The 57,671-nt window shown below is 66.4% G+C and carries 49 protein-coding genes (1 of these 49 running past the window's edge); 27 read left to right on the forward strand and 22 right to left on the reverse strand.

Annotated features, from left to right (window positions below):
• Both QMZ25_RS00195 and QMZ25_RS00200 read right to left on the reverse strand, forming a co-directional pair.
• Positions 1-288, reverse strand: a 288-nt coding sequence (locus QMZ25_RS00195; protein ID WP_283218931.1) for a hypothetical protein, incomplete at its 3' end; no start/stop codon positions are given.
• Positions 289-292: 4 nt separating this feature from the next.
• Complete coding sequence (locus QMZ25_RS00200) at positions 293-1,075, reverse strand: enoyl-CoA hydratase-related protein (RefSeq protein WP_053518212.1); 783 nt, start codon at positions 1,073-1,075, stop codon at positions 293-295.
• Positions 1,076-1,242: 167 nt separating this feature from the next.
• Between QMZ25_RS00200 and QMZ25_RS00205 the strand changes: the two genes are divergently transcribed.
• From QMZ25_RS00205 to QMZ25_RS00215, 3 genes are all read left to right on the forward strand, one after another.
• Positions 1,243-1,944, forward strand: a complete 702-nt coding sequence (locus tag QMZ25_RS00205) for an FKBP-type peptidyl-prolyl cis-trans isomerase N-terminal domain-containing protein (protein ID WP_005408797.1) — start codon at positions 1,243-1,245, stop codon at positions 1,942-1,944.
• Positions 1,945-2,110: 166 nt separating this feature from the next.
• Positions 2,111-2,923 carry a CoA pyrophosphatase gene (locus QMZ25_RS00210; RefSeq protein WP_283218932.1) on the forward strand — a complete coding sequence of 271 codons (813 nt, stop codon included), beginning with the start codon at positions 2,111-2,113 and terminating at the stop codon, positions 2,921-2,923.
• A complete protein-coding gene (locus tag QMZ25_RS00215) occupies positions 2,920-3,822 on the forward strand; it encodes a sulfurtransferase (protein WP_053518214.1) in 903 nt (300 codons plus the stop codon). The genes QMZ25_RS00210 and QMZ25_RS00215 overlap by 4 nt, the downstream gene beginning before the upstream one ends.
• Positions 3,823-3,893: 71 nt before the next feature.
• Here QMZ25_RS00215 and QMZ25_RS00220 read toward each other — a convergent pair whose 3' ends face one another.
• Complete coding sequence (locus tag QMZ25_RS00220; RefSeq protein ID WP_065174726.1) at positions 3,894-4,460, reverse strand: N-acetylmuramoyl-L-alanine amidase; 567 nt, start codon at positions 4,458-4,460, stop codon at positions 3,894-3,896.
• 72 nt (positions 4,461-4,532) lie between these two features.
• Here QMZ25_RS00220 and QMZ25_RS00225 point away from each other — a divergent pair, with 72 nt between their 5' ends.
• Together QMZ25_RS00225 and rlmKL are read left to right on the forward strand one after the other, a co-directional pair.
• Positions 4,533-5,060, forward strand: coding sequence for an alpha/beta hydrolase (locus QMZ25_RS00225; RefSeq protein ID WP_053518227.1), 528 nt, complete (start codon positions 4,533-4,535; stop codon positions 5,058-5,060).
• 145 nt (positions 5,061-5,205) lie between these two features.
• Positions 5,206-7,344 (forward strand): bifunctional 23S rRNA (guanine(2069)-N(7))-methyltransferase RlmK/23S rRNA (guanine(2445)-N(2))-methyltransferase RlmL, encoded by a 2,139-nt coding sequence (rlmKL, locus tag QMZ25_RS00230; RefSeq protein ID WP_263177877.1) that lies wholly within the window; start codon positions 5,206-5,208, stop codon positions 7,342-7,344.
• A gap of 31 nt (positions 7,345-7,375) precedes the next feature.
• On the opposite strand, the gene QMZ25_RS00235 is transcribed toward rlmKL, so the two are convergent.
• From QMZ25_RS00235 to QMZ25_RS00260, 6 genes are all read right to left on the reverse strand, one after another.
• On the reverse strand, positions 7,376-7,702 hold the full coding sequence (locus QMZ25_RS00235; RefSeq protein WP_053518217.1) for a DUF3325 domain-containing protein: 327 nt from the start codon (positions 7,700-7,702) through the stop codon (positions 7,376-7,378).
• Positions 7,699-9,327: a PepSY-associated TM helix domain-containing protein gene (locus QMZ25_RS00240; RefSeq protein ID WP_283218933.1), complete on the reverse strand. Its 1,629-nt coding sequence runs from the start codon at positions 9,325-9,327 to the stop codon at positions 7,699-7,701. The genes QMZ25_RS00235 and QMZ25_RS00240 overlap by 4 nt, the downstream gene beginning before the upstream one ends.
• Complete coding sequence (locus QMZ25_RS00245; protein ID WP_053518219.1) at positions 9,324-9,638, reverse strand: DUF3649 domain-containing protein; 315 nt, start codon at positions 9,636-9,638, stop codon at positions 9,324-9,326. Before QMZ25_RS00245 ends, QMZ25_RS00240 begins: the two co-directional genes overlap by 4 nt.
• Positions 9,639-9,914: 276 nt before the next feature.
• Positions 9,915-11,201, reverse strand: a complete 1,287-nt coding sequence (locus QMZ25_RS00250) for a DUF445 family protein (RefSeq protein WP_283218934.1) — start codon at positions 11,199-11,201, stop codon at positions 9,915-9,917.
• 115 nt (positions 11,202-11,316) lie between these two features.
• Entirely contained in the window at positions 11,317-12,195 is an 879-nt protein-coding gene (locus tag QMZ25_RS00255; RefSeq protein WP_283218935.1) for a plasmid replication/partition related protein, read from the reverse strand.
• A 63-nt stretch (positions 12,196-12,258) separates the two neighbouring features.
• Positions 12,259-13,611 (reverse strand): aspartate aminotransferase family protein, encoded by a 1,353-nt coding sequence (locus tag QMZ25_RS00260; protein WP_053516562.1) that lies wholly within the window; start codon positions 13,609-13,611, stop codon positions 12,259-12,261.
• Between the two features lie 147 nt (positions 13,612-13,758).
• On the opposite strand from QMZ25_RS00260, the gene QMZ25_RS00265 reads away from it, so the two are divergent.
• Together QMZ25_RS00265 and QMZ25_RS00270 are read left to right on the forward strand one after the other, a co-directional pair.
• Positions 13,759-15,255, forward strand: coding sequence for an aldehyde dehydrogenase (locus tag QMZ25_RS00265; RefSeq protein ID WP_111185727.1), 1,497 nt, complete (start codon positions 13,759-13,761; stop codon positions 15,253-15,255).
• A 149-nt stretch (positions 15,256-15,404) separates the two neighbouring features.
• Positions 15,405-16,685, forward strand: a complete 1,281-nt coding sequence (locus QMZ25_RS00270; RefSeq protein ID WP_279941843.1) for an MFS transporter — start codon at positions 15,405-15,407, stop codon at positions 16,683-16,685.
• On the opposite strand, the gene QMZ25_RS00275 is transcribed toward QMZ25_RS00270, so the two are convergent.
• Complete coding sequence (locus QMZ25_RS00275; RefSeq protein ID WP_053516564.1) at positions 16,686-17,147, reverse strand: bacteriohemerythrin; 462 nt, start codon at positions 17,145-17,147, stop codon at positions 16,686-16,688. It abuts the gene before it with no gap.
• A gap of 86 nt (positions 17,148-17,233) precedes the next feature.
• Positions 17,234-18,577, reverse strand: a complete 1,344-nt coding sequence (locus QMZ25_RS00280; protein WP_053516566.1) for a diguanylate cyclase — start codon at positions 18,575-18,577, stop codon at positions 17,234-17,236.
• Between the two features lie 316 nt (positions 18,578-18,893).
• Between QMZ25_RS00280 and QMZ25_RS00285 the strand changes: the two genes are divergently transcribed.
• A complete protein-coding gene (locus QMZ25_RS00285) occupies positions 18,894-19,346 on the forward strand; it encodes a hypothetical protein (protein WP_279941844.1) in 453 nt (150 codons plus the stop codon).
• A gap of 39 nt (positions 19,347-19,385) precedes the next feature.
• Here QMZ25_RS00285 and QMZ25_RS00290 read toward each other — a convergent pair whose 3' ends face one another.
• The 3 genes from QMZ25_RS00290 to QMZ25_RS00300 form a co-directional block, all read right to left on the reverse strand.
• Positions 19,386-20,966: an MASE1 domain-containing protein gene (locus QMZ25_RS00290; RefSeq protein ID WP_279941845.1), complete on the reverse strand. Its 1,581-nt coding sequence runs from the start codon at positions 20,964-20,966 to the stop codon at positions 19,386-19,388.
• Between the two features lie 194 nt (positions 20,967-21,160).
• Positions 21,161-22,762, reverse strand: coding sequence for an MASE1 domain-containing protein (locus QMZ25_RS00295; RefSeq protein WP_164152733.1), 1,602 nt, complete (start codon positions 22,760-22,762; stop codon positions 21,161-21,163).
• Positions 22,763-22,860: 98 nt separating this feature from the next.
• Complete coding sequence (locus QMZ25_RS00300; RefSeq protein WP_180875642.1) at positions 22,861-24,138, reverse strand: FAD-binding oxidoreductase; 1,278 nt, start codon at positions 24,136-24,138, stop codon at positions 22,861-22,863.
• Between the two features lie 161 nt (positions 24,139-24,299).
• On the opposite strand from QMZ25_RS00300, the gene QMZ25_RS00305 reads away from it, so the two are divergent.
• The 10 genes from QMZ25_RS00305 (at position 24,300) to QMZ25_RS00350 (ending at position 36,563) form a co-directional block, all read left to right on the forward strand.
• Complete coding sequence (locus QMZ25_RS00305) at positions 24,300-25,061, forward strand: gamma-glutamyl-gamma-aminobutyrate hydrolase family protein (RefSeq protein WP_283218936.1); 762 nt, start codon at positions 24,300-24,302, stop codon at positions 25,059-25,061.
• Positions 25,058-26,455 carry a glutamine synthetase family protein gene (locus QMZ25_RS00310; RefSeq protein ID WP_053516570.1) on the forward strand — a complete coding sequence of 466 codons (1,398 nt, stop codon included), beginning with the start codon at positions 25,058-25,060 and terminating at the stop codon, positions 26,453-26,455. The genes QMZ25_RS00305 and QMZ25_RS00310 overlap by 4 nt, the downstream gene beginning before the upstream one ends.
• 92 nt (positions 26,456-26,547) lie before the next feature.
• Positions 26,548-27,657, forward strand: coding sequence for a polyamine ABC transporter substrate-binding protein (locus QMZ25_RS00315; protein WP_074901055.1), 1,110 nt, complete (start codon positions 26,548-26,550; stop codon positions 27,655-27,657).
• Positions 27,658-27,805: 148 nt separating this feature from the next.
• The gene (locus tag QMZ25_RS00320) at positions 27,806-28,972 is read left to right on the forward strand and encodes an HlyD family secretion protein (RefSeq protein ID WP_180875640.1); all 1,167 of its coding nucleotides are present in this window, start codon (positions 27,806-27,808) and stop codon (positions 28,970-28,972) included.
• Positions 28,969-30,525 carry a DHA2 family efflux MFS transporter permease subunit gene (locus QMZ25_RS00325; protein WP_180875639.1) on the forward strand — a complete coding sequence of 519 codons (1,557 nt, stop codon included), beginning with the start codon at positions 28,969-28,971 and terminating at the stop codon, positions 30,523-30,525. The genes QMZ25_RS00320 and QMZ25_RS00325 overlap by 4 nt, the downstream gene beginning before the upstream one ends.
• Complete coding sequence (locus tag QMZ25_RS00330) at positions 30,525-32,066, forward strand: efflux transporter outer membrane subunit (protein ID WP_180875638.1); 1,542 nt, start codon at positions 30,525-30,527, stop codon at positions 32,064-32,066. The genes QMZ25_RS00325 and QMZ25_RS00330 overlap by 1 nt, the downstream gene beginning before the upstream one ends.
• A gap of 164 nt (positions 32,067-32,230) precedes the next feature.
• Positions 32,231-33,367: a polyamine ABC transporter ATP-binding protein gene (gene potA / locus QMZ25_RS00335; protein WP_065176213.1), complete on the forward strand. Its 1,137-nt coding sequence runs from the start codon at positions 32,231-32,233 to the stop codon at positions 33,365-33,367.
• A complete protein-coding gene (locus QMZ25_RS00340) occupies positions 33,364-34,296 on the forward strand; it encodes an ABC transporter permease subunit (RefSeq protein WP_053516578.1) in 933 nt (310 codons plus the stop codon). The genes potA and QMZ25_RS00340 overlap by 4 nt, the downstream gene beginning before the upstream one ends.
• A complete protein-coding gene (locus QMZ25_RS00345) occupies positions 34,293-35,135 on the forward strand; it encodes an ABC transporter permease subunit (RefSeq protein ID WP_005415928.1) in 843 nt (280 codons plus the stop codon). Before QMZ25_RS00340 ends, QMZ25_RS00345 begins: the two co-directional genes overlap by 4 nt.
• 63 nt (positions 35,136-35,198) lie before the next feature.
• Complete coding sequence (locus QMZ25_RS00350; RefSeq protein WP_065181219.1) at positions 35,199-36,563, forward strand: NAD-dependent succinate-semialdehyde dehydrogenase; 1,365 nt, start codon at positions 35,199-35,201, stop codon at positions 36,561-36,563.
• Between the two features lie 56 nt (positions 36,564-36,619).
• On the opposite strand, the gene QMZ25_RS00355 is transcribed toward QMZ25_RS00350, so the two are convergent.
• The 6 genes from QMZ25_RS00355 to QMZ25_RS00380 all read right to left on the reverse strand — a co-directional run bounded on the left by QMZ25_RS00355 (position 36,620) and on the right by QMZ25_RS00380 (position 41,908).
• Complete coding sequence (locus QMZ25_RS00355; RefSeq protein ID WP_053516581.1) at positions 36,620-37,642, reverse strand: magnesium and cobalt transport protein CorA; 1,023 nt, start codon at positions 37,640-37,642, stop codon at positions 36,620-36,622.
• 6 nt (positions 37,643-37,648) lie between these two features.
• Positions 37,649-38,878 carry a DUF4105 domain-containing protein gene (locus QMZ25_RS00360; RefSeq protein ID WP_197572500.1) on the reverse strand — a complete coding sequence of 410 codons (1,230 nt, stop codon included), beginning with the start codon at positions 38,876-38,878 and terminating at the stop codon, positions 37,649-37,651.
• Positions 38,875-39,756 carry a transporter associated domain-containing protein gene (locus tag QMZ25_RS00365; protein WP_053516583.1) on the reverse strand — a complete coding sequence of 294 codons (882 nt, stop codon included), beginning with the start codon at positions 39,754-39,756 and terminating at the stop codon, positions 38,875-38,877. The genes QMZ25_RS00360 and QMZ25_RS00365 overlap by 4 nt, the downstream gene beginning before the upstream one ends.
• A gap of 64 nt (positions 39,757-39,820) precedes the next feature.
• On the reverse strand, positions 39,821-40,375 hold the full coding sequence (locus QMZ25_RS00370) for a hypothetical protein (protein WP_053516584.1): 555 nt from the start codon (positions 40,373-40,375) through the stop codon (positions 39,821-39,823).
• Between the two features lie 64 nt (positions 40,376-40,439).
• Positions 40,440-40,925 (reverse strand): rRNA maturation RNase YbeY, encoded by a 486-nt coding sequence (gene ybeY, locus QMZ25_RS00375; RefSeq protein WP_053516586.1) that lies wholly within the window; start codon positions 40,923-40,925, stop codon positions 40,440-40,442.
• Positions 40,922-41,908, reverse strand: a complete 987-nt coding sequence (locus QMZ25_RS00380) for a PhoH family protein (RefSeq protein ID WP_053516587.1) — start codon at positions 41,906-41,908, stop codon at positions 40,922-40,924. The genes ybeY and QMZ25_RS00380 overlap by 4 nt, the downstream gene beginning before the upstream one ends.
• 297 nt (positions 41,909-42,205) lie before the next feature.
• On the opposite strand from QMZ25_RS00380, the gene QMZ25_RS00385 reads away from it, so the two are divergent.
• From QMZ25_RS00385 to QMZ25_RS00395, 3 genes are read left to right on the forward strand one after another with little or no spacing between them, the layout of a single operon-like run.
• A complete protein-coding gene (locus tag QMZ25_RS00385; RefSeq protein ID WP_283218937.1) occupies positions 42,206-45,385 on the forward strand; it encodes a type VI secretion system Vgr family protein in 3,180 nt (1,059 codons plus the stop codon).
• 2 nt (positions 45,386-45,387) lie between these two features.
• Positions 45,388-48,696, forward strand: a complete 3,309-nt coding sequence (locus tag QMZ25_RS00390) for a phospholipase D-like domain-containing protein (RefSeq protein ID WP_283218938.1) — start codon at positions 45,388-45,390, stop codon at positions 48,694-48,696.
• Positions 48,693-50,249 (forward strand): hypothetical protein, encoded by a 1,557-nt coding sequence (locus tag QMZ25_RS00395; RefSeq protein ID WP_283218939.1) that lies wholly within the window; start codon positions 48,693-48,695, stop codon positions 50,247-50,249. The genes QMZ25_RS00390 and QMZ25_RS00395 overlap by 4 nt, the downstream gene beginning before the upstream one ends.
• Positions 50,250-50,494: 245 nt before the next feature.
• Here QMZ25_RS00395 and miaB read toward each other — a convergent pair whose 3' ends face one another.
• The gene (gene miaB, locus QMZ25_RS00400) at positions 50,495-51,916 is read right to left on the reverse strand and encodes a tRNA (N6-isopentenyl adenosine(37)-C2)-methylthiotransferase MiaB (protein ID WP_053516592.1); all 1,422 of its coding nucleotides are present in this window, start codon (positions 51,914-51,916) and stop codon (positions 50,495-50,497) included.
• A gap of 133 nt (positions 51,917-52,049) precedes the next feature.
• A complete protein-coding gene (locus QMZ25_RS00405; protein WP_053516594.1) occupies positions 52,050-52,670 on the reverse strand; it encodes a glutathione S-transferase in 621 nt (206 codons plus the stop codon).
• 81 nt (positions 52,671-52,751) lie between these two features.
• Between QMZ25_RS00405 and QMZ25_RS00410 the strand changes: the two genes are divergently transcribed.
• The 6 genes from QMZ25_RS00410 to QMZ25_RS00435 form a co-directional block, all read left to right on the forward strand.
• Positions 52,752-53,720, forward strand: a complete 969-nt coding sequence (locus QMZ25_RS00410) for a WYL domain-containing protein (RefSeq protein WP_283218940.1) — start codon at positions 52,752-52,754, stop codon at positions 53,718-53,720.
• A gap of 46 nt (positions 53,721-53,766) precedes the next feature.
• Entirely contained in the window at positions 53,767-54,684 is a 918-nt protein-coding gene (locus QMZ25_RS00415; protein ID WP_197572116.1) for a lytic transglycosylase domain-containing protein, read from the forward strand.
• A gap of 189 nt (positions 54,685-54,873) precedes the next feature.
• Positions 54,874-55,494 carry a ubiquinol-cytochrome c reductase iron-sulfur subunit gene (petA, locus tag QMZ25_RS00420; protein WP_074901085.1) on the forward strand — a complete coding sequence of 207 codons (621 nt, stop codon included), beginning with the start codon at positions 54,874-54,876 and terminating at the stop codon, positions 55,492-55,494.
• Entirely contained in the window at positions 55,494-56,753 is a 1,260-nt protein-coding gene (locus QMZ25_RS00425; protein WP_283218941.1) for a cytochrome bc complex cytochrome b subunit, read from the forward strand. The genes petA and QMZ25_RS00425 overlap by 1 nt, the downstream gene beginning before the upstream one ends.
• On the forward strand, positions 56,746-57,495 hold the full coding sequence (locus QMZ25_RS00430) for a cytochrome c1 (protein WP_053516600.1): 750 nt from the start codon (positions 56,746-56,748) through the stop codon (positions 57,493-57,495). Before QMZ25_RS00425 ends, QMZ25_RS00430 begins: the two co-directional genes overlap by 8 nt.
• Before the next feature lie 134 nt (positions 57,496-57,629).
• Positions 57,630-57,671: the 5' portion of a glutathione S-transferase N-terminal domain-containing protein gene (locus tag QMZ25_RS00435; RefSeq protein ID WP_053516601.1), read on the forward strand. The gene runs 594 nt beyond the window's last position; only the first 42 of its 636 coding nucleotides appear in the window; it begins with the start codon at positions 57,630-57,632; its stop codon lies beyond the right edge, outside the window.

The raw sequence follows: 57,671 nt of genomic DNA on the forward strand, positions 1-57,671 counted from the left end.
CGCAGGTTTCACGTCCGGCGCCGGGCGCGGCGTGCGACGCGCATCGCGTTCTGCGTCGCGGCGGGCCAGGCGCACCGCGCGGGCGCGGTAACGGTCACGTGCGGCCCACGCGCGCTGCAACTGCTGCCGCGCCTGGCTGAGCACCTCCGGCAGTTCCGGGTGCCCGGGAACCTCGTGTGTGTCGCCTTCGTTGGCGACATAGTCCATCAGACCGGCCTGCAGGGCACCATCAAGATCGTCTGCCTGGACCCGGGCGAACAGCAGCGCGGGGTTGGGTCGGGATGCCATGGGGTCAACGGTTCTGGAAGGCGGGGGGACGGCGTTGCAGGAAGGCACCGGTGCCTTCGCGCATATCCTCGGTGGCGAACAGCAGGCCGAACTGCGCGCTTTCGTACTCCAGTCCCGCCTCCAGGCTGCACTCGCCGCCGACGTGGACCGCATCAAGCAGGGCGCGCAGCGCCAGGGGCGCCGAGCGTGCCAGCTGCCGGGCGATGTCCTGCACACGGGTGTCCAGATCGGCCGCCGGCACCACCTCGTTGACGATGCCCAGCGCGAGCGCACGGGCGGCATCGATGGGCGCACCCAGCAGGCACAGTTCCAGGGTGGCAGCCCGGCCGCAGAGGCGCAGCAGGCGCTGGCTGCCGCCGAAGCCGGGGATCAGGCCGAGATTGATCTCCGGCTGGCCGAGCTTGGCCGAGTCAGCGGCAACGCGCAGATGGCAGGCCAGCGCCAGTTCCAGGCCGCCGCCCAGGGCAAAACCGTTGACGCGGGCGATGACCGGCTTGGGCATGCGTTCGATCTGACGCATCAGTCCTTGGCCGAGCAGGGAGAAATCACGTCCCTGAACCGCACTGAGTGTGTTCATCTCGGCGATGTCGGCGCCGGCGACGAAGGCCTTCTGGCCGGCACCGGTCAGCACCACCACACGCACCTCGGGGTCGGCCGCGGCGTCCCTGAACGCATCGGCCAGACCCTGCAGGGTCGCGGCATTGAGGGCATTGAGCTTGTCCGGGCGCTGGACGGTCACGGTGCGGATGGCGCCATCGTCGGTGACAGCGATCAGGTCATCGGCCACGGTGAAACTCCTGGAACGTTAAAAAAGAGTGATTTTGAACTCTGCCCGCGCAGACAGGTCATAGCCTGCGTGGTGAGTAGCGGTTACACGTTGTGGCCGTTATCCTAACCCGTCGCCTCAGGGCGGCGCAGAACGTCCCTGAGTTACCACCCCTGGAGAACTGTTTGATGAAGTTGCGTTCTATCGCGGTCGCCGTCGCGGCCCTGGCCCTGACGGGCAATGCCTTCGCCCAGGACGTCTCGTCCGAAAAGGGCAAGCTGAGCTACTACTTCGGTTACGACTACGGCAACAACCTGGCGGAGCTGACCGGTCGTGGTGAGCAGCTGGACATCAACTCGGTGGTGAAGGGTCTGCAGGACGCCTACGCCAAGAAGCAGCCGGCGATCACCGCCGAGCAGCTGAAGCCGGCCGTTGAAGCGTTCCAGAAGCGCGAGCAGGGTCGTGCCCAGGCCGCCAAGGCCGAGTACGAAAAGGCCGCTGCCGAAAACAAGACCAAGAGCGATCAGTTCATCGCGGCGAACAAGGCCAAGGCCGGCGTGCAGTCCCTGCCGAGCGGCGTCCAGTACCGCGTGATCGAAGCCGGCAAGGGTGCCAAGCCGACCCAGGCCAGCACCGTGCAGCTGGAAGTTGCCGGTCCGTTCCCGTACGGCCAGCGCCCGACCGAGGCCCGCCCGGCCCAGCAGATTCCGTCGATCAAGGTCAGCGAAGTCGAAATGAAGGCCATGCGTGAGACCCTGCTGCAGATGCCGGCGGGTTCGAAGTGGGAAGTCACCCTGCCGCCGGACCAGGCGTACGGTGCCGACCCGCGCACCCCGTTCCCGCCGAACGTGGCCGTGCAGTTCGAGATCAAGCTGGTCAGCGTCAAGTAAGCCTCCGCATCAACATCAACGCGCCGGTGATCCCACCGGCGCGTTTTTGTTTGCGCCGCGCGCGGCCGGCAGCATCGGGCCATGCTCGGCGAAGGCGCGCGGCGAAGGACCGCATGCCGCATCTTCAGCCCGCGCAAATTCAGCGCAATCGCGCTACTGTTGCAACGTGCAAACTACGGAAGACCCGGCGCGTGTTGTCGCAAGCCCCTGCATCGGAGCGTGCAAGCTGGATGGCAACCGGCTGTGCCGCGGTTGCCGGCGGCACATCGACGAGATCACACGGTGGTCGTCGATGAGCGACAGCGAACGCAGCCACATCCTGCATCGCGTGCTGCCGCTGCGCGAGCAGCTGCAGCAATCGCTGCACGGCTCGCTGGCCGACCATGATCGCCTGTTGCGCGCATTGCATCCGCTGGCCGCCCCGCCCGCCGGTGACGGTTGGAACCGCAGTGAACTGATCGACCTGCTGCCGCCGGGTCCGCCGGTGGAAGCGGCGGTGTTGGCCGGCATCGTGCCGCGTGCCAGCGGCGCGCAGGTGATCCTGACCCGTCGCACTGAAACCCTGCGACAGCACGGCGGCCAGGTCGGCTTTCCCGGCGGCCGTACCGAGCCGGATGATCGCGATGCGCTGGCCGCAGCGCTGCGCGAAAGCCAGGAAGAAATCGCGCTGGCGCCTGCGCAGGTGCAGCCGCTGGGCTACCTCGATCCGTTCGTGACCATCACCGGTTACCGTGTCACCCCGGTGGTGGCGGTGGTCGATCCGGATTTCGTGCCCGTGCCGCAGCCCAGTGAAGTGGCCGAGGTGTTCGAGGTGCCACTGGATTACCTGATGGCGGCCGACAACCTGCGCCAGGTCGAAATCAACCATCGTGGCCGCATCCGTCATGTGCTCGAGTACGGCTGGCCTGGCCAGCGGATCTGGGGGGCGACGGCGGCCATTCTCTACAACCTGCGTCGCCGCCTGGAGCAAGTGCAATGAAGCCGATCGATCCGCCGTGGACCACCCTGGTCGATGTCGCCACCCTCGCCGCTGCACTGGGCGAGGACGTGCGCGTGGTCGACGCCCGTGCAACGGCGAGCACCGCCGTGCGTGTGGTCGATGCGCGCGCGTCGCTGGGCGATCCGCAGGCGGGCGAGGGCCAGTACCTGGCCGGTCATGTCCCCGGTGCGGTGTACGCCGACCTCAACCGGGATCTGTCCGACCTCACGCGTGCCGGCCACGGTCGCCACCCGCTGCCGGACAGCGACGCGTTCGCCGCACGGCTGGGTCGCTGGGGTATCGCCCCGGAGACCCAGGTGGTGGTCTACGACGGCAGCGACGGCAGCATGGCCGCCGCGCGCCTGTGGTGGCTGCTGCGCCTGATGGGCCACGCGCGGGTGGCGGTGCTCGATGGAGGCATTGCGGCCTGGCAGGCAGCCGGGCTGCCGCTGGCGACCGGCGCGGGCGAGGTTCCGGCCCAGCCGGCCTATCCGGGGCGCTTTGACACCACGCAGATCGCAAACGCCGACGAGATCACCGCCCGGCTCAAGCATGCGCCGGGCTGGTTGCTGGACGCCCGCGCGGGAGAGCGCTTCCGCGGCGAAGTCGAACCGCTGGATCCGGTGGCCGGCCACGTGCCCGGCGCGGTCAACCGCCCGTTCGCATCCAATGTGCTCGATGGCCGCATGCGCGATACGCAGGAGCTGCGTGCCGAGCTGCAGGGCATCATCGGCAATCGCGATCCGCAGCAGGTCGTACTGATGTGCGGTTCCGGCGTGACGGCGTGCCATCTGCTGCTGGCGATGGAAGCGGCGGGCCTGTCCGGGGCGCGCATCTATGCCGATTCCTGGAGCGGCTGGGTCAGCGACAGCAGCCGACCGGTCGCCAGCGGTACCTGAGACAGAACCGGGGTCAGATCCGTTTTCCTGCGCAGAACGGATCTGCCCCCTTCAGGCGGCAGTCCTGCCGGTTACCCGATCGATTGCAGGGGCACCTTCGCCAGCACCCGAGCCCACGGAAACAACGGCCCCGGATCGCGCTTGCGGGCCACGCTCAACGTCGGATCGTCACTGGCCTGCACCTGTTCCCGGTCCAGCTGGTCGTGGCCGGCGATCCGCTGCAGTGACGGGTAGCGCGCCACCAAGGCCAGCAGCAGCTGTTCCAGGGCCTGCAGCTGCGGCTCGGTGTACGGCTCGTCCATCGCCTGGTGACGGCTGTCGAACCAGTCGGGGTAGCGCCCGCTGTTGACCAGCTCGATGCCCAGCGTCCGTGCGTTCATGCCGCGGACGTGGTGGGCCACGCGCTCAGGTGCCACGTACTGCACGACGCTGCCGTCGCGGTCGATGTAGAAATGGCCGCTGTTGCCGGCGCCGCTGTCGTACAGCACCCGCTCGCCATAGGCACGGGCCGTGGCCAGGTCGGGCAGCTCGGTGCAGTGGATCACCACCATCTCCAGCGTGTCCGGCGCGCGCAGCGGCAGAAGGTCGTGATAGGGCAGGGGCTGCAGCAGCAGGCCGGGCAGGAGCGGGTTGGGCATGCGGCGATGCTAGCATTGCGCAATGAACCTGCATTCTCTTTCGTTGTCGGTGCGCGCCTGCGGAGCGTGCGCATGAGCCGCGGTCACTGCATCCTCTCCCATGGCTTCGAGAGCGGGCCGGAGGCCACCAAGGTCACGGCACTGGCCGAGGTCGCCCAGCGCCTGGGCTGGACCCATGAGCGGCCGGACTACACCGATCTGGACGCGATGAGCGAAGTGAGCCGCGTCGGTGACGTGCCGGGGCGTCTGCAGCGCCTGCTGGAACGCGCTGCACATGCGGCGGCACAAGGGCCGCTGGTACTGGCGGGTTCCAGCCTGGGCGCCTACATCTCTGCGATCGCCTCGTTGCAGGTACCGGTGGCGGGCCTGTTCCTGATGGTCCCGCCGACCACCATGGGGCCCATGCCGGCGCTGGACGCCGCAGCGGTCCCCACCACCGTGGTCCAGGCCTGGCACGATGATGTTGTGCCTGCCGCCGGGGTGATCGCCTGGGCGCAGGCGCGCTCGGCACAGCTGCTGCTGGTGGACGATGGCCACCGCCTGGAGCGGCACGTGGAGGCATCCGCACACGCCTTCGAGCGCCTGCTGCGCCAACTGTGAAGCCGGGGCGCACGGCGCGCCGGCCCGCATTGACTACAATGGCAGCCCCGCCGCCCCCGGCGCGGGCCTGCCGGCCGTGCCCACGGCCCTCCTTTCCGACTGGCGCGGCTCCCCTGCCGCGCCCGACCACCTGCGAACCGATCCCGTGAAATTCTTCGTCTCCTGCGCCAAGGGCCTGGAATACCTGCTTGCCGATGAACTGTCGGCCCTGGGCCTGGACAAGGCCACTGCCACCATTGCCGGCGTCAATGCCGAGGGCGAGCTGGAGCAGGCGCTGCGGATCGTGATGTGGTCACGCCTGGCCAGCCGCGTGCTGTGGCCGATCGACGAGTTCGAATGCCCCGACGAGCAGGCGCTGTATGACGGCGTGCGTGCGCTGCCGTGGCATGAGCACATCAAGCCGGAGATGACCCTGGCGGTGGATGCGCATGTGTCCGGCGACAAGATCACCCACGCCCGCTTTGCCGCGCAGCGGATCAAGGACGCCATCGTCGACCGCATGCGCGATGAGGGCCTGGAGCGGCCGTCGGTCAACACTGATCTGCCGGATGTGCGCGTCAACCTGTCGCTGCGCAAGGGCCGTGCATCGCTGTCGATCGACCTCGGCGGCGGCCCGCTGCACCGCCGTGGCTGGCGGGGGGCCGCGCACGAAGCACCGCTGAAGGAGAACCTGGCGGCCGCGTTGCTGCTGCGGGCGCAGTGGCCGCGTCTGCATGCCGCCGGTGGTGGCCTGCTGGACCCGATGTGCGGCAGCGGCACGTTGTTGATCGAAGGCGCGCTGATGGCGGCCGACGTCGCGCCGGGCCTGATGCGCCACGGCAGCCTGCCGCCGAGCCGCTGGCTGGGCTTCGACAAGGTGGCCTGGAAGGCGATCCAGAGCGAGGCGCGCGAGCGCGAGGCCACCGGCCTGGCCGCGCTGAAGCCGGTGATCCACGGCAGCGACATCGATCCGACGGCGATCGAAGCGGCACGCGAGAATGCCGAAGTGGCGGGCGTGGCCCACGCCATCCGCTTCACCCGCGCCGACGTATCCGAGCTCACCTCGCCGGAGCAGGAGATCGGTGCGGTGGTCTGCAACCCGCCCTACGACGAGCGCCTGGCCGCCGATCCGGCGCTGTACCGCGCCTTGGGCAACGCGCTGCAGAAGGCGGTGCCGCAGTGGCGCGCCAGCCTGCTGTGCGGCAACGACGAGCTGGCCTTCGCCACGGGTCTTCGTGCGGCCAAGAAGTACCAGATGTTCAATGGCGCGCTGGAATGCGCGCTGATCGTCTGCGACCCGATCGCGGTGCCGGGGCGTGATCCGGCACTGCCGCGGGAGCTGAGCGAAGGTGCGCAGATGGTGGCCAACCGCCTGCGCAAGAACCTGAAGAAGTTCAAGAGCTGGCGCGCGCGCGAGGACATCACCTGCTTCCGCGCCTACGATGCGGACCTGCCGGAATACGCGGCGGCCATCGATGTCTACGAAGAGGACGGTGGACAGCGCCGTACCTTCCTGCACGTGCAGGAATACGCTGCACCGGCGGCGATTCCCGAGAACGACGTGCGCCGCCGCCGCAACGAACTGCTGGCCGCCGCGCGTGAGGTATTCGGCGTGCCGCCCGAACAGGTATCGATGAAGTCACGCGAGCGTGGCAAGGGCGGCAGCAAGTACGGCCGTTTCGAGCAGCGCGACGAGTTCGTGGTGGTGCGCGAGAATCATGCGCTGCTGCAGGTGAACCTGTTCGACTATCTCGATACCGGCCTGTTCCTGGACCATCGTCCGCTGCGCCGGATGATGGCCGAGCAGGTGCGTGGCAAGCGCTTCCTCAACCTGTTCTGCTACACCGGCGTGGCCAGCGTGCAGGCAGCCGTGGCCGGCGCGGCCAGCACCACCAGTGTCGACCTGTCCGCTACCTACCTGCAATGGTGCTACGACAACCTGGCCCTGAATGGTCAGGGCGGCAACCAGCATCTTCTGGTGCAGGCCGATGCGATGGCCTGGCTGGAAGCCGACCGCGGACAGTACGATGTGATCTTCTGCGATCCGCCGACGTTCTCCAACTCCGCCCGCGCCGATGATTTCGATGTGCAGCGCGAGCAGCTGCGGCTGCTGCGTGCAGCGGTGGCACGGCTGGCACCGGCAGGCGTTCTGTACTTCTCCAACAACTTCCGCCGTTTCAAGCTGGAAGAGAACGCGATCGCCGAGTTCGCCCAGTGCCGTGAGATCACTGCGCGTACCATCGGTCCGGACTTCGAGCGCAACGCACGCATCCACCGTGCGTGGGAGTTGAAGCGTTTGGGTTGAAGGTTCGCCGGGCATGGCCCGGCGCTACCGGCTATGCCAGCGCCACCACCAGGCCCAGCAACGGCAGGGTGATCGCCAGCGGCACGATCCACCGCGGGCGGTAGGGATACAGCCCGAACGACAGCGTCACGCCGCCCACCGTCATCACGCCCAGCCACTGCACCGGGCCCATGGCCCAGCCATGGTCGGCAACGCACAGGGCGAAGGTGACCGCCAGCAGCAACCAGCCCAGAACCCGCCACTGGGCGCGCCGTGCCGGAACGGCGGCTTTGCCGTGCAGATCGTGCTGGTGCCTTTCCATTGCCAGCGACAATGCGGTGAACGCGGAGAAGGAAAGCGCCAGCGCCAGCAGCATCATGCGCTGGCCTCCACTTCGGTGGCTTCGGTCGGTGCCCTGGGCGCAACGGTTGCCGCGGCACGTTTTTTCTTCTCGGCCGCAGACAGCGGTGGCGTCCAGCGCTGCATGCGCCAGCCGCACAGCGCCAGCATCGCACCGAAGGCGATCATCGACAGGTCGAAGCCCGCCAGCACCCAGTCACCGCTGCGCAGGGTAATGCCCAGATGGGCGTGGGTGGTCAGCGCGTTGACCACCGGAACCAGCGCGAATGCGGCTGCGCCCACGTACAGCTGCCACGTCCACATCACCCGTTTCGGCCAGACGAACGCGGCCAGCAGGGCGCCGCCCCACGCATAGAAGAACACGTTGGCTTCGGCATTGGAGCGATCGGCCAGATCCAGCGGCAGCAGCCGATTGCCCCAGAAGTAGGCGGCAAAGGCGATCGGCAGGCCGGCCACGGTACCGATGTTCAACGCATCGACCAGGCGCAGGCCGAAGCCGGTGCGCCCGCTCTTGGCATGCTTCGGTCGTTCCTTCACTGCCCACAGCACCACACCACTGGCCACCATCAGGCAGCCGACCAGGCCGGACAGGAAGAACAACGCACGCAGCCCCCAGTCGGCGAAGCGCGCCAGGTGCAGGCCATACAGCACGCCACGGGTGGCGGTGGCACCACCGGAGGCCGGGGTCTGTTCCAGCAGCCTGCCGTCCACCATGTCGTAACGCAGCGAAGGCGTGTCGATGGAAAGACGCTTTCCGTCACGCTGGCGGATGTCGATCACCGCGTTGCGCGCGCCCGGATTGGACACGGTGAAGCCGGCCACTTCGGCGCCATGCCAGTGGGCGCGCGCATCGTCCAGCAGGCGGGCGATCGGCAGCGGCGCGGCGCGGCCTTCGGCCGGCGCGGTTACTTCAGGCAGGCCACCGAAGGCTTCGCTGAAGAATTTGTCCTCATCCTGCGGGTAGGCCACTTTCACGCCCCAGGGCAGGTACATGATCATCAGGGTGACGATGCCCGTGTAGGTAATCATCGCGTGGTAGGGCAGCGCCATCACCGCGCTGACATTGTGGAAATCCAGCCAGGAGCGCAGGCCCTTGTCTTTGCGGAAAGTGAAGAAGTCCTTGAAGATCTTCTTGTGGGTGATCACCCCGGTGATGATGGCCACCAGCATGAACATGGCGCAGAAGCCGACCAGGTAACGGGCCCACAGCACGGGGATGTAGTGCAGGTCGAAATGCAGGCGGTAGAAGAAATCTCCGCCGCGCGTCTGGCGGGCGTTCAGTTCGTCGCCGGTGTTCGGGTCGAGCGTGGCATCGCCGAAGGCACCGCGGCGGCCACGGCTTGGATCGGCCAGCTCGGGTGGCAGGCGCCAGAACAGCTGCATGGCCGGGTTGCGCGGCTGTGGCAGGGTCACGAACCAGGTCTGGGCCTGCCCCGCATGGGCCTGCAGGTAGTCCACGCTGCGTTGCGCGGCCACATCGATGCTGACGGTGCTGGCCGGCAGTTCCGGGCGCATCCAGCGGCTGATCTCTTCACGGTAGTAGCTTGCGGTACCGGCCATGAAGATCAGCAGCAGCAGCCAGCCGACCAGCAGGCCGGTCCAGGTGTGCAGCCAGGCCATCGACTGGCGGAATCCGTTCTTCATGCCCAGGCTCCCATCAGCCGCGCGATGCCGGCCATCAGCAGGGCAGGGGCGAGGATGCCGATCCACGCACGCAGGGCACTGCGGGTGGCGAATGCCCACAGCGCGGCACAGGCGGCAACCAGGATGGCCAGCAGCATGCCGGTCAGCACGGTCTGGCCCCGCGCGCCCGGCAGGACGACGGCACAGAACACGCCGGTCATGGAGGCCAGCGCATAGCCACCGAAGATCGCGGCCAGCGAGCGCGACAGGATGCCCCAGCGCGGGTTGCGGAAGAAAACACGGGAGCTGGCGGTTGCGGGCGAGCGGTCCACGGCGGTCCTGTCGGTCGGGGAGGGGATCGAACGCGCCTGCGGCCCCCTTGCGCCCCGCGCACGTCGCCCAGCGTGTCCCATCAATGCAGCGCTGCCCGCGCAGACGGGCAGCCGGAGGTCAGGGCTGTACATGGGCACCGGACAGGTCTTCCTTGCCCGTGCGGCCAAGCGCACCACCGATCAGTAAATGATAGGCATTCGCATTCTGTTAATCAAGGCTGCGTGACGAAAGAGGAGTCGTTCCGTGCCCACGCAGCAGGCCAGCGGACCCGCCGCTCAGAAGCGGAACACCACCGTTGCCGCGTGCAGCAGCAGGCCGATCAGGCCGCCAACCAGCGTGCCGTTGAAGCGGATGAACTGCAGGTCGCGGCCGACGCTCAGTTCCAGCTGCTCGACCAGATGGCGCTCGTCCCAGCCCCTGACCGTCTGTGCGATGTGCGTGGTGACCCCCTCGCGCAGTCGCCCGGTCAGGCGCTGTGCGCCTTCCAGCAGATGCTGGTTCAGTGCATCGCGCAGTGCCGGGTCGGACTGCAGGGTGCTTCCCAGCGAGGCGAGGCTGCGCTGCAGGTGGCCGACCAGCGCCGAATCCTCGCGCTGCAGGTCGGCGCGCAGACTGGCGTGGATGCGTGCCCAGAGCCCCTGCACATACTCCTGCAGGGCAGGATGGTCGATCATCTCCTGCTTGAGCTGTTCGATGCGCTCGTCCAGCGCCGGATCTTCGCGCAGGCGCTGGACGTAGTTGCCCAGCCACGCCTCGTAATCCTGCCGCAGCGGATGCTGCGGCTCGGCCAGTACCTGCTGCAGCTCCTCCAGCACGGCGCGTGCCAGCCGCTCGGCCAGGCTGTCCCCGATCTCGTCGATGGGTTTCACCCAGTTCACCGTGCTTGAGAGCGTCGGCCATTCGCGCTGGATGTAGCGCACGATCAGCTGCGACGCGCGCTCCTTCACTTCCGGCTGCTCCAGCCAGCGTCCCAGCCTCTGCAGGCCCTCGTCCAGCACACGCTGGTGGCGCCCGTCGGCGGTCAGCAGGGCAAGCAGCTCGCCGGCGGTGGATGCCGCGTTCCACTGTCGCAACTGCTGCACCACGAACGCGTGCAGCTGCCGGCGCACGGCGCGTTCATCGAAGAAGTCCAGTGCCTGCAACGCCCAGCCGCGTGCCATGTCGGCCAGCATGCGTGCGCGTGCCGGTTCGGCCAGCCAACTGCCGAGACGGCCAGCCGGATCGAACACCTTCAGCTTGGCCAGCAGCACCTGCGGTTCCAGGAACTGATCGCGCACGAACAGCGCCAGGCTGTCGCCGATGCGCTCCTTGCTGCGCGGAATGATGGCGGTATGGGGAATCGGCAGGCCCATCGGCCTGCGGAACAGGGCGACCACCGCGAACCAGTCTGCCAGCGCGCCCACCGCTGCCGCCTCGCAGAAGGCGGACACCCAGGCCCAGGCGCCGCGCTCGCCCTGCCAGTGGCTGACCGCGAAACCGGCCAGCATCAGCACCAGCAGGCCCAGGGCGATGGCTTTCAGGCGTCGCAGCTGGGCGCGGCGCGGATCGATTGCGGACGTCATGGCGGCAGTCTAACCGCCACCGGATGATGCCGGCGCATCGGTAGCGCCGGGCCATGCCCGGCGGCTTTTCAGAGCCCGCTGCGCTCGCCGGGCATCGCCCAGCGCTACCCATTCGTTACAGCGCTTCCAGCTGCCTGCGCAATGCCGCCAGCTGCGCGCGCAGGGCATCGTTCTCGCGAGTGAGCGCGACGACGCGGCGGCGCAGCGCCGGTGCATCCTCACCCAGTTGCTCCAGCGCGGACAGCACTTCCGCATCGCGCAGGGCGATCTCGTCCTCGCCGGGCTCCTCGAACGCCATTTCCGCCGGTTCTGGCTTCGCCGCGCGCGGCTTGCGCTTGGACTCGCGTACGCGCTTGGCGGCCTGCTTCAGTTCGTCCTTGCCGCCTGCGGCTGCCGCGCGCTGCTCTTCCTCGGGCAGGTCGGCCACGGCCGCGGCCGCGCTGATCGAGATCACGCCAGCCTTGACCGCTTCCACGACTTCGGCGGCGGCCTGTGCGTGAATGCGTTCGATCATCCCGACCTGGCTGGTGCTCAGCTTCGCTTCGCGGGCCAGTTCCGCACGGCTGAGTTTCGGCGCGGGTTCCCACGGTGGGCTGTCTTCACCGGCATCGTCGGCCGATGCGGCGGTGCCATCGCTTTCGCGTTGCAGCTGGGCCTGCTCGATCTGCTTGCGTGCCGACAGGATGTCGCGCTTGCGCAGGGCCAGCACGCCGCGCTGGAAATCGGACACGCTGCGGCGGCCCAGGTGCTGTTCGATCATCCACAGGTGCACGTCCTCCATGCTCTGGAAGCGGCTGTTCTGCACCGTGTTGAACGGCAGGCCATGCTTCTGGCAGATGCCGTAGCGGTTATGGCCATCCACCAGGACATCGCCCCACAGTACCAGTGCATCGCGGCAGCCCTCGGCGAGGATGCTGCGCTCCAGCGCCTCATGTTCGTCGGGCGTGAGCGGGTCGATGTAGGCCTTGAGTTCTTCTTTGACGACGATGTCCATGGGCACGGCAACGGGCAGGAACGGAACCGACCATTGTACCTGCTTGCTGTCGCCGGCCCGGGCTTACGCGGTGGCCCGGATCATCTCGCCCAGAGTGCTGGTGATCTGGTCGATCTGGGGCTTGTCCACGATCAGCGGCGGCGACAGCGCGATGATGTCGCCCGTACAGCGCACCAGCAGTCCGCCGTCGTGGAAACAGCGCCGGTAGACCTCGTGACCACGGCTGCCCGGAGCATCCTTGCGCGGGGCCAGCTCGACCGCACCGACCAGTCCGAAGTTGCGGATGTCGATCACGTTGGGGAGCCCCTGTAGGGCGTGCAGCCGCTCCTGCCAGTACTCGCCCAGTTCGATGGCGCGCTCGAACAGGCGCTCCTCTGCATAGACGTCGAGTGTGGCCAGGGCTGCCGCGCAGGCCAGCGGGTGCCCCGAATAGGTATAGCCATGGAACAGCTCGATGGCCTGTGCCGGGCCCTGCATCAGGCCGGCGTGAACCGCATCGCTGGCCAGCACGCCACCCAGCGGAACCGCGCCGTTGCTGACTCCCTTGGCAAAGGTCAGCAGGTCCGGCGTGACGCCGAAACGCTGCGCGGCGAACGGCATGCCGACCCGGCCGAAACCGGTGATGACCTCGTCGAACACCAGCAGGATGCCGTGCTGGTCGCAGATCTCCCGCAGCCGTTGCAGATAGCCGGGCGCAGGCAGGATCACTCCCGCAGAACCGGCGATGGGCTCGACGAACACGGCCGCAATGGTGGACGCGTCGTGCAGGGCGATCAGCCGCTCCAGATCGTCGGCCAGTTCCGCGCCCTGGCGCGGCAGGCCCTTGCTGAACGCGTTGCGCTGCAGATCCAGGGTGTGCCGCAGATAGTCCACGCCCGCCAGCTGCAGGCCGAACTGGCGGCGGTTGTTGGGCAGGCCGCCGAGCGCCATGCCGCCGAAGCCCACACCGTGATAAGCCTTCTCGCGGCTGATGAAACGGGTACGCTGGCCTTCGCCGCGCTGGCGGTGATAGGCCAGCACGATCTTCATTGCGGTATCCACCGCCTCGGAGCCCGAGTTGGTGAAGAACACGTGGTTGAGCCCGGCCGGAGCCAGCGCGGCCAGGCGCTGCGCCAGCGCGAATGCCGGTGGCGAACCCATCTGGAAGGCGGGTGAGTAATCCAGGGTGCGTGCCTGTTCGACAATCGCCTCGACGATGCGCGGGCGGGCGTGGCCGGCATTGCAGCACCACAGGCCGGCGGTGCCATCGAGAACCGGGCGCCCGTCCACGTCTTCGTAATGCATGCCTTCGGCCCGTACCAGCATGCGCGGCGCGCCCTTGAACTGGCGGTTGGCGGTGAAGGGCATCCAGTACGCCTCCAGGGAGTCGGGGCGCTGGATGGCCAGCTCGTGCACGTCGCTCGCGGGGTTCTTCATGCCGGTTCCGTCGGGTCCGATGCAGGGACTGTAGCGCAGCCGTCATCGCCCGGGCCATGCCCGCCGTGCACACGGGGCATGGCCTGTCACGGCGAGGTCGCGGCGGCACCGGTATAACCGGAACGACACGCACTGCAGGATCCTGTCATGGCCGATTTCCCCGACCGCAGCCACTGGCAGGCGCTGGCCGGCCAGCTCTCCATTCCCGGCCAGGCCTTCATCGCGGGCCGCTACGTGGATGCCGCCAGCGGTGCCCGCTTCGACTGCGTCAGCCCGATCGACGGCCGCGTGCTTGGCACCGTCGCCGACTGCGACGCGCAGGACGTGGAGCGTGCCGTGCAGGTGGCACGGCGCGCCTTCGAGGCCGGCCACTGGTCGCAGGTGAGCCCTGCGCAACGCAAGCGCGTGCTGTTGGCATTGGCGGCGTTGGTGGAAGCGCATGCCGACGAACTGGCCCTGCTGGAAACGCTGGACATGGGCAAGCCGGTGCGCGATGCGCGGCGCATCGACCTGCCGGGCGTGGTGCGTTGCCTGGCCTGGACCGCAGAGGCGGTGGACAAGCTGTACGGAGAGATCGCACCGACCGGCCCCCAGGAGCTGGGCCTGGTCACGCGTGAGCCTGCGGGTGTGGTCGGCGCCATCGTGCCGTGGAACTTCCCGTTGCTGATGGCCTGCTGGAAGATCGCGCCGGCGCTGGCCATGGGCAATTCGGTGATCCTCAAGCCTTCCGAGCGCTCGCCGCTGACGGCGTTGCGGCTGGCAGCGCTGGCCAGCGAGGCCGGTCTGCCTGATGGCGTGCTCAACGTTCTGCCGGGCGATGGTGCCCGCGTGGGCGAGCCGCTGGCGCTGCACAGGGATGTCGACGTGCTGGCCTTCACCGGCTCCACCGCCACCGGCGCCAAGCTGCTCGAGCATGCCGGGCGCTCCAATCTGAAGCGGGTCTGGCTGGAGTGCGGCGGCAAGAGCCCGCATATCGTGTTTGCCGATGCGCCCGACCTGGAGCGGGCGGCCAAGGGGGTGGCGCAGGGCATCTTCTTCAACCAGGGAGAAGTCTGCACCGCCGGCTCGCGGCTGCTGGTGCAGCGTTCGATCCGCGAGGAGTTCGTGCATCGGGTGATCGCCCATGGCCAGCGCATGCAGCCGCGTCACCCGTTGGAGGCCGACGCACCGATGGGTGCCCTCGTCGATGCCGCGCATGTGGACAAGGTACTGGCGGACATCGCCATGGCCGAAGCTGACGGAGCGCGCCTGCTGCTGGGGGGACGCCGCGCCGAGGTGGAAGCAGGCGGCTGCTACGTGCAGCCGACCGTGTTCGACCAGGTCCGGCCGGAACAGGCCCTGGCGCGCGAGGAGGTGTTCGGTCCGGTGCTGGCGGTGCTGGGTTTCGACGACGAGGCCGAAGCGGTGCGCCTGGCCAATGACAGCCGCTACGGCCTGGCGGCGGGCGTGTGGACGCGGGACCTGGGCCGGGCACACCGGGTTGCGCGGCAGCTGCGCGCGGGCAGCGTCTGGGTCAACGGCTGGGACGGCGGTGACATGACCGCCCCCTTCGGGGGCTACAAGCAGTCCGGCAATGGGCGCGACAAATCACTGCATGCCTTCGACAAGTACAGCGAGATCAAGGCCACCTGGATCCAGCTGTAGCAGCGGGTCGCGCCCCGAAGGGAGTGGCGGCACCACCGCCCTGAACACATCGCATCGCGTGTGATTGCATCCGTGTCGGCTGAAACCATCGTCACGCCTGCCGGGTCATGCGTGGCAGAATCGGACGATCCGGATTGCCTGCCTTGCCGATGTCGACGATCACCGCTGCCGCGTCACCCGTGAATTCCCCTCGCCGTGTACTGCTGGCCAGCCTGATCGGCACGACCATCGAGTTCTTCGACTTCTACATCTACGCCACCGCCGCGGTGCTGGTGTTCCCGCATCTGTTCTTCCCGGAAAGCAGTGACCAGGCCGCGCTGCTGCAATCCCTGGCCACGTTCGCCGTGGCGTTCATCGCGCGGCCGGTGGGTTCGGCGGTATTCGGCCACTTCGGCGACCGCATCGGCCGCAAGGCCACCCTGGTCGCGGCATTGCTCACCATGGGACTGTCGACTGTCGCAATCGGCCTGCTGCCGACCCATGCGCAGATCGGGCTGTGGGCTCCGGCGCTGCTCGCGCTGTGCCGGTTCGGCCAGGGGCTGGGGCTGGGCGGCGAGTGGGGCGGGGCGGTGCTGCTGGCAACCGAGAACGCACCACCGGGCAAGCGCGCGTGGTACGGCATGTTCCCGCAGCTGGGCGCGCCGCTCGGTTTCCTGCTGTCGGCAGGCATCTTCCTGGTGCTGGGCCGAAGCATGGGGCAGGACGACTTCCTGCAGTGGGGCTGGCGTATTCCGTTCGTGGCCAGCGCATTGCTGGTCGGGCTGGGCCTGTGGGTGCGCCTGAACATCCATGAGACGCCGGACTTCCAGAAGGCGCTGGAACGCAGAGCGCCGGTGCGGCTGCCGATGTGGACGGTGCTGCGCGACCATCCCGTGCCGATGCTGCTGGGTACGCTGGGCGCATTCGCCACCTTCGTGCTGTTCTATCTGATGACGGTATTCAGCCTGGGCCATGGCACGGCGGTACTCGGTTACAGCCGCGAGCAGTTCCTGCTGATGCAGATGGCCGCCATGCTGTTCTTCGCGCTGGGCATCCCGCTGTCGGCGCGCTACGGCGACCGTTGGGGCACCCGCCGGACGATGATCGTGGCCAGCCTGCTGATCCTGGGCTTCGGCCTGCTGTTTGCGCCGTTGTTCCAGCCCGGCAGCCCGTGGCTGGTGCTGGGCTTCCTGTGCCTGGGTCTGTTCCTGATGGGCCTGACCTATGGTCCCTGCGGCACATTCCTGGCCGAGATCTATCCGGTCGAAGTGCGCTATACCGGCGCATCGCTGTCGTTCAATCTGGCCGGCATTCTCGGCGCGGCGCCCGCTCCGTACCTGGCGACCTGGCTGGCCGAGCGCTTCGGCCTGGTCGCGGTCGGCTACTACCTGTGCCTGACCGCGATTGCGACGTTGGCCGCACTGGTGGCACTGCAGCGTCGCGTGCGCTGATCAGCCGAAGATCCGCTTGAGCGTGCGGCCCAGCCAACCCCCGCCCTGGTGTTCACGGGTGAACTGGTTCAGATGTGACTTGACCTGTTCGGCGTAGGCCTGGTCGTCGCCGCGGATGTGGTTGAACAGCCAGCGCGAGAGCATCGTGCGCAGCTCGTCGCTGATGTCCTCGCCGGCCTGGAACCGCAGCCGGTACTCGGCCACGCGCTTGATGAAGACCTCATGCACGCGCTTGTGGGCAGCGCAGAACGGATAGCCGGCTTCCTCCATCAGCTCTTCTTCGAACGCGAAGTGCGACATGGTGTAATCAACCACCTCGTCGATCACTTCGCCGACAGCGGCACGCTGCATGCTGGCCTGGGCCACATGCAGGTGATTGAGCATCTCGATGATGCGGCGGTGTTGTTGGTCGATCACATCGATGCCGATGTTCAGATCGTCCTGCCAGACCAGTAATGCCATCCCCGGCTCCCCTTCATGCGTGATGTCGGGGCCGACTGTAGGGCTGCTGCCGGCAGGCAGCGTTGATCTGGATCAAAGCGGATCGATCAGGGCAGGGCGGGCTCGCGCGGACGCAGCGGGCTGCCCATGGTGGTGCAGCTGACCCGGTTGCGGCCACCGGCCTTGGCCAGGTACAGCTGACGGTCGGCCTCGGAAATCAGGCGATGCAGCGCATCGCGCTGCGGGCGGAGGCAGCACAGGCCGATGCTGACGGTCATGCGCAGTGTGGCGGTGCCGATATCCACTTCCAGCGCCGCGATGCGCTGGCGGAGTTCCTCGAAGTAGAGCATTGCCTCGTCCTGCTCCATGTCCGGCACCAGCAGGCAGAACTCCTCGCCGCCGAAGCGCGCGATCAAGTCCTGGCTGCGCGCATGCACGGCCACCGCCCCGGCCACGGCACGCAGGGCGTCATCGCCGGCCTCATGGCCGTGCGTATCGTTGATGTGCTTGAAGTGATCGATGTCGATCATCGCCACCGCCACGCTCTGGCCATGGGTCTGCAGCTGGGGCAGCTGGCGCTGGCTCTGTTCCAGGAAGCAGCGGCGGTTGGGCAGGCCGGTCAGGAAGTCCCGGGTGGCCAGATCCTGCAGGGTGCCGATCAGCTCCAGCTGGTCCACGTTCTGCGACACGCGGCAGAAGAATTCCTCGCGCGAGAAGGGCTTGCGCAGGAAGTCGTTGGCGCCGTTCTTCAGGAAGCGCGGAATCAGTGATGCGTCGGTATTGCCGGAAATGCCGATCACCGCCACCTTGTCGCGCGAGCGCAGGGTGCGCAGGCGGCGGGTGAATTCCACGCCCTGCATGCCGGGCATCTCCTGGTCGACCACCGCCAGCCGGATCGCAGGATGGGCCTCGATCGCCGCCAGGCCTTCGTTGCCGTCGGCAGCCTCGTACACTTCGTGGCCGTACATGCGCAGCAGCGCGGCCGCATAGCCGCGTGCCGAGGGCGAATCGTCCACCACCAGCGCGGCGATGCGACGGTTGCGTTCCAGGCGCTGCACCAGCCACACCAGATAGTCGATGCTGCCGGGCGTGTTCTTCAGGACGTAGTCGATGATCTGCTGCTGCAGCACGCGCTTGCGCAGATCCTCGTCATACACGCCACTGACCACCACGGTGGGCAGATCGCGTTTCAGGAAGAATTCGACCACCGCGTCCCTGTCGCCATCGGCCAGAACCAGGCCGGTCAGGACCAGGAACCAGCCGCCGCTCTCATTGAGCAGGCGGTCGGCCTCGGCCAGGGTGGAAGCGACCACGACGGGCAGCTCCAGGCGCTGTTCGATCGCCTCGCGCAGCATGCCGGTGAAGGCACGGGAGTTTTCGACCAGCAGGATCCGCTGCGGAAGCGGATCGGCGAGGTCGCCATCGACGGCGGCCTGCGGCAGGACGGGCATGATGCGGAGGCTCACGTCAGGGAAGTCTTGGCACGGGTAGCGGCGGTTTCGGCCGTAACTTTAGTGGTGGTACCGCATGCGTTGTCATCGCGTGAACGCCGGCTGACACGTTCAGTGTCGGGGCCCGACGAGCGGAGTGGCGGAAGTTCTGCTCGTGGCGCTGGTGCTGGATGATGGTTATGCTGGCTGCGCCACCCTGCCGGCGGCCTGAGGTTGACTCCGTCCGGCTGAGGCAGCCCGCAAGCGAGGCCGAGAGCCCATCCAGTCACGGGGTGGCGAAGTGAGTTTGCCTGGCGTTGTCCAACCGAACACGGGGGTGAGTGTGAATTTCTCTGGTCTGCGTTTTTTGATGCCTGCAATGACTCTGTTGTCCGCACCTGCCGTCGCCGAGGCGGCATGCTGCCCGAGTGACGACAACGGAACACATATGGCTCAGGCGGGGCTTGGTGAGTCCCGTCCAGCAGCGACGAATCTGAGTGCAGATCCGAACTGGCTGGTGTATGGGTTCGAGCGTGAGGGAATCAACTATTATCAGGTGAATGACCTCTCCGGACAGGTCCTGCTGATAATCGGCAAGGTTGACACCACGTTCTGGACGCTCCCGGCCGGCAAAAGTCCGATTGCCGTGTCTTTGCCGTCGCAGCGGCTGGCATTGCCGGAAAAGTCCCAGCGGCATGTGGTACTCAGGCAAGCCGAGTTCTCGCTGGTCGTCTATGGTGCTGGTAGCAACGCAACGTGGGCGATCGAACTGCCGGCTACGAGCCGCTGAAGCACGATCTTTTCCTTGATCGAGGCGGATGAGTGAGAGTCAGGTGATGTCGGCGCGAGCAATCCACGCTGCATGCGTGCTGCCGTGGGTTGCACCCGTGGCCGTTTCCTGCAGTAGCACTCTTACGCGGTTTTGACGTGTCTGCACTTTACCGCCATAGGCCAGTGCACGTGAACTCAGGCGCTCGACGATCAGTTTTGCGGTTTCCAGCGACAAGTGGCGATCTCTGTCCAACAGAGATGCACTGATCAGGATGCCCTGTTGACCATGCAGGCTGCCGCAGCGTGCTTGGATCTGGATCTGCCCCCGTTCGTGTTTGAGCAGCAGTGCGACCGTTTCGGTAAGGGTTCGATAGGCAGCAAGCTGCAGTGCAATGCTCAGCCTGCAGGGGTCGCCCGTCATGCGGGGGAGCGCAACCCTGCTGGTCCGGTCCCAGTTTTCGCTGATGCCGCTGACCTGCAGGGCAACATACAACCCGACCTGCTCGACTTCGGTTGGATACACCAGGCTTGTGAGTTCACGGAACTGGCGTGAATGTGTCGTCGAGGTGTGCAGCAGATCCATTGCAGGTGCATGGTGTCCGTGCATTTTCAGAAGATCGGCAGTCTGGTTCAGTGATTTCTCGACGCCGTCTGCGATCTTCCTGAGATCAAGCGCCCGCTGCCTCAGATCGAGTTCGCTGGCCATATGAGCAGTTCTCGAAAGTCTGGCCGTCTGACTCCCATCCAGATCATGGCGCGCATGCTGATGATAGTGCTGAGTGATGCGGGAACCGAGTAGAAGAAGCGCCGTCCCTGCAACGGCAATGAGCTGCTGCATCATGAATGTTCGCTGGTCGAACGAACCAGGCAGTCCTGATGCTGGTGTTGTCATTGCAATCACTATGTTCAACAGCGGAACACCCACAGCTGCTCCTCGCCAGCCATGGATGCAGGTCAAGGCAACAACCGGCAAAGCCATCACCAGTTGCAGGGATGTCTTGGTGGCATCTGGGAGCTCGACACCCGAGGCCATGAATGCGCCCAGTGATATCAGTAGTGTCAATGCGGCTACGGTAGGCGCGTGCTTCCAAAACTTCCACTCGTACAGTGACCGGCGCCGGATCCAGAGCAGTGCGAGTGGGGCGACAGTCAGTATTGCGATGTAATCACCGAGCACGAAGCGGACAGCTCGTGTCGCAAATGGCACGGAAGACGGGTTCTCGGAGAGCAGGTGGGCCAAGCCCAGTTTCAATGCGGTGGCGATGAGCGCGGCGGAAACCGCCATCGAGAAAAGCCAGCCCTCCGTTGTCGCGGTCATGAATCTGCGATGCGCCCGCACGACCAAGGCTACCGCTGGCATGAGGAACACGGAGCCCAGGATCACCCAAGCCAGCCCATACTTCCCGATGAGTGGATATCGCATCTGGGCAAAGTAAGCATATTCGCCAAGCAGCAGATAGGGCCAGAGGCGGGGAGGGCAGAGCAGCAGCGCAGCGACCCGTATGCCTGCCGGCAGGTAAAACTGGTCGAGCGAGACCTGACGAGCGGCCCAGCACGTGACGGCGTACATCCCAGCGATGAAAAGTCCGATGGGGCGTATCCGGAAGCTCAGCTCGACATCGTTCTTCCACCAGTTCAATCCCAAGCCTCCCTTGCTCGTACCATGGTGGCGTTCCATCCACTCTGGACGTCTACACCTCTGGCGACAGTATCGGCAGATTCCCGCCTACGCAATCGGATCTCTTCTTCGTTACCTGGCTCTTTGCCGCCGACACCAGTTCAGCACTGCTGCGAATTAGTGACATCCATCGCGCTTTGACTGGCAATTCTATGTCAGGTTGCAGATTGCCGACCTTGGTCGAACGGCCACGGCGCATCTGGACAGTGTGCTGCCAGAGGGGCCTGCGGATAGGTGGCCAGCCCATCCAGCAAGGCGATCCGGATCCTGTTTTTCTGAACATCGACGACCCCGGAATAGGCGACGATCCGGCCCAATAGCTGTGAACGGACCAGTTCCTGAGTCTGTTGCGAAAGCGCATGGTGAGGATCGACAAGAGCGGCGGAAATCAGTACTCCGTGCATCTGTCTGAAGACGCCGCACCTGATGCGCACGGAGATCTGACCGGGCTCATACCTGAGCAGCAACGATACGGCCTCAACCACGGTCCGGTATGCGGCCAGCTGCAGATCCACTCCCAACTGACATGGGTCGCCCGTCAGCCGGGGCTGCGTAACCCGGTGCGTATTGTCCCATGCCTCCCGCACGCCACCTGCACGAAGAGCGACGTAAAGCCCGAGACGCTCCAGGGCGGATGGGTAGATCATGCTCGCCTGCGCGCGGAATTGGCGCGAATGGACTTCTGATGTGTGTTTCAGGCTGTTGGCGACAGCGTGGTGCCCTTGCGCGTGCAGCCAGTTCACCATCTCGTTGAGCGACAGGTCCATCCCCTCGCCCAGCCTGCGCAGGTGCGCCGCTCGCTCTCGCAGATCCATTTCGCTGGCCATGTGCGTACTGCGGGCCAGTTTCATCGAGTTTCTGCCGTCTTCCTCACGCAGCCGATGCTGGCTCTGGAAATGCGTGATGCGCGCACCCAGCAACAACAGGGCGACGCTGGCGATGGCCATGGCCTGCTGGGTGGCAAAGGTCGCCTGATCGAATGATGCGGGGTGGTCAGAAGGGGTGCTCAGACCAAGAATCATGTTCACTGCGGCGACACCGACGGCCGCCCCGCGCCATCCCAGCAGGCAGGTCAGGGCGATTGCGGGAATAGGCAGGATCAACAACAACTGCAGCGAGCCAGGGGCCGTGATCGAGGCGGGTACCGGCGTCGCCTGCAGGCCAATGACCAGCATGGCTACTAGTGCTCCGACTGTGGCCGCAACGGACCGGGGTGTCCATTGTTCCTCGGCGCGACGGATCCAGAGCAGCGCGAGTGGCGCCAGGATGAGGATCCCAGTGAAGTCGCCCAGCGCATAGCGCATTACGTTGGTGATAAACGACGCGTTATGCAGCGGCTCCCAGAGCAGGTACGAGATTCCGAGGTTGAGCAGGCTGATGATCGTCGCGGCACAGACCGCGATCGAGATCACGCCGAGGACCGTGGTGCGCGCAAGCAACTTCCGGTGCATGCGTACGATCAGCATCACTGCCGGCATGAGAAATGCCGAGGCCAGAAGCACCCATGCCAACCCGTATTTTTCGAGCAGCGGAATCCGCAGATGGGCGAAGTAGGCGTACTCGCCCAGCAACAGGTAAGGCCACAGGCGCGGTGGACAGAGCAGCAAGGCGGCCACACGCACACCTGCCGGCAGGTAGAACTGGTCTACCGAAAGTTTGCGCGTGGCCACGCAGGCGACGGCATAGATGAGCATCAGCACCAGTCCCTGGGGACTGATCCGGATGTTCACCGGTAGACCTTCCTTCCACCACTGCATCCACGTGCTCCCCCTGCTCCTGTGCAGATTATGCAAACAATCGGTGTGAAGGGATCAAGTCGCGCTGCCGTGGAGTCCCGTCAAGGGCGCTGATATCGTCACCACAACGCATCCCGCAGCCTGTACCACGACATCGCAGCCACCAGCAGCGGCATGCGCAGCAGGCGCCCGCCCGGGAACGGCGCGTGCTTCAGGCGCTGGAACACGTCGAGGCGCTCGCTCTGGCCGGCGATTGCCGCGGCGATCACGTCACCCGCAAGGCCGGCTGCCGCCACGCCGTGGCCGGAGAATCCCTGCGCGAAGTACAGATTGCCGTCCAGCCGTCCCCAATGCGGGGCGCGGTTGCGGGTGATGTCGACATAGCCGCCCCAGACCTGATCGAGAGCGACGTCGGCCAGCTGCGGAAAAACCGCGTGCATGCGTCGCTGCATCACTCCGCGCAGCCCGGGCGGCGGTAGCGCCGAGTAGCTGGCGCGGCCCCCGAACAGCAGACGGTGGTCGTGGCTCAGGCGGAAATAGTCCAGCGCCCAGGCAGTGTCTGCTACTGCCATGTCATTACGGATCAGGGCGCGGGCCCGTTCTGGGCCGAGGCACGCACTGGCACCGATATAGGTGCCTACCGGCATGATGCGGTGCTCCAGCGCTGGCAGCAGGCCCTGCAGCCAGGCATTGCCGGCGATCACCAGATGCGCGGCGCTGACGCTGCCGTGCGCGGTGTGCAGGGCCGGGCGGGGCCCGCGCTGCACGCGGGTAACCGCAGAGTTCTCATGGATGACCACCCCGGCCGCGCGCGCTGCGTCGGCCAGGCCGCGCGCATACGCCAGGGGGTGCAGGTGCGCGCTGAGTGGATCGAACATGGCCGCGCGATAGCGCGGGCTGTCCAGCTGCCCACGCAGTGTCTGCCGGTCCCACCACTGCATCGGGTAATCGTAATGCTGTTGCAGGTGCTCGCAGTGGGCACGCAGCTCGCGCTCGTGGCGGGCACGGATGGCGACGCTGGCGTGGCCCTCACGCCAATGGCAGTCGATGCCGTAGCGGTCGATGCGGGTGCGCATGGCCTGCACGGCGTCACGTGACCAGTCGAACAGATGGCGGGCATCGTCCCGGCCCAGCTGCCGTTCCAGTTCGTCCACCTCGCAGCCATAGCCCACCAGCGCTTGGCCACCGTTGCGACCGGACGCGCCCCAGCCGATCCGCTGGGCGTCCAGCAGGACCACGTGCTGGCCGCGTGAGGCCAGTTCCAGCGCCGCCGTCAGGCCCGTGTAGCCTGCACCGAGCACTGCGACATCGGCCTGCACGTCACCCTGCAACGGAGGCAGGGCGGCCGGCTCCGCCAGGCTGGCGGCATACCAGCTGGCTGGAAAGGCGGACGTCACTGCGGGCCTCGCGGGCGCAGGGTGGGAAGACGGGGCGGAGGAGGTTGATCGGCGTTCACGCCCCCAGTTTCGCCGATACTTGGCACCTCGCGCGTGATGGCGACGACTTGCCGCACTCGCGCACCTGCGGGTAACGTGTCTGCACGCCAAGGAGTTTCCCCATGCGTCGCCTGCCCTGGGTGGGCCTGCCCACCGACAGTACGGTGCTTGGCCATCATCGCTTTGCGGTGGCCGGCGAGAAGTATGTCCGCGCCCTGGCCGAGGCGGCGGAGGTCACGCCGCTGGTGCTGCCCAGCCTGCAGTCGCCGCTACCTGCGCGCGATTGGCTGCAGGGCCTCGACGGTCTGCTGCTGACCGGTGCGGTCAGCAACATCGAGCCGCAGCATTACGACGGTGGCCGCAGCTGGCCCGGCAATGTGCATGATCCTGCGCGCGACGCCAATGCCTTCGCACTGCTGGACGAGGCGCTGGCGATGGACCTGCCGGTGCTGGCGATCTGCCGTGGCTTCCAGGAATTGAACGTCGCCCTGGGAGGCAGCCTGCATCCACAGGTCCATCGGGTACCCGGGCTGGCCGATCATCGCGAAGATCCGCAGGCACCCGTGGACGTGCAGTACGGGCCGTCCCACGCGGTCACACTGGTGGCGGATGGGTGGCTGGCGGACTGGCACGGCGAGGGGAGGGTGCAGGTCAATTCGGTGCACGGCCAGGGTATTGCCCGCCTGGCCAGCGGCCTGCAGGTCGAGGCCCGCGCCGATGACGGGCTGGTCGAGGCGGCACGCAGCCCGCGCCACCGCTTCGTGCTCGGCGTACAGTGGCACCCGGAGTGGCGCGTCATGCAGGCGCCGTTCTATCACGCTATTTTCCGTGCGTTCGGCCAAGCTTGCCGGCAGCATCAACAGAACCAACTGGATTCCCGATGAGTTCCCGAACGCGCCCGCGCAAGACGGCAACGCCCCCCGCACCGCAGGAGAGCAGCCTGCTGCGCTGGCTGAAGGAGCGGCGTATCACCGAAGTCGAATGCCTGGTGCCCGACATCACCGGCAACGCGCGCGGCAAGATCATTCCCGCCGATAAGTTCTCGCACGACTACGGGACCCGCCTGCCCGAGGGCATCTTCGCCACGACTGTCACCGGCGAGTTTCCGGATGACTACTACGAACTGACCTCGCCGTCGGACTCGGACATGATGCTGCGCCCGGATCCGGACACCGTGCGCATGGTGCCGTGGGCCGCCGATGCCACCGCGCAGATCATCCATGACTGCTACACCAAGAATGGCGAGCCGCATGAGCTGGCGCCGCGCAATGTGCTGCGTCGCGTGCTGGCGGCCTACGCCGAGCTGGGCCTGCGCCCGGTGGTGGCGCCGGAACTGGAGTTCTTCCTGGTGCAGAAGAACACCGACCCGGATTTCCCGCTGCTGCCGCCTGCCGGCCGCTCCGGTCGCCCGGAAACAGCGCGGCAGTCGTATTCGATCGATGCGGTCAACGAGTTCGACCCCATCCTCGACCTGATGTACGACTACGCCGATGCCATGAAGCTGGACGTGGACACGCTGATCCACGAATCCGGCGCGGCACAGCTGGAAGTCAACTTCACCCACGCCGATGCGATGGATCTGGCCGACCAGGTTTTCCTGTTCAAGCGCACCATGCGCGAGGCGGCGATGCGCCACGGCGTGTACGCCACTTTCCTGGCCAAGCCGATGGAGAACGAACCGGGCAGCGCCATGCACATCCACCAGAGCCTGGTGCGGGTGAGCGATGGCAGCAACGTGTTCGCCGGTGAGACCGATGCCGAAGGCGAGTTCAGCCCGGTGTTCGGCCATTATCTTGGGGGGCTGCAGAAGTATGCGCCGCAGGCGATGGCGTTCTTCGCGCCGAACGTCAATTCCTATCGCCGGCTGGTGTTCGGCGAGGTGTCGCCGAGCAACGTGCACTGGGGCTTCGACAACCGCACCTGCGGCCTGCGCGTGCCGCTGGATACACCGGAGAACATGCGGGTGGAGAGCCGATTCGCGGGCTCCGACGCCAATCCCTACCTGGCGATGGCCGCCACCCTGGCCTGTGGCCTGCTCGGCATCCGCGAGCGGCTGGCGCCGGATGCGCCGGTCACCGGAAGCGCCAAGGAGCTGGGCTACGACCTGCCGCGCTCGCTGGGCGAAGCGCTGGACGGGCTTGAGCGCTGCGGCGAACTGCAGGCGCTGCTGGGCGAGCGCTTCTGCCGGGCCTACATCTCGGTCAAGCGCAAGGAGTACGAGACCTTCTTCCGTGTCATCAGCTCGTGGGAGCGCGAGTTCCTGCTGCTGAACGTGTGAAAGCGTGGAATAGAAAAATCCGCCGCCGGGGGGTAGGCTGGCATCCGTCGCCGGCCCGAGCCGGCCCCCCTCCCCGCATTCTGGAGCACCCGATGAAGCTGCGTATCCTCACGCTCGGCCTGGCCTCCGCCATGCTCGCCGCCTGTGGCGGTGGCAACGGTGGCAGTCAGGACAGCCAGGTCCTGAACGTCTACAACTACAGCGATTACATTGCCGAGGACACCATCCCGACCTTCGAGAAGGAAACCGGGATCAAGGTGACCTACGACGTGTTCGACAGCGATGAGATGGTCGAGACCAAGCTGCTGGCCGGCAACAGCGGCTACGACGTGGTGGTGCCGACGCTGAACTTCTTCGGCCGGCAGATCCAGGCGGGCGTGTTCCTGCCGCTGGACAAGAGCAAGATCCCGAACCTGGCCAATCTGGACCCGGCGGTGATGAAGCGCATCGCCACCCAGGATCCGGACAACCGCTACGGCGTGCCGTACATGGTCGGCACCACCGGCATCGGCTACAACGTGGACATGCTGAAGGAGCGTTTCGGCGGCAGCGCCGACATCGCCAACAGCTGGGACCTGGTGTTCAAGCCGGAGAACATCAGCAAGATGAAGGACTGCGGCGTGACCATCCTGGACACGCCGGCCGACATGATCCCGATCGCACTGCACTATCTGGGCCTGGACCCGCACAGCGGCGATCCGGCCGAGCTGCAGAAGGCGGCCGACCTGTTGAAGTCGATCCGCCCGTACGTGCAGAACTTCCACTCCTCGCAGTACGTCGGTTCGCTGGCCAACGGCGGCACCTGCCTGGTGGTCGGCTGGTCGGGTGACATCATCCAGGCCCGCGACCGCGCCGAGGAGGCCAGCAACGGCGTGCATGTCGCCTATTCGATTCCGAAGGAAGGCGCACCGCAGTGGTTCGACATGTTGGCGATCCCGAAGGACGCCAAGCATCCGGAAGCCGCTTACAAGTTCATCAATTACCTGCTGGAGCCGAAGGTCGCTGCGGCCAATACCAACTTCATCCACTACGCCAACCCGGTGCCGACCGCGACTCCGCTGGTGGACGAGGCGATCCGTACCGACCCGACCATCTACCCGCCGGCCGATGTGGCCGCGAAGATGTTCACCTATTCGATCAACACCCCGGAGACGGACAAGCTGTACACCCGTCTGTGGACCGAGGTGAAGACCGGCAGGTGAGATGACGGTGGCGCCGGGCCATGCCCGGCGGATGCGGGCAGACGTCAGCGCACAGGAAACGGAGGCCAATGGCCTCCGTTTTTTTTCACCTTGCCTCCGCATCGCTTCCCCTACCGTCCCGTATGGCACCGACCACCGCCTTCAGACAATGACCGAACAGCCCCAGCGCGCCGACGCCGCCCCTGACGAAACGCCTTCCACCGAGGACAAGCCTTCGCCGCTGAAGAACCCCAAGGTCCGCTGGACGCTGGCCATCATCGGCGTCGTCGTGGTCATCGCCCTGGTTGCCTGGCTGATCTACCACCTGCTGGTCGGCCGCTACCTGCAGGACACCAACAACGCCTATCTGCAGGCCGACGCTGTCGCGGTCGCTCCGCGCATCAACGGTTACGTCACCGAAGTGCTGGTGCAGGACAACCAGTGGGTCAAGGCCGGCGAACCGCTGCTGCGCATCGACCCGCGCACCTACCGTGCCACGCTGGACCAGGCCGAGGCCGTGATCGCCGTGCGCGAAGCCGACATCGCCGCTGCTGCCGCTGGGGTGCAGGGCCAGCAGTCCAGCCTGCTGCAGGCACGCACCCAGCTCACCGCGGCCGCCGCCTCGCTGCGTTTCGGCCGGTCAGAGCTGGCGCGCTTCACCCCGCTGGCGGCCAGTGGGGCCGACACCCATGAACACGTCGAAAGCCTGCGCCACGATGTCGAACGCGCCCAGGCCCAGTACGATGCAGCCAAGGCACAGATCCAGGGCGCGCAGAGCCAGATCGAAGCCAGCCAGGCCCAGCTCGAGCAGGCGCAGGCTGGACTGAAGCAGGCGCAGGCCGACGCTGCGCAGGCCAGAGTGGCGTTTGAGGACACCGAGCTGCGCGCGCGCATCGATGGTCGTGTCGGCAACAAGACCGTGCAGGTCGGCCAGTTTGTTGCTGCCGGTACCCGCACCATGACCATCGTGCCGGTTGCCTCGCTGTACCTCGTTGCCAACTTCAAGGAAACCCAGGTGGGGCTGATGCGCGCCGGCCAGGCGGCCGAAATCAAGGTCGATGCGTTGCCAGGCACCCCATTGCGCGGCACGGTGGAGAGCATTTCGCCGGGTACCGGCTCGCAGTTCGCGCTGTTGCCGCCACAGAACGCCACCGGCAACTTCACCAAGGTCGTGCAGCGCGTGCCGGTGCGCATCCGGGTGGACGCAGGTGCCGAAGCGCGCAAGGTGCTGGTGCCGGGCATGTCGGTGGAAGTGACCGTAGATACCCGCAATGCAAAGGATGCGCGCGAGCGCACCCAGGACGAGGCCGAGGCCATGGCCGCGCCGGTGCGATGAACGCCACCCGTGCCCATGCAGCACCTGTCGCCGGAGGCAAGGCGGATGCCGCGGCCTGGCTGGCCGTGGCGGCCGGCACCATCGGTTCGTTCATGGCTACGCTGGACATCTCCATCGTCAACGCCGCGTTGCCCACCATCCAGGGCGAAGTGGGCGCCAGCGGCACCGAAGGCACCTGGATCTCCACCGCCTTCCTTGTCTCGGAAATCGTGATGATTCCGCTGACCGGCTGGTTCGTGCGCACGCTGGGCCTGCGCACTTTCCTGCTGATCTGCGCCACGCTGTTCACTGCGTTCTCGGTGATGTGCGGCCTGGCCGATTCGTTGCCGATGATGATCGCCGGACGGGTAGGGCAGGGTTTTGCCGGTGGTGCGCTGATCCCGACCGCGCTGACCATCGTCGGCACGCGGCTGCCGCCGAAGCAGCAGCCGCTGGGTACGGCGCTGTTCGGCATGACCGTCATCCTGGGCCCGGTGATCGGCCCCTTGCTGGGCGGCTGGTTGACCGAGAACGTCAGCTGGCACTACGCGTTCTTCATCAACGTGCCGATCTGCGCCGGCCTGGTTGCCCTGCTGCTGCTCGGCCTTCCGCATGAAACGTCTGATTGGGGTGGGCTGCTGCGCGCAGACTGGCTGGGCATCGTCGGCATGACCGCCGGCCTGTCCGCGCTTACCGTGGTGCTGGAAGACGGCCAGCGCGAGCGCTGGTTCGAATCGACGATGATCGTGGTTCTCAGCATCGTCTCGGTGCTGGGCTTCGCGCTGCTCGCGCTTTCGCAGTTCACCAGCAGGGAGCCGGTCATCCGCCTCAACATCCTGTTCCAGCGCAGTTTCGGCGCGGTGTTCGTGATGGTGATGGCGGTGGGCATGATCCTGTTCGGGGTCATGTACATGATCCCGCAGTTCCTGGCGATCATCGCCGGGTACAACACCGAGCAGGCCGGCTATGTGCTGCTGCTGGCCGGCCTGCCGACCATCCTGCTGATGCCGTTGATGCCGAAGATGCTGGAAACGGTCGACGTACGCATCATGGTGTTCGGCGGCATGCTGTGCTTCGCCGCTGCCTGCTTCGTCAATCTGGGGCTGACTCCGGACAGCATCGGCCCGCACTTCGTCATAGGCCAGCTGCTGCAGGGCTGTGGGCTGGCGTTGGCGATGATGGCGTTGAACCAGGCGGCCATCACCTCGGTGCCGCGCGAGTACACCAGCGATGCGTCCGGCCTGTTCAACGCCGCGCGCAATCTCGGCGGCTCGATCGGGCTGGCCATCATTTCCACTTTCCAGGAACGCCGCACCACCCTGCACATCGATGCGATCGGCAGCAGCGTTACCGCAAACTCGACCATCGCACAGGACGCGCTGCATGCCTACGGCCAGCAGCTGGGCGACGCCACCCAGGCGATGGCCGTGCTGGCGCAGACGGTGCAGATGCAGGCGATGGTGATGGCCTACAACGACCTGTTCTGGATCTTCGGCCTGATCGTGGTGGCCACCCTGCCGCTGGTCTTCCTGCTCAAGCCCCTGCCCAAGGGCGTTCCATTGGCGATGCACTGATGACTTCGACGACCTTGCCCGTTTCCCCCCTTCTGCGCCGGCTGTGCCCGGCCACCCTGCCGCTGCTGCTGGCGGGCTGCATGGTGGGGCCGGATTACGTGAAACCGGACGTGGCCACGGTCGCTACCGCGCAGGCGCAGCTCCCACGCGCGGCGCAGGCCGGCGTGCAGCCTGCCAGCCCGCCCAGCCAGTGGTGGCGCGCGCTCAACGATCCGCTGCTGGACCAGCTGGTGGACGAGGCGCTGCGCAACAGCCCCAACCTGCGCGCCGCCCAGGCCAAGCTGCTGGCCTCGCGCGCGCTGCAGCGCCAGCGCCGCGCCGAGCAGCTGCCCAGCGTGGGCGCGGCGGCGGGCTACGCCAACATCAAGGCACCGGATTCGCTGGAAAACAGCGTGCGCGGTCTGGGCGAGAACATCGCCGGGGTGGCCGAAGCCAACGGCCGTCCGCAGGAGGCGGCGCAGCTGCGCCAGCAGTTCGCCGATATCGATCTGGACACCGAGCTGTACGTGGCCGGCTTCGACGCCAGTTGGGAACTGGACCTGTTCGGCCGCCGACGCCGCGCGGCCGAACAGGCCGCCGCCGAAGCCGAGGCCAACGCCGCAGCACTGGCCGATGCGCAGGTGCAGCTTGCCGCGGAACTGACCCAGGTCTACCTCGGCTACCGCAGCAGCCGCGAGCGTATCGCCCTGGCCGAGCACAACCTCCGAGCCGCCGATGAAAGCCTGCAGCTGACCCGTCAGCGTCGCCAACGCGGTGCGGATTCGGACCTGCAGGTGGAGCGCGCGCAGGCCCAGCTGCAACAGCAGCAGGCTGCGCTGCCGCCGCTACAGGCACAGGCCGACGAAGCCCGGGATGTGCTGGCCCTGATGGTTGGCCGCGAGCCGGGGGCGCTGGATGCGCGGTTGGCGGCAGACCAGCCGCTGCCGGTGCTGCCGGCCAGCGTCCCGGTGGACGATGCGGGCGCGTTGATCCAGCGCCGGCCGGATGTGCGCAAGGCTGAGCGCGAGCTGGCGGCATCCTCGGCGCAGATCGGCCAGGCGATCTCGGCGTATTTTCCGCAGGTGACCCTGCTGGGCAGCATCGGCGCGGGCGCCACCTCGGTTTCCGACCTGGGGCGGGATTCAGCCGCCACCATCGTCGCACCGTTCCTGCGCTGGTCGCTGTTCGACTTCGGCGTGAACAAGGCCCGTGTGGCCCAGGCTCGGGCCGGCAATGAGGCCCGGTTGGCGGCCTACGAGGGCACGGTGCTGGCTGCACTGCAGGATGCCAACACCGCGTTGGCGCGCTTCGGTGCGGCCCGGCAGCAACTGCAGGCCAGTGTCCGCGCCGAGGCTTCGGCGGACCGTTCGCTGGCGTTGATGAGCCAGCGTCGACAGGCGGGTGCCACCTCGCAGATCGATCTGCTGGACGTGCAGCGCCAGCGGCTGCAGGCGCAGGATGCCGTCGCCCAGGCGCGGCTGCAGTTGCTGGTGCGGTACGTGGCGCTGCAGAAGAGCCTGGGGCTGGGCTGGCAGGAGGCGCCGCCGGTGGCTGTTCGCTGATCCTCTGCGCCGGGCATGGCCCGGCGCTACCCGCATGGCCCGGCTCCGGCAGCGCCGGGCCATGCCCGCCGGGCGACGGCCGCTCGCCATACCCCGTCATACCGTCATCGCCCCCTGGCCGGTAGAATGGCGCCCGCTGTCCACCGCCCGCTCCCGGAGCCCCCATGCCCGTTGAAGCCCAGCCGGAAGCCGCCGCCGTTGATACGGTGAGTGCGCCCGGCTATCTCTCCATTCGTGACCTGCGCAAGGAATTCGACGGTTTCGTCGCCGTCGACGACGTCAATCTGGATGTGCGCAAGGGCGAGATCTTTGCCCTGCTGGGCGGCTCCGGCAGCGGCAAATCCACCCTGCTGCGCTGCCTGGGCGGCTTCGAGACACCCACCAAGGGCAGTATCACCCTTGATGGGCAGCGTCTGGACGCGTTGCCGCCCTATCAGCGGCCGGTCAACATGATGTTCCAGTCCTACGCCCTGTTCCCGCACATGACGGTCGAGCAGAACATCGCGTTCGGCCTCAAGCAGGACGGGCTGGGCAAGGATGCGATCGGCAGGCGCGTCGGCGAAATGCTGGAGCTGGTGCAGATGGGCCACCTCGGCAAGCGCAAGCCGCATCAGCTGTCCGGCGGACAGCAGCAGCGCGTGGCGCTGGCACGCTCGTTGGCCAAGGGCCCCAAGCTGCTGCTGCTGGATGAGCCGATGGGTGCACTGGACAAGAAGCTGCGCTCGCAGATGCAGCTGGAACTGGTCAGCATCATCGAATCGTCGGGCGTGACCTGCGTGATGGTCACCCACGACCAGGAAGAAGCGATGACCATGGCCACCCGCATCGCGGTGATGGATGCGGGCTGGATCCAGCAGGTCGGCAAGCCGGACGAAGTGTACGAGCAGCCGGCCAACCGGTTCGTCGCCGAGTTCATCGGCTCGGTGAACCTGTTCGACGGCGTGATCGACGAGGACCTGCCGGAGTATGTGACCGTACGATCGCCGCTGTTCCCGGCGCCGATCTACATCGCCCATGGCATCACTGGATATGAAGGGCAGCCGGTCGCATTCGCGCTGCGCCCGGAAAAGGTGATGATCGGCAAGGACGAACCGGAAGGGCACACCAACAAGGCACAGGGCGTGATCGAGGACATCGCCTACTTCGGCAGTCACTCGGTCTACCACGTGCGGCTTCCCAGTGGAGCCAAGGTGCTGGCCAACTTCGCCAATTCGCAGCGCTGGGCCAGCGATGGCCTGACCTGGGGTGACAGCGTGTGGGTGCACTGGCGCGACAATGACGGCGTGGTGCTGACCTCATGAGTGTCGCCGGGCTGAAGCGCTGGCTGCCGGGACTGCGCGCCACGGTGATCGGTGTCCCGTATCTGTGGCTGCTGCTGTTCTTCGCAGTGCCCTTCCTGATCGTATTGATGATCAGCTTCTCGCACAGCCGTGTCGGCTCGCCGCCGTACACCTGGCTGCTGCAGTACGTGGACGGCGGGTTCTCGCTCAAGCTCAATCTCGAGAACTATCTGGCGCTGTTCCGCGATTCGATCTACGCCCAGGCGTTCCTGAGTTCCATCAAGATCGCAGCGATCTCCACCTTCCTGACCCTGCTGATCGGCTACCCGATGGCCTATGCCATCGCCCGGCTGTCGCCGGCGGCGCGCAACGTGGCGATGATGCTGGTGGTGTTGCCGTCGTGGACCTCGTTCCTGATCCGCGTGTACGCGTGGAAGGCGATCCTGGACCGCAACGGCCTGCTCGACCAGTTCCTGCAGTTCACCGGTCTGCAGACGCTGATGACCGGCATGGGGCTGCCCAGGCTGCAGCTGATCGATACGCCGACCGCGGCCTATATCGGTATCGTCTACTGCTATCTGCCATTCATGGTGCTGCCGCTGTACGCCAACCTGGTCAAGCATGACCACCGCCTGCTGGAGGCGGCCTACGATCTCGGTGCGAAGCCGTGGCAGGCCTTCCTGCGCATCACCCTGCCGCTGTCCAGGGCCGGCATCATCGCCGGCTGCATGCTGGTGATGATTCCGGCGGTCGGCGAGTTCGTCATCCCTGAGATGCTCGGCGGATCGGAGACGTTGATGGTTGGCCGGCAGCTGTGGAACGAGTTCTTCAACAACCGCAACTGGCCGGGCGCCTCGGCGATGGCGGTGGCGATGATCCTGCTGCTGCTGGTGCCGATCCTGCTGTTCAACCGTTCCCAGCAGCGCCTGCTGGAAGGGAAGCAGGCATGAGCCCGCGTACCGCCAAGGGCCTGGGTCTGGGCGTGCTGCTGCTCGGCTTCGCCTTCCTGTACCTGCCGATCCTGCTGTTGATGTTCTATTCGTTCAACAGTTCGCGGCTGGCGATGGTATGGGCGGGCTTCTCCACCCGCGCCTACAGCGATCTGTTCGCCGACCGTGCACTGATGGACGCGATGTGGACCAGCCTGGTGGTGGCGTTCTGGACCGCCTGCACCGCCACGGTGCTCGGTACGCTGGCGGCCATGGTGATGACCCGATTCAAGCGTTTCCGCGGCAAGCCGCTGTTCGGCGCGCTGGTCACCGCGCCGCTGGTGATGCCGGACGTGATCCTGGGTTTCTCGCTGATGGCGCTGCTGGCCTCGATGGGGGCCATTCCGGGCTTCCCGGCGCGTGGACTGGCGACCATCTGGATCGCCCACGTCACCTTCACCCTGTGCTTCGTCACCGTAGTGGTGTCTTCGCGCCTGCAGGAAATGGACCTGTCGCTGGAAGAAGCGGCGATGGACCTGGGGGCCAGCCGGCTGACCGTGTTCACCCGCATCACGCTGCCGATCATCGCCCCAGCACTGGTAGCGGGCTGGCTGCTGGCCTTCACGCTGTCGCTGGATGACGTGGTGGTGGCCAGCTTCGTCGCCACGCCGGGCTCGACAACACTGCCGATGAAGGTCTTCGCCTCGGTCCGCATGGGCATCAGCCCGAAGATCAATGCGCTGGCCACGCTGCTGGTATCGGCGGTGTCGATCGCGGCGGTGATCGGCTGGTACATCAACGCGCGCGCCGAGAAGCGGCGCCAGCGCGACCTGCAGCTGGCCCGGCAGGACAACGGCTGATCCGGCAACGCGCGGCTCACGGGCAAGGGCGCACACTGGGGATCTGCCTGAAGGAGATTCCCCATGACTGTCGAGATCATCGATCCCACCACCGGCCAGGTGACCTACCGCCATGAACTGATGGGCGCTGCCGACGTCGAGCAGCGCCTGCAGGCCGCGGCCGACGCATTCCCGGCCTGGGCCGCACGTTCGCTGCAGGAGCGGGGTGCCGTCCTGCGAGGCATTGCCGCGCAGCTGCGCACGCGGCGTGACGAGCTGCAGCAGGCGATGACGCACGAGATGGGCAAGCTGAAGGCCGAGGCATTGGCCGAGGTCGACAAATGCGCGGCGGCCTGCGAGTACTACGCCGATCACGCCGCCGACTACCTCAAGCCCCAGCTGATCGATACCGAGGCACAGCGCAGCTACGTGCGCTACGAGCCGATCGGCTGCGTGTTCGCGGTGATGCCATGGAACTTCCCGGTCTGGCAGGTGTTCCGCTTCCTTGCGCCTGCCTTCATGGCCGGCAACGTGGCGCTGCTCAAGCACGCCAGCAACGTGCCCCAGTGTGCGGACCTGATCCTGGCGGTGTGCCGCGACGGTGGCCTGCCGGCCGGTGTGTTCGACGTTCTGCACATCGACAACGACCAGGCAGCCGAGGTGCTGCGCGATGCGCGGGTGAAGGCGGTGACGCTGACCGGCAGCGAACGCGCCGGGCGTTCGATCGCGTCCAATGCGGGCAGCCAGCTGAAGAAGTCGGTGATGGAGCTGGGGGGCAGTGACGCCTTCGTGGTGCTGGACGATGCCGACCTCGACAAGACCGTGGCGGCCGCAGTGAAGTCACGCTTCGACAACAGTGGGCAGACCTGTATCGCTGCCAAGCGCTTCATCGTGGTGGAGCGCGTGGCCGATGAATTCACCCGCCGCTTCGTCGAGGCGGCTGGTCAGCGCCGGTATGGCGACCCCAGCGAGCGCGAGACCACGCTGGCACCGATGGCCCGCGCGGACCTGCGCGACGAGCTGCACAAGCAGGTGCAGGCGAGTGTGGCCAAGGGGGCGCGGGTGCTGCTGGGCGGCGAGCCGATCGCGGGCACGCATGCCGGCTATCCGGCCACCGTGCTGGACCAGGTCGGGCCGGGCATGCCCGCCTACGACGAGGAACTGTTTGGGCCGGTGGCTGCGGTGATCCGGGTCAAGGATGAAGAGGAAGCGCTGCGCGTGGCCAACGACACCCGCTTCGGGCTGGGCGGCAGTGTCTGGACCGGTGACCCGGTGCGTGGCGAGTCCTTCGCCCAGCGCATGGAATGCGGTGCGGCCTTCGTCAATGCCATCGTCAAGAGTGACGCGCGGCTGCCGTTCGGCGGCAGCAAACAGTCAGGCTTCGGCCGCGAACTGGCGGACCATGGCATCCATGAGTTCATGAACATCAAGACTGTCTACGTGGCCTGATGATGCATTCCGTGTGCCACGGTAAGAAGCAGCCGAGCCCGAACCTGGGCTCGGCTCTACAACCACCGCGCGCGCTTGAACAACCGGTACAGGCCCACGCAGACACCGCCCACGCCGACGATCATCAGCGGGTACGCCCATGGCTGGCTCAACTCCGGCATGTGACTGAAGTTCATGCCGTACCAGCTCGTGATCAGTGTCGGCGCCGCCAGCAGGGCCGCCCACGCACCCAGCCGCTTTACGGTTTCGCCCTGCGCCAGCGTCACCAGCGAGAGGTTCACGCTCAGTGCGGTACCCAGCATCTCGCGCAGGGTATCGATCACGTCGCTGATGCGCACCGCATGGTCATGCACGTCGCGCACGTAGAGCTTCACTTCGTCCGGAATCAATTCGCCCTGGTAGCGGCGCAGCTGCGCCAGCACGTCCTGCAAGGGGGCCACGGCCATCCGCATCTTGTTCAACTCGCGCTTGAGCTCGTACAGGCGCACCACGGTGCTGCGCTTGTAGCTCTCGGCGAAGATGTCCTTCTCCAGCAGCTCCAGCGTGTCGCGGAAGCGGTTGGTGATCGGCAGGTAGTTGTCGACCACGAAGTCGGTGACGGCATACAGGCAATACGACGGACCCATCTTCAGCAGCTGCGGCTCGCGTTCCACCCGGGCACGTACTGGTGCATACGACAGCGAAGCACCGTGGCGCACGGTCACCAGGAAACGCGGCCCGAGGAAGGCGTGGGTTTCACCGTACTGGATGCGCTCATCGACCATCTGCGCGGTGGTCATCACCACGAACAGCGAGTTGCCGTAGGCTTCCACCTTCGGCCGCTGGTGCGCATTCCGCGCGTCCTCGATCGCCAGGTCGTGCAGGCAGAACTCCTCCTGCAGCTTCAGCAGCACGTCTTCATTGGGGTCGAACAGGCCGACCCAGACGAAGCCGTTGCCGCTGGCGATGACGTCGCTGATGGCGTCCAGGCTGATGTCATGGCGGACGCCCTGCTCATCGTAGTGGACGCAGTTGATGACGCAGGCGGGATTGGCCGAAGCAGGTGCGGCAGCGGAGGCGGGCAGTGACATGCCCGCCATCGTGCGTCAGTGCCGCGTATCCGACAAGTGACGATCGCGCCCCAGCACCCAGGCCAGGGCAGCATGGATCGGCAGCAGCAGCACGATCCATTGCACGTTGTACTGTGCCTGCAGGCTCAGCCAGTGCAGGACCAGCGCGGCCAGGGCCTGCAGTGCCACCAGCCACAGCACGACCGTGAACATGCGGCCCGGCGGGCGACGGCGCAGCAGCCGGACCGCGCCCGGCAGCAGCAGCACGCACAACGGCGAAAGCAGCAGCAGGTTGCGGTTGGCCCAGGCGGCGTAATGGGTGCTGAAGCCCCAGAGGAACACCAGCAGGCCACCTGCGACGGCACACAGCAGCCACAACGGCAGTCCCAGTCCGGCCAGCAGGCGCGGCCGGTTGCGCAACGCCAGCACGCCGGCAGCGATGGCCAGGCCGCACAGCAGCCACGGCCACCAGCGGCGCGGGAATTCCTTGGGCTCCGGATCGATGCGGTGCGGCAGCAGTTCCTGCTCGGACTGCACCAGCGGACGACCGTCGCTGTTGCGCGCCTGGCGCAGGGCATCGGCCAGGCGCATCGGCACGAACGCTTCCTGCCAGCGTGACAGCGGCTGATCGGCGAACGGGCCTAGGCCCACGTCGAAGCCCAGCCACATCCACGGCGCGGGCGAGGCCAGGCGGACCGATTCGCTGCGGTAGGTATTGCCGCGCGAGCGTCCGGACAGCTGCGCATGCAGTCCGCCACCCAGCGCCTTGTCCAGCGTGTCGCGCACCATCGTCGCGCAGTTGGCGGTGTAGTAGTCGTAGTGGTAGCGCGCGTTCTCCGGCCTGGCCCGCTCGGCCAGGTCGGCGGCCAGTGCGCGCGCCTGGTCCGGGCGCAGATCCAGCCACTGCACGCTCGCTCCGCGGCCGGTCTCGTCGTAGTACGACAGGTCCTGCTGAAGGGGCAGCGCCACCAGGTAATACATCATGTCGCCACGCACGAAACGACCGATGAAATCATCCTCGGACGGATCGAAGTAGCCGAAATTGTACGACGTTGCCTCACCACTGGCCGGATCGAGCACCACGATGGCGTCATGGCCGAAACGCTCGAAGAACACCGTGCCGGGCTGCATCGTCACCACGCCGATGCGCGGCGCCGGGGTCCCGGCGACCGCAGCCGTGGCCTGCGCGAAGGCGATGGCAGGCACGGCCGTGGCCAGCATGCACAGTGCCAGCCACAGGGTGAGGATCAGCCCGCGCCGCTTCAAGCGTCGTCCTGCGCGTCCGGTGGCAGCACCGTCACGTGGAAGGCCTGTACCCGGCGCGCATCGGCACGCGCGACACGGAACATGAAGCGGTCCAGCGCCAGTTCGTCTCCGATCTCCGGAAGGTGACCGACCGCTTCCGTGACCAGGCCGCCGATGGTGTCGTAGTCCTCGTCGGAGAACGTGGCACCGAAGCGCTCGTTGAAATCCCCGATCGGGGTCAGAGCATCGACCACGTACTGGCCGTCGGCCTGGATCGCGATCTGTGCCGACGGATCCTCGGCTTCGTCGTGCTCGTCATCGATGTCGCCGACGATCTGTTCCAGCACGTCCTCGATGGTGACCAGGCCGGCGACGCCGCCGTACTCGTCGACCACGATGGCCATGTGGTTGCGCGACAGGCGGAACTCCTTCAGCAGCACGTTGAGCTTCTTCGCTTCAGGAATCAGCACCGCCGGGCGCAGCAGTTCGCGTACGTTGGCCGGGCCGTGGTCGGCAACCACGCCGCGCAGCAGGTCCTTGGCCAGCAGGATGCCGAGGATGTCGTCCTTGTTCTCGCCATGCACCGGGAAGCGCGAATGGCCGGATTCGACCACCTGCTTCATCAGTTCCAGGAAGGGCGCTTCGACCGGCAGCGAGACCATCTGCGAACGCGAGATCATCACGTCGCCCACGGTCAGCTCGGCCACCGAAATGGCGCCTTCCATCATCTTCAGGGTATCGGCGGCGATCAGACCTTCTTCCTGCGCGGTGTGCAGGACAGCGACCAGCTCGTCGCGGGTATGGGGTTCGCCGGAGAACGCGGACGTCAGGCGTTCCAGCCAGCCGCGCTTCTTTTCACTGTGCTCCTGCAGGGAGCTACTACTGTCGTCTTCAGACATCTCTGGAAAAAGGGCACCCGGCATGCCGGGCGTTGGCGCCAGTCTAGCAGGATGTAGCGGCCTGTCAGCGCCCCCCGCTGCCGGGGCCGGTGATCGGGGGCGGCGCCAGTTCAGGCCGGGACGCCGGTGCTTCGGGCAGGTCCAGGCTGTAGGTGCAGCCGGCCAGCGTCCGGCCCGGGTGGGAGGCCACCGTTGAGACACTGAGGATGATCGACTCGATCTGCGCCTCGCCGGTGGTCGGGTCGGTCACGTCACGGCTGACCAGTTCGCGCCCCGCCATGAACTTGCCGTCCTGGTCGTATCCGGTCTCCAGCCCGAGCCGCCTGGCCAGTGGCCGGGGGTCGGCCTCATCGAGGATGGCCATGATGCTGGCACCGGCCATCGCGACCCGGTCCGTGCGGGTGCCGAACACCGTGATGGGCTGCGCCAGCCGGTACTCGCTCAGGAACCGGTTGCCCTGCGGCAGGGGTTGCAGGCCGCTGGCGACCGCTTTCAGCGGGTCGGCCAGCAGCGGTGCCAGCGCGGCATGGGCGGCCACGTCCTGGCGGCATTCGATCAGTGCCGGCAGGTCCAGCGGAGCGGCGGACGCAGAGGTGGCAAGCAGCAGGGGCAGGAACACAGCGGCACTCCGTGGTGGCGCCGAGCCTGGGCTCGGCTGCCTTCCGGTCAGGGGGGCGGCGGGCTCAGCGCTCGCCGGCGTAAGGGTCGGCGATGCCGAGCTCGGCCAGGATCTCGCGTTCCAGCTGCTCCATCGCCTCGGCTTCCTTGTCGTCTTCGTGGTCCCAGCCGAGCAGGTGCAGCACGCCGTGCACGGTGAGGTGCGCATAGTGGGCGTTGAGCGCCTTGCCCTGCTCACCGGCCTCGCGCTCGACCACCGGGGCACAGATCACCAGGTCGCCCAGCAGCGGGAACTTCACGCCCTTGGGCAGGCCTTCGGGCACTTCGGCCGGGAAGCTGAGCACATTGGTGGCGTAGTCCTTGCCGCGGTAGTGGCGGTTCAGCGACTGCCCCTCCTTGGCATCGACCACGCGGATCGCCAGGTCGGCTTCGCGGATCCGCCCCTTCAGGGCCGCGGCAACCCACCTGCGGAAGCTCACCGCGGCCGGCAGTCCGGCGCGGGGCAGGGCGTAACTGACGGCGACGTCCAGCCGTACGGGACCACGGGTCATGATGTCGCTCCGGGTTGGATCTGATGCAGGTCGCGGCGGTCGTAGGCACTGACGATGCGGGCCACCAGCGGATGGCGGACGACGTCGCGCGATTCGAAGAAGGTGAAGCTCACGCCCTCGACATCGCGCAGCACGTCGATGGCATCGCGCAGGCCCGATTTCAGGTGCTTGGGCAGGTCGGTCTGGGTCAGGTCGCCGGTGACCACGGCGGTGGAGCCGAAGCCCAGCCGGGTCAGGAACATCTTCATCTGCTCGATGGTGGTGTTCTGCGCCTCGTCCAGGATCACGAACGCGTCGTTGAGCGTGCGGCCACGCATGTACGCCAGCGGTGCGATCTCGATGACGTTCTTCTCCAGCAGCTTCACCACCTTCTCCACGCCCATCATTTCGTACAGGGCGTCGTACAGCGGCCGCAGGTAGGGATCGACCTTCTGGGTCAGGTCGCCAGGCAGGAAGCCGAGCTTCTCGCCGGCCTCGACCGCAGGCCGCACCAGGATCAGGCGCTGCACGCGCGACTCGTTCAGCGCTTCCACCGCGCTGGCCACGGCCAGGAAGGTCTTGCCGGTACCGGCCGGGCCGATGCCGAAGTTGATGTCATGGGTGGCGATCTGGTGCAGGTAGCGGCCCTGGTTGGCGCCGCGACCGCGCACGGTGCCACGCTTGACCCGGATCGCCACGTCCTGTGCTTCGTACGAGCGTTCGGCGATCTGCTCCACGTTGGCCTGGGCCAGGCGCAGGTGGATGGCGTGGTTGTCGAAGGTGGTCTCGCCGGCTTCGGCGTACAGGGCCTCGATCAGCTTCTGCGCTTCCACGCTGGCTTCCTTCGGTCCACTGATGCGGAACACGAAGCCGCGATTGGCGATCTCCACGCCGAGTTTCAGTTCGATCTGTCGCAAATGGCCGTCGAACGGGCCGCACAGGTTGGCCAGGCGCGCGTTGTCTTCCGGCGACAGGGTGAAGTCTCGATGCTCGATGTTTTTCATTGCTGGAGGTGGGGCGGAAGCCTTCCACCACAGTGTCTTCAAGGGGAAACAAGGGTAGCGCGCGGGGGCGCACACGGCCAGTACGGGGGCTGCGACGCGGTTTTCCACACGGGGTGTGGATCGGGCCTGCGGGAACCTGTGGATAGACGTTCGCAATGCTTGTGCCACAAGCTTCCTGCGCCGGTGGTGAAAAAAGCGTCACGGCCGGGTGGGGAACGGAAACCGGAAGCAGCGGTGGCCACCGGAAGGTTCACAGGCATTGAGCGTCGGGGCGGAGCGCCCGGCCAGGGAGAGGTCATGGATGTTTCACATACGGCAGCTGCGCACGCGCCGCTGGCGGGGCTCGGGTCGAACGGGCAACTGCATCGGCTGCAGGCTGAGGGCCTGCCTCCCTTGTTCGTCGAACAGTGGTGGGGCCACGAAAGCCTGGTCAACGGTTTCGATTACTGGGTAGATGCCGTGCATCCGGATGCGGGCCTGGCATGCGCTGACTGGCCGGGACTGAGCGCCGCGCTGGTCACCTGCCTCGATGATGGCCAGGACCACCATCGCTGCGGCTACATCGCCGCCGCTCACCTCCTTGGCGCAGACGGCGGTCTGGCGCGCTATCGGCTGCATCTCGTGCCATGGACGTGGTTCCTGCGGCATGCGCGGCGCAGCCGTGTCCATCAGCAGCGGACCGTCCGGGACATCGTCGAGGACGTGTTCGGCACGCACAGCGGACTGGCCCGCTGGCGCTGGAGCGACGATGCCCTGGCCGCTCTGGCCGCCGCACCCGTGCGCGACTGCTGCATCCAGTATCGGGAGCCGGACCTTGAGTTTGTTCAGCGGCTGTTGGCCGATGAAGGCATTGCGGGCACGTTCGAGAGCGACAGTAGCGGCGGATTGACGCTCGTGCTGTTCGCCGACAGCAGCGTGCAACCTGAGAATCCACAATCGGCCCGAGACGGCGGTATCCGTTTCCACCGTGCCGACGCCACCGAGCGCGCAGATGCCCTGCAGCAGCTGGGCAGGTGGCGTCGGCTGGGCAGCAGCCGGCTCTCGCTTGTCACCGACGATGGCCCTGCGGCCACCGTCCGACATGTGCAGATGCCACTGCAGGAAGCCGGGCACAGCCCGCGCGAGGTCTATGAGCCGGTGGGCACCCACGCCCTGGCTGGCGCCGATGAGGGGTATCGTCGCGCGCGGCGAGCAGCTGAAGCGCACGAGGCCGGCAGTGCAGGCTGGCTGGCGGCAGGCAGCGTACGCAGCCTGCAGGTCGGTCGCTTCATCCGCGTTCTGGCCGCGAGCGCTGGTTCGACGCCGAGCCTGCTGCCGACGGAACTACTGCATTACGGGTGCAATCCGCCGCCGATCACGCAGGGGGCGGAGCAACCACGCGCTGCGGCACCGGCCCGCTGGCTTGAGGCCGGTTCAGCCATACCCGGCGTGGCGCTGGAGACAACCGCGCCCCTGGGTTATGCCAATCGCTTCCGCGCCGTCGATCGGAATCGACCGTGGCGGCCCGTGCTGGCCGACGGCACCGGCGAACGCATCCACCCGCGGCCGCTCGCGCCAGGCCATCAGACCGCTACGGTGATCGCCGGCGATGGCCGTGATGATGCCGCTCTGTACGCCGATCACCTGGGCCGGGTACGGGTACGTCTGCATCTACAGGACGCCACAGATGCCGGTACGACCTGTTGGCTGCGGGTCGCGCAGCGCTACGCTGGACCGGGCGTCGGTGCACAGTTCCTGCCGCGTGTCGGCCAGGAGGTGCTGATCGGCTTTCTGGACGGGAACATCGATCAGCCCTTGGTGCTGGGCGCGCTGTACAACGGCCGTGGCGAGGCGGGCGTTGCGCGCACCCCGGCCGGAGCAGCGGCCGTAGACGAAAGCGGCGGCCTGTTCGGGCATGCCACCGACTCCCGCCCGAGCGCACAGGGCAATGCGGCCGGCGGCCATGCGCCTGTCTGGCACGCGATGGCACCGGGGCAGGACCAGCACCGGCATGCCGGGGCGGTATGGGGCATCCAGTCACGGGAATGGTCCGGAACGGGTTACAACCGGCTGGCCTTCGATGATTCCGACGCACAGCTGCGCGTGCAGCTGGCCAGCAGCCACGCCAGCAGCGAGCTGAATCTTGGTCATCTGCTGCACATGGCTGACAACCATCGTGGTTCCCTGCGCGGAGAAGGCGCGGAACTGCGCACTGACGCGTGGGGCGCGCTGCGTGCCGAACGGGGCGTCTGGTTGACCGCGCGTGGCCACGCTGCGCTGTCACCCGCAGGCGAAGTGGCTGCGGCCGGCGCGCTGCTGCAGCAGGCCGCCCTCCTGGCCGCGTCCAGCCATGGCGCGGCTACGATGCACGGCACGGCTGGCTTGGACAGCCACGCAGTACGGGAGGACAGCACCGGCGTGGCAGGTCTGCAACGGGTTGCGCGGGCCAGTGTGAACGGACTTTCCTATGCGCAGGCCAGCGCCGATGAGGAGGGCCGCCCCGCGCCTGGCGATGTTCCGCATACCGGCCAGCCAACGCTGGGCCTGCATGGGCAGGCCGGTCTGATGATGGTGGCCGGGCAGGCACTGCACTGGGGCGGTGCCCGGAATGTGGCACTGTCCAGTGGCGGGCACACCGATGCCAACGTGGCCGGCGGTGCGCGCCTGCACGCGGCGCAGGCGGTGGGCATGCTGGCGGCCAGTGGCCGCAGCTTTGCCGGTGATGCGGCATTGACCATCGTCGCTGGGCAGGAGGTACTGGACATCCGGGCCCAGTCCGAAACGATCCACCTGCAGGCGCGCAGCACCGTGCGTGCAGCGAGCGGGCAAGGGGCTGTGGAGCTTGCCGCACCGCGCACCCTGCACATCGCCACCGCCGGTGGCGCCAGCATTACGCTGGAAGATGGCAACCTGGTGCTGGTCTGCCCCGGCACGGTGACCGTGCAGGCCGGGCAGCGCACCTTCGTCGGCCCGGCGCAGCTGACCCGTCCCCTGCCGGACATGCCGTCCAGCGCGCTGGACGGGCAGGTTCCGAAGCTTGCTTTCAGGCTGCAGGACATCCCGGGCCCACAGGGTGTGCCGCTGGGCGGGCAGCCCTGGAGGATCGTGCGCACGCACCGCGCCCTGGACGATGAGCAGCGTGACAGCGCCCTGCTGCCGGAACGCTGGGCCGAGACCCTGGCCGAAGGTGAGGCCGACGCACAGGGCGATGTCAGCCTGGACGATGCGCTGTGCGCGAGGATCTGGAGTGACGCAGGCCGCCATCCCGGCTGCCTGTTCCTGGTACACGGAATCGACGTGATCCCGCTGCAGCGGCCCCGGCCATACAGCGGCTCCCCGGGGGTGCGGGCAACCCTGGACACGCTGGAGGCGATCAACTATGGCAAGAGTCTGGCCGACCTGCCTGACGATGCCGCACTGCATGCCTACCGGCAGCGCGCCGAGTACGAGTTCCAGTCCCACATCGACGCCAGCCCGGCCCGGCGCAAGGAGATCTGATCATGGCAGACGCCAACGCATGGGGCAGGGTCGAGCGCGCCTCTCTCATCTGCAGGGATGGCCAGAAAGGCACGACCAGCGGCGACTACTACGCACCACCGGACCGTCAGTTCGCGCCGGTGCGGCACGGGAACCGCGTCGACGCGTTCACCGACGGGCGCTCGGCCATGAAGGCGATGGCCGATGCCATCCGCGGCGCGCAGAAGTTCATCTTCATCGCCGACTGGCAGATGAACTTCGATACCGAGATGGACGCGCGCGGCGACGCGCACTCCGCGCGGCTGAGCGAGCTGCTGTTCGACGCTATCAACCAGCGCGGCGTGGATGTGCGGGTACTGCTCTACGACAGCGTGGAGGCGGCCGCCTACACCCACGAGAACGAGGTGCGCACGGCGCTGTACAAGATGCAGGATGACAAGACGCCCGGGCAGGTCCAGGTGGGCCTGCACAACCCGGCGACCGGCCGCACCGATGCCTTCAACATCGCCTTCTCGCACCACCAGAAGATCCTGGTGGTAGACGGACGCATCGGCTTCGTCGGAGGACTCGACGTCGCCCATGGCCGTTGGGACGACGGCAACTTCGACGTGGTCTGCGACCCGACGCTGCACGTGATCAATGACCATTACAACAACTGCCTGAGCAAGTATCGGAGCATGACGGATGATGAGACGGAGCTCACGCTGGACAAGCCCGATACCAGCCCGGATGCGGCAGGCCGCGTTCGTCCCGGCTTCGCACAGGCGTATGTGCCCGGCATGGCCATCGCACTGGACCAGATGAAGTCGCAGTGGGATGCCGGTGCCGCATTGGCCGAACTGCAGGACTATGCGGACAAGCTGGGCGTACCCGACGCGCTTGAGCGCGAAGGCCTCAGGAAGATCGCCGAGTGGATCATCCCCGGCATGGAAGAGGGGATGGCGGTCAAGCGCACCGTCGCGCGCACGTTCCTGGCCATCCAGACGACACTGGAGGAGATCGGCCAGGAATATGCAGATGTCATTGCCGCGTCGAACCGTGCCGCCGACGAAGCCATCAAACTGAATCCGGTCCAGGCGGCTGCCGCAGCAGGGCGTGCGGTGGCAGGCTTCAGCGCCATCCAGGCGAAGAAGTTCGGCAGCTGGCTCGACCAGCAGAAGAACGACATCCGGGCGGCAGCGCTGCGGCCCTTCCAGACTGCAGAGAAAGCGGCGGGCTACCTGCTCGATCCGCGCAGCCTGCGCGCGGACATCGAAGGCCGACTCAGCGAAATAGAAGCAAAGATCGACAAGGCGAAGAAAGACTGGGAATCGCTGGTGCAGTGGATCAATACGCCGGTTGATCGCACCCAGCGGCTGCTCGACAGTGGCCGCCAGCCTCGCATGCCCTGGCAGGACGTGCACGCGCAGATCGCGGGCCCGGCCGTGTTCGATATCTGCAGCAACTTCATGCACCGCTGGAATGCCATGGTCTGGCAGAACCAGCGCGGCGACCGGACCATCGGCTCGCTGCTGCGCAAGGGGCTGAACACGGGCCTTCGCAAGACCAATGAATGGCTCGACACAGCGCTGCCCGAGCAGACCACCCTGGCGCGTGGCATGGAACTGACGCCATTGAGCGATCAGTGGCTGCAGTCCATGGGGGGCATGCAGGCGGTGTTCGGTGACCTGACGGTGCCGGGCACGGCGGGAAAGATCAGCGTGCAGATCGTGCGTTCCTCGGGCACCGCCCTGCATGCGCTGGAGAAGAAGGGGTGCAGGGAACTCGGCCTGAACCTGGACGACGCCAGCTGCCTGCAGCCGTACTGGGAGCGTGAGCAGCCGATGCACTCCATTCTCGACGCAATGGTCAACTGCATCGCATCGGCCAGTGCCTACATCTATCTGGAAACGCAGTTCCTCATTTCCGATTGCGGCTGGTCCGACGCGGATCCGGGCAGCGTGGTGGAAACCGCAGTGAAGGGCGGGGAGCGGCGGGATGCGACGGATGCCGAAAAGGCGAAGCTTGGTCACGTGGGGCGCGGCGTGGGGATGAGCGGCCCGGTAGGCAGGGCCGGCATCGTGCAGGATGTGGTGGAACGCAGGCAGGGAGTGAAGTCGGCGGCCAGCAACCCGCTGGTGGCCGCCCTGGCCGCGCGCATCCGCCGCGCGATCCTGGCCCGGCAGGGCTTCCATGTGTACATCACCCTGCCGGTGCACCCGGAGGGCAGCCTGGCGGATGGTGCCGTCGTGAAGCAGCAGTACTGGGTGCAGCAGACCCTGCTGCGTGGTGACGACAGCCTGATCCGGCGCATCTGCCGATCATTGATCGCACGCGACAAGGACATCCGCGAGGCCGGCGTGGAGGAGGCTGACCTGCAGGCCGAGGTCAAGGCCGGGCGCTGGAAGGAATACCTGTCGGTGATGAATCTGCGCAGCTACGGCGTGCTGGCCGAAACGCGCAGAAGCGATCATCTGCCGCCGCACACGATCGGCTCCGAGCATGGCCCCTCCCTGTATGTGGTGACCGAGCAGTGCTATGTGCATTCCAAGCTGCTGATCGTTGATGACGCGATGGCGATCATCGGCAGCGCGAACTGCAATGACCGCAGTCTGCTGGGGACGGGTGATACCGAGATCGCCGCGGTGATCGTTGATGGCGAGGCGAAGCGGATGGATCTGGGCAACGGCGTGCAGGTAATAACCCGAACGTTTGCTCGGGAGCTGCGGTTGAAGTTGTGGAGGAAGTTTCTGGGGCAGGAGATTCAAAAGCTGCCGGAGAAGGAGAACAAGCCATACTCGGCAGTGGAAGCGGCGCAGACGTATCTGCCTTGGTTCAACAAGAACGTGCCAACCCTGACGGTGGACAGGCCAGCAAGTGCCGAGACGTGGAGAAGCATCAGGAATCTTGCCGATTCAAATTCCGCCGCTTATCAGCGTGTCTTCACCAATGTCCCCCGCGACTCGTTCCCTCGCTACGACTCCGTGCTTCATGGATTTCCCGCCGCAGGCTTGAATGACAAGGGTCACGTCAAACGCATGTTGCATGCGCAACCACCTGACCTGCAGCCAGATTTCATGGAGGAGCCTAGTGTCGTTAGCGACTATGTGACCAGTGTAGTAGGTCGGCACGATGTGCGTAGGGCGACAGACTTTCTTCGGGGCGAGCCGGGACGCCCACGGATCAAAGGCTTCTGGGTCACCATGCCGCTGCTTTGGGGGAGCAACATGGACGATCCGGTTGCCACGATGCCGAGCGAGATCATTGCAGCCGTGCCTGTTGAGGGAGGCAGTTCAAGTGAATTGGCATATTCGATTCGACATGCTGCATTGAATCAAGGAGAGAAGGTGTGATTGAGCGCTTGCTGTTGAAAGCCCTGCATGCGGTTGGTGCTCTGTGCGCTGTGCAAGCCGCGCATGCAGGTTGTATTTCAATCAATGAAGACGATGGCCGCTCTCAGGGCAACGGATTGGTGGTTAAGTTCACGCCGAGCTTGGTTGGCGGAGGAGATGCAGTGGGCGCCAGTCTCAGTCGCGCGAACGAGGCGGAACCTTACATAAGGATCAGTATCGGTCCTGACCTGTCTGAGTTGAAGAATGAGCCATTCGACTCGAATGGCGGTTCGGTCTACTACTTGGAAAGCAGTGGTCAAGGGCAACGGATTTGCCGTGCTGAGGAATGGAGAAGGCGGAAATCCAAGCTGACTGGTGAAGCACCTCCTGAGCGCCTGCATCCTGCGGTGAGGCCCGTGTATCCGTACTTCGAGCTGCACAAGATGTATGAGCTCGATTATGATTCGGTCGGTCAATTGACGTCGATTCATGCAACTGACGCGAAGGGGCATAGGGAGACTACGTTCTGTGCGCTCTATGATGATGATGGCCGCATAGAGGTGGCCAATCAGAGTTCCGGGATGAGTGTTTCGGATGTTCCTGACTTCACGTGCTCGCAGTTACGTGAAAAGGCCTCGAAGAAGATGACCTGGTACTTCACGTATCGGTCGGATGGCGCGTTGGTTTCAGTTGTTGACAAGGAGGCCACAAGGAAGCGTGGTGAGCAGCCAGAACGTGACGACACGGCAACGGGCGCCGAAACTACGGACGGAGCGTGGATTGCGAGTGGCTACATGTATGTTGATGGGGCGAATGGTCGCAGAGAAGTGGCGATCACCTTTCACGGAAGTGATAGGCAAGGCCTTTTGGGGGTTCGGGACTCCTCCATGACTGTCGTGCAATCCGACGCTACTGCGCTCTTCGCGCAGCGTAGCCGGGACCCTCGGCACAAGCTGCGGTATACCTTCCCCGGCGAGCGCGTTCCAATGGAACTTGCCACGGGATTGTTCGAAGGAGTAACTGACTACACCCGCGTCCGGGAGTACTACCATCGCTCGCATCGACGGATCTTCGAGGTCTTCGGACCGGGTGCCAAGCAGCCCCACGAACGCCAGTGGCGCACGCTGGATCTGAATCGCCAGGAAAACTACGACGCAAACGGCAGGCTCACGCGGGTGATCCTGTTCGGCCCGGTTCCCGGTAGTGGTGGCTACACCGAGAACCTGCGCGCATACGCAGAGAAGGGTGTGTTGAAGCTCACGCCGCTGACCAGCGGCTACAGCTCCTACCGCGTCTACGACTATGACGCAGCAGGCAACGAGACGCTCTCGTTCGTGTGCTGGCGCCATGAAGTCTCGACCAACAAGCCGTATGCCCATTTCCCCTGGTGGGAGCCCGATCCCCGTCCCAAGCGCAGTCGTGAAGCCGAACTGCAGTACGGCAGGACGCAGGTGGGCACACGCTGCGGGACGCCGGACGGCAGGATGATCATAGAGGGCATGGGACCGGTGAAGAAGCTGATGGAGACCCGGTACGGATTCGGGACGACGAAGCTGGGATTCCTGAGCGAGTAGCGCGGTGCGTCCTTCTGAGGCTCAGAGCAGACCCGCTAAGCGAAGGTTGCGGCCAGCAACGAGGCCCGGCGGGCTCGCCCCTGAGACCCACCGCTTTTCCACAATCACTGTGGAACGACGCGCAATCAACCTGTGGATAGGTGACGCAGAGCCTTCTGCACAGAGGGTCTGCGTGGCGTGGTGAGAAAATCACCACGCCTGCTGCGTGGGGCGCAAGCCGTACATGGCTTCCCCCACTCCGGCGATCAGCCTTCCGTCACCACCCGCCCGCGCAGCGAATTGGTCAATGCCTCGGTGATCACCACATCCACGAACTGACCGATCAGGCGTGCCGGCGCCGGGAAGTTCACCGAGCGCATGTTCTCGGTCTTGCCGGTCAGCTCGTTCGGGTTCTTCCGCGATGGGCCTTCCACCAGTACCGTCTGCACGGTGCCGACCATTTTTGCGGAAATGCCGGCGGCGTGCGCGTTGATGCGCTCCTGCAGGCGCGACAGCCGCGCGTGCTTCTCGGCATCGCTGAGCGTGTCTTCCAGGTCGGCGGCCGGAGTGCCCGGACGACGCGAATAGATGAAGGAGAAACTGTGGTCGAAGCCGATGTCCTCGATCAGCTTCATGGTCTTCTCGAAGTCCGCCTCGGTCTCGCCGGGGAAGCCGACGATGAAGTCCGAACTGATCGAGATGTCCGGGCGCACCGCGCGCAGCTTGCGGATCTTCGACTTGAACTCCAGCGCGGTGTAGCCGCGCTTCATCGCCGACAGGACGCGGTCGCTGCCGGCCTGCACCGGCAGATGCAGGAAGTTGGCCAGCTGCGGCACATCGCGGAACGCGTCCACCAGCGAGTCGCTGAACTCCAGCGGGTGCGAGGTGGTGAAGCGGATGCGGCCGACGCCATCGATCTCGGCGATGGTGCGGATCAACAGGCCCAGATCGGCGAACTCGCCATCGCCATACGGGCCACGGTAGGCGTTGACGTTCTGGCCGAGCAGGTTGATCTCGCGTACGCCCTGCGCGGCCAGCTGTGCCACTTCCACCACCACGTCCTCGAATGGACGGCTGACTTCGGTGCCGCGGGTGTAGGGCACCACGCAGAACGAGCAGTACTTCGAGCAGCCTTCCATGATCGACACGAACGCCGACGCGCCTTCAGCGCGCGGCTCCGGCAGGCGGTCGAACTTCTCGATTTCCGGGAAGCTGATGTCCACCTGCGGTCGCTTCTGCTCGCGACGCGCTCGGATCAGCTCCGGCAACCGGTGCAGGGTCTGCGGGCCGAACACCAGGTCCACGAACGGCGCGCGCTTGATGATGGCCTCGCCCTCCTGCGAAGCGACACAGCCACCGACGCCGATGATGACCTCGCGGCCCTGGTTCTTCAGCCCCCTCCAGACGCCGAGCTGGCTGAACACCTTCTCCTGCGCCTTCTCGCGGATGGAACAGGTGTTGACCAGGATGACGTCGGCATCCTCCGGGGTGTCGGTCAGCACCAGGCCGTCGCTGGCGGCGAGCACGTCGGCCATCTTAGCCGAGTCGTACTCGTTCATCTGGCAACCGTGGGTCTTGATGTACAGCTTGCCCTTGATCTGCTCCGGCGTGCGCGGAGCGGAGGGCAGGGCAACGAGCGGGGTGCCGCCCGGCGTGGCGGGCGGAAAGACGTCTGGCGTCCCGGTCATGGCGCTTAATCCATTCGGGTGGCGGGAAAGCGGGCAATTCTACCCGCATCCTGCGCCTCCCGCCGCGGTGCACGCTCATGGGGCACGGCCCCTGCCGCGCCCGGTAGCGCCGGGCCGTGCCCGGCGGGCGCCCTTACGCCGCGATCAGCTCCGCGTCGATCTGCCGCGAGCGGTCGAAGGCCGTCAATGCGCCCATCCGGGCGATGTAGTCCGCCGTGGCGGGGGCGGGCTGCACCAGCCCGAAATCGGTGGTCCATTTCAGGGCATTGCCCCACAGCACGTCGGCGGCGCTCATTTCCTCACCCAGCAGGTAAGGCCCCTGCGCCAGCTGCGCCTCGATCACCTGCAGGACGGTTTCGGCGTCGTTGTAGGGCGACATCGACTGCGGGGGCGGGTCGCGGCGCATCGCGCGGTCGATCATCGCCGGCTCGAAACAGGCGCCGTAGAAAGCCATCCAGCGCAGGTAGGGGCCGCGCAGCGGCGAGCCGATCGGCGGCGCCAGGCCGGCTTCGGGGTAGAGATCGGCCAGGTACAGGTAGATCGCCACCTGCTCGGTCACCAGCGCGCCCTCATGGATGATCGCCGGCACTTTGCCCATCGGGTTGATGGCCAGGTAGGCCGGGGCCAGGTTGGCGCCGGCTTTCAGGTCCAGCACATGCAGGCGGTAGTCGGCACCCAGGGCTTCAAGCAGGGCCACGGCGCCGCTCGAGCGTGAACGGGCAGCGTGATAGAGGGTGATCTGGCGGGACGTCATGGCAGTGCTCCTTGCAGCAGAGGGGTGAACTGGGGCCCATGCTGGGGCACTATTGCGGACGACTTCTGTCCTCGATCCCTCATGCGCCATACCGCCCATCGCCTGCTCCGCCTGATCGCCCTGCTGCAGGCCCGCCGACAGTGGTCGGGGGCTGAGCTGGCCGAGCGCATGGGGGTGGCCCGGCGCAGCATCCGCCGCGACATCGAGCGCCTTCGTGAGCTGGGCTATCCGGTCAGGGCATCGGCCGGGGTAGGGGGCGGCTATCAGCTGGGGGCGGGCGCACCGGTACTGCCGATGCTGCTGGACGAAGAGGAGGCGACGACCCTGGCCATCGCCCTGCGTGCGGCCTCGGCCACGGTGGCCGGCATCGACGAGACCGCGCGCGGTCTGCTGTCCAAGCTCGATCCACTGGTGCCGACCCGCCGCCGCCAGCAGGCCGGCGAGGTGCACGCCGCCACCGCGACGCTGTCGGATCTGCCTTCCACCGACGCACGTCTGCTGGGGCGCCTGGCCCAGCATTGCCGCCAGGCAACCCGGCTGGCCTTCGAGTACCGCAGCGCGCAGGACGCGGTGACCCAGCGCGAGGTCGAGGCCCAGCATCTGGTCAACTACGGACGTCGCTGGTACCTGCTGGCCTGGGATCTGGGCCGCCAGGACTGGCGCACGTTGCGGGTGGACCGGATGGGCGCGGTGCGCGCACTGGCCGAGCCCGGCCTGCATCGGCGCACGCCCGCACCGCCCGATGTGATGGTGCGGCAGGCGGTCAGCCAGGCGCCGTTCGCGCTGCAGGCGGTGCTGCGCCTGGCCGGCAGCCACACCGAGCTGGAAGGTCGCATTCCCCCCTGGTGTGGCGTGCTCGAAGCCGATGGTGCCGATCACTGCCTGCTGCGCATGGGCGCGGAAAGCCGCGGCATGATGCTGGCGCAGATTCTCAGCCTCGACCGGGTGCCGCTGGAGCTGTGGACCACGCCGCCGGCGCTGCGCCAGGAACTGGCGCACCGCCTGGGCGGGCTGGTGCAGCTGCTGGCTGTGCCTGACGTCACAGGCTGAGCCGCACGGCTTGGCAACGCGGGGCGAAGCTGGGACACTCGCGGCCATGAAGGGGAGACTGGGGACAACGGCGATCATCATCGCTGCGCTGACCGCTGCGCCGGCCAGCGCCGGCACCCTGTACAAGTGCCAGGGGGCAGACGGGGTCACCAGCTATGTGAGCAAGCGTGTGGCCGGTGCCCAATGCAGCACCATCAGCTACAGCCGGGAGGCCGCCCGCCCGGCCCGCCCGGCAGCGACTGTCGCCAGGCCTGTGCCGGCCACCGTGGCCAGCATCGAGCGCAATCCGGTGGCGGTGGCCGCCAGTGCAGCCGTGCCCGTGCCGGCTGCACCGGTGCCTGCTTCGACTCCGGCAGTTGCTGCCGGCACGCCCCGCACCGGGCGCATGGTCAGTGGCCAGGTCTATTCCTATATGAAGGATGGGGTGCGCCACTACACCAGTGCGCGGCCCAGCCAGGTTGCCCACCTGGGGCCGGTGCGCACCATCCGCTACAGCTTCATGGAGCGCTGCTACGCCTGTGGGGCCAACCCGCGCGTGGACTTCGGCACCGTGCGTCTGAACACGACAGCCTTCCAGACCGAGATCGCTTCGGCCGCGCGCGAGTTCGGCGTGGAGGAGGCGGTGGTCCGGGCGATCATCCATGCCGAGTCGGCCTACAATCCGACCGCACTCAGCCGCGCCGGTGCGCAGGGCCTGATGCAGCTGATGCCGCCGACTGCCGCGCGCTTCGGGGTCAGTGATTCCTACGATGCGGGCCAGAACATCCGTGGCGGGGTGCAGTACCTGTCGTGGCTGCTGAAGCGATTCAACGGCAACCTCACTCTGGCCGCCGCCGGTTACAACGCCGGGGAAGGTGCGGTCGACCGCCACGGTGGCGTGCCCCCTTACAGCGAAACCCAGTACTACGTGCGTCGGGTGGGCCAGCTGGCCGAGCGTTACCGCAGTGCCTTGAGTCACCAGTAGTCCGGCCGGTGCCGGTGCCGACTGACGGTCCATCGCCGGCTGCCGGTCGGCACACGGTACAAAGAGTTGTTGCAATGCGTTGTGTGGCGCGTAACGGTTCCGCTACACTCGCCCATGATTCAATGCGGCTCTGGCCCCCACCAGACCGCTGGCAGCCTTAAAGCTACCTAATCAATATCGGAGTGCCGGATGGCCAACGATGGGGTACACGATCCAGTCAATACCGGACGTCGGCGTTTTCTTACTGCCACCACAGCCGTGGTTGGCGCCGTCGGCGTCGGATTCACCGCAGTTCCTTTCATCAAATCGTGGAACCCCAGTGCCCGCGCGAAGCTCGCGGGAGCACCGGTGGTGGCCGATATCAGTGCCCTGCAGGAAGGCCAGCGCCTGATCGTGGAATGGCGCGGCCAGCCCATCTGGATCGTCAAGCGGTCCAAGGCGATCCTCGACGCGCTGCATGGGCTCGACGACCGCCTCAAGGACCCCGAGTCCGGCGAGAAGGACCAGCAGCCCGCCTACGTGCTCAAGCAGAATCCCGAGCTGCGCTCGATCAAGGCCGATGTGTCGGTGCTGGTCGGTCTGTGCACGCATCTGGGCTGCTCGCCGGAGATGGTGGCCGAGATCCGCCCCGAACCGTATGACCCGCAGTGGAAGGGCGGCTACTTCTGCCCCTGCCACAAGTCGCGCTTCGACATGTCCGGCCGCGTCTTCAAGGACGTGCCGGCGCCGATCAACCTGCTGGTGCCACCGCACCACTACCAGGACGACAACACGCTCATCATCGGTGTCGATCCGGAGGGGGCAGCCTGATGGCCAATATCCTGAGCCGTACCGCGACAGGCGTCGCCGACTGGGTCAACGCCCGCGCGCCGGGGCTGATGCCGATCTACCGCAAGCACGTCAGCGAGTACTACGCGCCGAAGAACTTCAACACCTGGTACTACTTCGGTTCACTGGCGCTGCTGGTGCTGGTCAACCAGATCGTCACCGGCATCTTCCTGACGATGCACTACAAGACCAGCGCGGCGGAGGCCTTCGGCTCCATCGAATACATCATGCGTGATGTCGAGTGGGGCTGGCTGATCCGTTACATGCACTCCACCGGTGCATCGCTGTTCTTCATCGTGGTCTACCTGCACATGTTCCGCGGGCTGCTGTATGGCAGTTACCAGAAACCGCGCGAGCTGGTGTGGATCCTGGGCATGCTGATCTACCTGGTGCTGATGGCCGAGGCCTTCATGGGCTACGTGCTGCCGTGGGGCCAGATGTCGTTCTGGGGCGCCAAGGTGATCATCTCGCTGTTCGGCGCGATTCCGGTGATCGGCAATGGCCTGACCGAGTGGATCATGGGCGATTACCTGCCCAGCGATGCCACGCTCAACCGCTTCTTCGCGCTGCACGTGATCGCACTGCCTCTGGTGCTGCTGCTGCTGGTGGTGCTGCACCTGGGCGCGCTGCATGAAGTGGGGTCCAACAACCCGGATGGCGTGGAGATCAAGAAGGGGCCCAAGGGCAACCGCTGGTCGCCCAATGCACCGGCCGATGGCATTCCCTTCCATCCTTACTACACGCTCAAGGATGGCGTCGGCGCCGGCTTCCTGCTGATCATCGCCGCCTTCATCATCTTCTTCGCCCCCGGCTTTGGTGGCCTGTTCCTGGAGCACGACAACTTCACCGAGGCCAACCGGCTGGTGACCCCGGAACACATCAAACCGGTGTGGTACTACACCCCGTACTACGCGATGCTGCGCGTGGTGCCGAACAAGCTCGGTGGCGTGCTGGTGATGTTCTCGGCGATCGCCATCCTGTTCCTGGTGCCCTGGCTGGACAAGGCGCGGGTGAAGTCGGTGCGCTACCGCGGCTGGATCTCGAAGGTGATGCTGGGCATGCTGGCCGTGTGCTTCGTGTGGCTGGGCGTGATCGGTTCCGGTCCGGGTACGGACGTGCACGAGACCTACATCGGGCGGGTGCTGACCTTCCTGTACTTCGCGTTCTTCATCACCATGCCGCTATGGACAAGGCTGGACAAGACCAAGCCGGTACCGGAGAGGGTGACCACGCATGACTGAGCGCTGGATGGTCCGGCTGGCCCTCGCGGCCGCCCTGATGCTGGGCAGTTTCCTGGCCACCGCTGCCGAAGGCGGCACCAAGCTGCTGCAGGCCGGCAACGACCTCGGTGACCGCGCATCGCTGCAGCGCGGCGCGCAGCTGTACATGAACTACTGCTCCAGCTGCCACGCGCTGAAGTACCTGCGCTACTCGCGGATGGCGCAGGACCTGGGGCTGACCGAGGAAGAGGTGATGAACAACCTCAACTTCACCGGTGCGGCAATCGGCGATCCGGTGCCGGTGGCGATGCCCAAGGAGCAGGCCGAGAAGTGGTTCGGCAAGATGCCGCCGGACCTGAGCCTGATCTCGCGTGTGCGGGGCAGCGACTGGGTCTACACCTACCTCAAGTCGTTCTATCTCGACAGCAGCCGCCCGCTGGGCTGGAACAACGCGTTGTTCGCCAACGCCTCCATGCCCAACCCGCTCTGGGAAATGCAGGGCCTGCAGCATGCCGTGCACGGCAAGGCCGAAGGGCCAGGCATGGACCCGCCGGTGACCGGGCTGCGCATCGACAGCCCCGGCTCGGTTGATGCCGGCCAGTACGACCAGGCCGTGCGGGACATCACCAACTTCCTCGAATACGCCGGCGAACCGGCTGCGCTCAAGCGGCAGCAGCTGGGCGTGTGGGTGATCCTGTTCCTGGCCCTGTTGACCTTCCTGGTGTACCTGCTGAAGAAGGAATACTGGAAGGACGTTCACTGATTCTGCCGCCGGCCGTTGGCTGGGCCTATTGGCTTTTGTGATGGTCGGTTGCACACTCGGGGAGAAGTCGACCGCCGGCACGGTGCTGGCGGCGCCGATGCGGCAGGCGGTCTCCTGTCGTAGGAGAGCCTTTGATGGCGGCGAGCGTACGCATGCGCAATACACTGACGCTGTTT

The sequence above is a fragment of the Stenotrophomonas sp. RS-48 genome, assembly GCF_030053245.1.
GTDB classification, from domain to species: Bacteria; Pseudomonadota; Gammaproteobacteria; order Xanthomonadales; family Xanthomonadaceae; genus Stenotrophomonas; species Stenotrophomonas maltophilia_P.

Excerpts from the sequence above, each read along its gene's own strand:
- QMZ25_RS00205 (WP_005408797.1), top strand. The coding sequence starts at position 1,243 with ATGAAGTTGCGTTCTATCGCGGTCGCCGTCGCGGCCCTGGCCCTGACG.
- QMZ25_RS00215 (WP_053518214.1), top strand. The coding sequence starts at position 2,920 with ATGAAGCCGATCGATCCGCCGTGGACCACCCTGGTCGATGTCGCCACC.
- QMZ25_RS00220 (WP_065174726.1), bottom strand. The coding sequence starts at position 4,460 with ATGCCCAACCCGCTCCTGCCCGGCCTGCTGCTGCAGCCCCTGCCCTAT.
- QMZ25_RS00225 (WP_053518227.1), top strand. The coding sequence starts at position 4,533 with ATGAGCCGCGGTCACTGCATCCTCTCCCATGGCTTCGAGAGCGGGCCG.
- QMZ25_RS00235 (WP_053518217.1), bottom strand. The coding sequence starts at position 7,702 with ATGATGCTGCTGGCGCTGGCGCTTTCCTTCTCCGCGTTCACCGCATTG.
- QMZ25_RS00240 (WP_283218933.1), bottom strand. The coding sequence starts at position 9,327 with ATGAAGAACGGATTCCGCCAGTCGATGGCCTGGCTGCACACCTGGACC.
- QMZ25_RS00250 (WP_283218934.1), bottom strand. The coding sequence starts at position 11,201 with ATGACGTCCGCAATCGATCCGCGCCGCGCCCAGCTGCGACGCCTGAAA.
- QMZ25_RS00255 (WP_283218935.1), bottom strand. The coding sequence starts at position 12,195 with ATGGACATCGTCGTCAAAGAAGAACTCAAGGCCTACATCGACCCGCTC.
- QMZ25_RS00260 (WP_053516562.1), bottom strand. The coding sequence starts at position 13,611 with ATGAAGAACCCCGCGAGCGACGTGCACGAGCTGGCCATCCAGCGCCCC.
- QMZ25_RS00265 (WP_111185727.1), top strand. The coding sequence starts at position 13,759 with ATGGCCGATTTCCCCGACCGCAGCCACTGGCAGGCGCTGGCCGGCCAG.
- QMZ25_RS00270 (WP_279941843.1), top strand. The coding sequence starts at position 15,405 with ATGTCGACGATCACCGCTGCCGCGTCACCCGTGAATTCCCCTCGCCGT.
- QMZ25_RS00275 (WP_053516564.1), bottom strand. The coding sequence starts at position 17,147 with ATGGCATTACTGGTCTGGCAGGACGATCTGAACATCGGCATCGATGTG.
- QMZ25_RS00280 (WP_053516566.1), bottom strand. The coding sequence starts at position 18,577 with ATGCCCGTCCTGCCGCAGGCCGCCGTCGATGGCGACCTCGCCGATCCG.
- QMZ25_RS00295 (WP_164152733.1), bottom strand. The coding sequence starts at position 22,762 with ATGCAGTGGTGGAAGGAAGGTCTACCGGTGAACATCCGGATCAGTCCC.
- QMZ25_RS00305 (WP_283218936.1), top strand. The coding sequence starts at position 24,300 with ATGCGTCGCCTGCCCTGGGTGGGCCTGCCCACCGACAGTACGGTGCTT.
- QMZ25_RS00310 (WP_053516570.1), top strand. The coding sequence starts at position 25,058 with ATGAGTTCCCGAACGCGCCCGCGCAAGACGGCAACGCCCCCCGCACCG.
- QMZ25_RS00315 (WP_074901055.1), top strand. The coding sequence starts at position 26,548 with ATGAAGCTGCGTATCCTCACGCTCGGCCTGGCCTCCGCCATGCTCGCC.
- QMZ25_RS00320 (WP_180875640.1), top strand. The coding sequence starts at position 27,806 with ATGACCGAACAGCCCCAGCGCGCCGACGCCGCCCCTGACGAAACGCCT.
- QMZ25_RS00325 (WP_180875639.1), top strand. The coding sequence starts at position 28,969 with ATGAACGCCACCCGTGCCCATGCAGCACCTGTCGCCGGAGGCAAGGCG.
- QMZ25_RS00330 (WP_180875638.1), top strand. The coding sequence starts at position 30,525 with ATGACTTCGACGACCTTGCCCGTTTCCCCCCTTCTGCGCCGGCTGTGC.
- potA (WP_065176213.1), top strand. The coding sequence starts at position 32,231 with ATGCCCGTTGAAGCCCAGCCGGAAGCCGCCGCCGTTGATACGGTGAGT.
- QMZ25_RS00340 (WP_053516578.1), top strand. The coding sequence starts at position 33,364 with ATGAGTGTCGCCGGGCTGAAGCGCTGGCTGCCGGGACTGCGCGCCACG.
- QMZ25_RS00345 (WP_005415928.1), top strand. The coding sequence starts at position 34,293 with ATGAGCCCGCGTACCGCCAAGGGCCTGGGTCTGGGCGTGCTGCTGCTC.
- QMZ25_RS00350 (WP_065181219.1), top strand. The coding sequence starts at position 35,199 with ATGACTGTCGAGATCATCGATCCCACCACCGGCCAGGTGACCTACCGC.
- QMZ25_RS00355 (WP_053516581.1), bottom strand. The coding sequence starts at position 37,642 with ATGGCGGGCATGTCACTGCCCGCCTCCGCTGCCGCACCTGCTTCGGCC.
- QMZ25_RS00365 (WP_053516583.1), bottom strand. The coding sequence starts at position 39,756 with ATGTCTGAAGACGACAGTAGTAGCTCCCTGCAGGAGCACAGTGAAAAG.
- ybeY (WP_053516586.1), bottom strand. The coding sequence starts at position 40,925 with ATGACCCGTGGTCCCGTACGGCTGGACGTCGCCGTCAGTTACGCCCTG.
- QMZ25_RS00380 (WP_053516587.1), bottom strand. The coding sequence starts at position 41,908 with ATGAAAAACATCGAGCATCGAGACTTCACCCTGTCGCCGGAAGACAAC.
- QMZ25_RS00385 (WP_283218937.1), top strand. The coding sequence starts at position 42,206 with ATGGATGTTTCACATACGGCAGCTGCGCACGCGCCGCTGGCGGGGCTC.
- QMZ25_RS00390 (WP_283218938.1), top strand. The coding sequence starts at position 45,388 with ATGGCAGACGCCAACGCATGGGGCAGGGTCGAGCGCGCCTCTCTCATC.
- miaB (WP_053516592.1), bottom strand. The coding sequence starts at position 51,916 with ATGACCGGGACGCCAGACGTCTTTCCGCCCGCCACGCCGGGCGGCACC.
- QMZ25_RS00405 (WP_053516594.1), bottom strand. The coding sequence starts at position 52,670 with ATGACGTCCCGCCAGATCACCCTCTATCACGCTGCCCGTTCACGCTCG.
- QMZ25_RS00410 (WP_283218940.1), top strand. The coding sequence starts at position 52,752 with ATGCGCCATACCGCCCATCGCCTGCTCCGCCTGATCGCCCTGCTGCAG.
- QMZ25_RS00415 (WP_197572116.1), top strand. The coding sequence starts at position 53,767 with ATGAAGGGGAGACTGGGGACAACGGCGATCATCATCGCTGCGCTGACC.
- petA (WP_074901085.1), top strand. The coding sequence starts at position 54,874 with ATGGCCAACGATGGGGTACACGATCCAGTCAATACCGGACGTCGGCGT.
- QMZ25_RS00425 (WP_283218941.1), top strand. The coding sequence starts at position 55,494 with ATGGCCAATATCCTGAGCCGTACCGCGACAGGCGTCGCCGACTGGGTC.
- QMZ25_RS00430 (WP_053516600.1), top strand. The coding sequence starts at position 56,746 with ATGACTGAGCGCTGGATGGTCCGGCTGGCCCTCGCGGCCGCCCTGATG.